Source organism: Micromonospora vulcania, from assembly GCF_042658605.1.
Classification (GTDB): Bacteria; Actinomycetota; Actinomycetes; order Mycobacteriales; family Micromonosporaceae; genus Micromonospora; species Micromonospora vulcania.
On record NZ_JBHSQS010000035.1, the window covers coordinates 1 to 42,079 of the forward strand.

General features: G+C 71.7%; 42 protein-coding genes and 1 pseudogene. 13 read left to right on the forward strand and 30 right to left on the reverse strand.

Annotated features, from left to right (window positions below; genetic code table 11):
- Positions 1-59: 59 nt before the first annotated feature.
- From ACFQGL_RS30025 to ACFQGL_RS30035, 3 genes are read right to left on the reverse strand one after another with little or no spacing between them, the layout of a single operon-like run.
- Positions 60-713, reverse strand: coding sequence for a WXG100-like domain-containing protein (locus ACFQGL_RS30025; protein ID WP_377516001.1), 654 nt, complete (start codon positions 711-713; stop codon positions 60-62).
- Positions 714-729: 16 nt separating this feature from the next.
- On the reverse strand, positions 730-1,062 hold the full coding sequence (locus tag ACFQGL_RS30030; protein WP_377516003.1) for a hypothetical protein: 333 nt from the start codon (positions 1,060-1,062) through the stop codon (positions 730-732).
- Complete coding sequence (locus ACFQGL_RS30035; protein WP_377516004.1) at positions 1,059-1,481, reverse strand: YbaB/EbfC family nucleoid-associated protein; 423 nt, start codon at positions 1,479-1,481, stop codon at positions 1,059-1,061. Before ACFQGL_RS30035 ends, ACFQGL_RS30030 begins: the two co-directional genes overlap by 4 nt.
- Positions 1,482-1,559: 78 nt before the next feature.
- Here ACFQGL_RS30035 and ACFQGL_RS30040 point away from each other — a divergent pair, with 78 nt between their 5' ends.
- On the forward strand, positions 1,560-2,801 hold the full coding sequence (locus ACFQGL_RS30040) for an SUKH-3 domain-containing protein (protein ID WP_377516006.1): 1,242 nt from the start codon (positions 1,560-1,562) through the stop codon (positions 2,799-2,801).
- A 13-nt stretch (positions 2,802-2,814) separates the two neighbouring features.
- On the opposite strand, the gene ACFQGL_RS30045 is transcribed toward ACFQGL_RS30040, so the two are convergent.
- Positions 2,815-4,254 (reverse strand): aldehyde dehydrogenase family protein, encoded by a 1,440-nt coding sequence (locus ACFQGL_RS30045; protein WP_377516007.1) that lies wholly within the window; start codon positions 4,252-4,254, stop codon positions 2,815-2,817.
- 143 nt (positions 4,255-4,397) lie between these two features.
- Between ACFQGL_RS30045 and ACFQGL_RS30050 the strand changes: the two genes are divergently transcribed.
- Together ACFQGL_RS30050 and gabT are read left to right on the forward strand one after the other, a co-directional pair.
- A complete protein-coding gene (locus ACFQGL_RS30050; protein WP_377516008.1) occupies positions 4,398-5,834 on the forward strand; it encodes a gamma-aminobutyraldehyde dehydrogenase in 1,437 nt (478 codons plus the stop codon).
- Positions 5,835-5,837: 3 nt separating this feature from the next.
- On the forward strand, positions 5,838-7,127 hold the full coding sequence (gene gabT / locus ACFQGL_RS30055) for a 4-aminobutyrate--2-oxoglutarate transaminase (protein ID WP_377516009.1): 1,290 nt from the start codon (positions 5,838-5,840) through the stop codon (positions 7,125-7,127).
- A gap of 41 nt (positions 7,128-7,168) precedes the next feature.
- On the opposite strand, the gene ACFQGL_RS30060 is transcribed toward gabT, so the two are convergent.
- The 6 genes from ACFQGL_RS30060 to ACFQGL_RS30085 form a co-directional block, all read right to left on the reverse strand.
- On the reverse strand, positions 7,169-7,834 hold the full coding sequence (locus tag ACFQGL_RS30060) for an RlpA-like double-psi beta-barrel domain-containing protein (RefSeq protein ID WP_377516011.1): 666 nt from the start codon (positions 7,832-7,834) through the stop codon (positions 7,169-7,171).
- A gap of 61 nt (positions 7,835-7,895) precedes the next feature.
- The gene (locus ACFQGL_RS30065) at positions 7,896-8,567 is read right to left on the reverse strand and encodes a M15 family metallopeptidase (protein ID WP_377516012.1); all 672 of its coding nucleotides are present in this window, start codon (positions 8,565-8,567) and stop codon (positions 7,896-7,898) included.
- Entirely contained in the window at positions 8,564-9,694 is a 1,131-nt protein-coding gene (locus tag ACFQGL_RS30070) for a D-alanine--D-alanine ligase family protein (protein ID WP_377516013.1), read from the reverse strand. The genes ACFQGL_RS30065 and ACFQGL_RS30070 overlap by 4 nt, the downstream gene beginning before the upstream one ends.
- Positions 9,691-10,740, reverse strand: coding sequence for a threonine ammonia-lyase (locus ACFQGL_RS30075; protein ID WP_377516014.1), 1,050 nt, complete (start codon positions 10,738-10,740; stop codon positions 9,691-9,693). The genes ACFQGL_RS30070 and ACFQGL_RS30075 overlap by 4 nt, the downstream gene beginning before the upstream one ends.
- Positions 10,741-10,866: 126 nt before the next feature.
- On the reverse strand, positions 10,867-11,931 hold the full coding sequence (locus tag ACFQGL_RS30080) for a sensor histidine kinase (protein WP_377516015.1): 1,065 nt from the start codon (positions 11,929-11,931) through the stop codon (positions 10,867-10,869).
- The gene (locus ACFQGL_RS30085; protein ID WP_377516016.1) at positions 11,928-12,593 is read right to left on the reverse strand and encodes a response regulator transcription factor; all 666 of its coding nucleotides are present in this window, start codon (positions 12,591-12,593) and stop codon (positions 11,928-11,930) included. Before ACFQGL_RS30085 ends, ACFQGL_RS30080 begins: the two co-directional genes overlap by 4 nt.
- A gap of 237 nt (positions 12,594-12,830) precedes the next feature.
- Here ACFQGL_RS30085 and ACFQGL_RS30090 point away from each other — a divergent pair, with 237 nt between their 5' ends.
- From ACFQGL_RS30090 to ACFQGL_RS30100, 3 genes are read left to right on the forward strand one after another with little or no spacing between them, the layout of a single operon-like run.
- Positions 12,831-14,108: a GAF domain-containing protein gene (locus tag ACFQGL_RS30090; protein ID WP_377516017.1), complete on the forward strand. Its 1,278-nt coding sequence runs from the start codon at positions 12,831-12,833 to the stop codon at positions 14,106-14,108.
- Positions 14,109-14,156: 48 nt separating this feature from the next.
- Positions 14,157-15,662, forward strand: coding sequence for an aldehyde dehydrogenase (gene adh / locus ACFQGL_RS30095; protein ID WP_377516018.1), 1,506 nt, complete (start codon positions 14,157-14,159; stop codon positions 15,660-15,662).
- Entirely contained in the window at positions 15,659-16,021 is a 363-nt protein-coding gene (locus ACFQGL_RS30100) for a DUF779 domain-containing protein (protein ID WP_377516044.1), read from the forward strand. Before adh ends, ACFQGL_RS30100 begins: the two co-directional genes overlap by 4 nt.
- A 131-nt stretch (positions 16,022-16,152) precedes the next feature.
- Here ACFQGL_RS30100 and ACFQGL_RS30105 read toward each other — a convergent pair whose 3' ends face one another.
- The 7 genes and pseudogenes from ACFQGL_RS30105 to ACFQGL_RS30135 form a co-directional block, all read right to left on the reverse strand.
- Positions 16,153-16,803 carry a G5 domain-containing protein gene (locus tag ACFQGL_RS30105; RefSeq protein ID WP_377516020.1) on the reverse strand — a complete coding sequence of 217 codons (651 nt, stop codon included), beginning with the start codon at positions 16,801-16,803 and terminating at the stop codon, positions 16,153-16,155.
- Between the two features lie 160 nt (positions 16,804-16,963).
- On the reverse strand, positions 16,964-18,166 hold the full coding sequence (locus ACFQGL_RS30110; protein WP_377516021.1) for a saccharopine dehydrogenase family protein: 1,203 nt from the start codon (positions 18,164-18,166) through the stop codon (positions 16,964-16,966).
- Positions 18,166-18,357 (reverse strand): annotated as a pseudogene (locus ACFQGL_RS30115) (FAD-dependent oxidoreductase); the annotation flags it as partial. The pseudogene ACFQGL_RS30115 and the gene ACFQGL_RS30110, both read right to left, overlap by 1 nt.
- Before the next feature lie 48 nt (positions 18,358-18,405).
- A complete protein-coding gene (locus ACFQGL_RS30120) occupies positions 18,406-19,233 on the reverse strand; it encodes an ABC transporter permease (RefSeq protein WP_377516022.1) in 828 nt (275 codons plus the stop codon).
- Positions 19,230-20,144, reverse strand: coding sequence for an ABC transporter permease (locus ACFQGL_RS30125; protein WP_377516023.1), 915 nt, complete (start codon positions 20,142-20,144; stop codon positions 19,230-19,232). The genes ACFQGL_RS30120 and ACFQGL_RS30125 overlap by 4 nt, the downstream gene beginning before the upstream one ends.
- Positions 20,141-21,292, reverse strand: a complete 1,152-nt coding sequence (locus ACFQGL_RS30130; RefSeq protein WP_377516024.1) for an ABC transporter ATP-binding protein — start codon at positions 21,290-21,292, stop codon at positions 20,141-20,143. Before ACFQGL_RS30130 ends, ACFQGL_RS30125 begins: the two co-directional genes overlap by 4 nt.
- A gap of 5 nt (positions 21,293-21,297) precedes the next feature.
- Positions 21,298-22,482 (reverse strand): polyamine ABC transporter substrate-binding protein, encoded by a 1,185-nt coding sequence (locus tag ACFQGL_RS30135; protein ID WP_377516025.1) that lies wholly within the window; start codon positions 22,480-22,482, stop codon positions 21,298-21,300.
- Between the two features lie 161 nt (positions 22,483-22,643).
- Here ACFQGL_RS30135 and ACFQGL_RS30140 point away from each other — a divergent pair, with 161 nt between their 5' ends.
- Positions 22,644-23,156, forward strand: coding sequence for an Lrp/AsnC family transcriptional regulator (locus tag ACFQGL_RS30140; RefSeq protein ID WP_377516026.1), 513 nt, complete (start codon positions 22,644-22,646; stop codon positions 23,154-23,156).
- On the opposite strand, the gene ACFQGL_RS30145 is transcribed toward ACFQGL_RS30140, so the two are convergent.
- Positions 23,135-23,335: a DUF397 domain-containing protein gene (locus ACFQGL_RS30145; RefSeq protein WP_377516027.1), complete on the reverse strand. Its 201-nt coding sequence runs from the start codon at positions 23,333-23,335 to the stop codon at positions 23,135-23,137. The genes ACFQGL_RS30140 and ACFQGL_RS30145 overlap by 22 nt on opposite strands.
- Positions 23,326-24,069, reverse strand: a complete 744-nt coding sequence (locus ACFQGL_RS30150; RefSeq protein ID WP_377516045.1) for a helix-turn-helix domain-containing protein — start codon at positions 24,067-24,069, stop codon at positions 23,326-23,328. The genes ACFQGL_RS30145 and ACFQGL_RS30150 overlap by 10 nt, the downstream gene beginning before the upstream one ends.
- A 507-nt stretch (positions 24,070-24,576) precedes the next feature.
- Between ACFQGL_RS30150 and ACFQGL_RS30155 the strand changes: the two genes are divergently transcribed.
- Complete coding sequence (locus tag ACFQGL_RS30155) at positions 24,577-25,923, forward strand: aspartate aminotransferase family protein (RefSeq protein ID WP_377516028.1); 1,347 nt, start codon at positions 24,577-24,579, stop codon at positions 25,921-25,923.
- A 92-nt stretch (positions 25,924-26,015) separates the two neighbouring features.
- Here ACFQGL_RS30155 and ACFQGL_RS30160 read toward each other — a convergent pair whose 3' ends face one another.
- Positions 26,016-26,381 (reverse strand): DUF3499 domain-containing protein, encoded by a 366-nt coding sequence (locus tag ACFQGL_RS30160; protein WP_377516029.1) that lies wholly within the window; start codon positions 26,379-26,381, stop codon positions 26,016-26,018.
- A gap of 152 nt (positions 26,382-26,533) precedes the next feature.
- Between ACFQGL_RS30160 and ACFQGL_RS30165 the strand changes: the two genes are divergently transcribed.
- Positions 26,534-26,983 (forward strand): metallopeptidase family protein, encoded by a 450-nt coding sequence (locus ACFQGL_RS30165; RefSeq protein ID WP_074316962.1) that lies wholly within the window; start codon positions 26,534-26,536, stop codon positions 26,981-26,983.
- Positions 26,984-27,117: 134 nt separating this feature from the next.
- Here ACFQGL_RS30165 and ACFQGL_RS30170 read toward each other — a convergent pair whose 3' ends face one another.
- From ACFQGL_RS30170 to ACFQGL_RS30195, 6 genes are all read right to left on the reverse strand, one after another.
- A complete protein-coding gene (locus ACFQGL_RS30170; RefSeq protein ID WP_007455784.1) occupies positions 27,118-27,375 on the reverse strand; it encodes a WhiB family transcriptional regulator in 258 nt (85 codons plus the stop codon).
- Positions 27,376-27,843: 468 nt separating this feature from the next.
- Complete coding sequence (locus ACFQGL_RS30175) at positions 27,844-28,173, reverse strand: phospholipase (RefSeq protein ID WP_377516031.1); 330 nt, start codon at positions 28,171-28,173, stop codon at positions 27,844-27,846.
- A 19-nt stretch (positions 28,174-28,192) separates the two neighbouring features.
- Entirely contained in the window at positions 28,193-29,587 is a 1,395-nt protein-coding gene (locus ACFQGL_RS30180) for a DUF4331 domain-containing protein (RefSeq protein WP_377516032.1), read from the reverse strand.
- Between the two features lie 51 nt (positions 29,588-29,638).
- The gene (locus tag ACFQGL_RS30185) at positions 29,639-29,917 is read right to left on the reverse strand and encodes a hypothetical protein (protein WP_377516033.1); all 279 of its coding nucleotides are present in this window, start codon (positions 29,915-29,917) and stop codon (positions 29,639-29,641) included.
- Between the two features lie 161 nt (positions 29,918-30,078).
- Positions 30,079-32,589 carry a bifunctional FO biosynthesis protein CofGH gene (locus tag ACFQGL_RS30190; RefSeq protein ID WP_377516034.1) on the reverse strand — a complete coding sequence of 837 codons (2,511 nt, stop codon included), beginning with the start codon at positions 32,587-32,589 and terminating at the stop codon, positions 30,079-30,081.
- 103 nt (positions 32,590-32,692) lie between these two features.
- The gene (locus ACFQGL_RS30195) at positions 32,693-33,679 is read right to left on the reverse strand and encodes a hypothetical protein (protein ID WP_377516035.1); all 987 of its coding nucleotides are present in this window, start codon (positions 33,677-33,679) and stop codon (positions 32,693-32,695) included.
- A 98-nt stretch (positions 33,680-33,777) separates the two neighbouring features.
- Between ACFQGL_RS30195 and cofD the strand changes: the two genes are divergently transcribed.
- Positions 33,778-34,725 carry a 2-phospho-L-lactate transferase gene (gene cofD / locus ACFQGL_RS30200; RefSeq protein ID WP_377516036.1) on the forward strand — a complete coding sequence of 316 codons (948 nt, stop codon included), beginning with the start codon at positions 33,778-33,780 and terminating at the stop codon, positions 34,723-34,725.
- A complete protein-coding gene (locus ACFQGL_RS30205) occupies positions 34,722-35,810 on the forward strand; it encodes a coenzyme F420-0:L-glutamate ligase (protein ID WP_377516038.1) in 1,089 nt (362 codons plus the stop codon). Before cofD ends, ACFQGL_RS30205 begins: the two co-directional genes overlap by 4 nt.
- Positions 35,811-35,822: 12 nt before the next feature.
- Here ACFQGL_RS30205 and ACFQGL_RS30210 read toward each other — a convergent pair whose 3' ends face one another.
- Positions 35,823-36,821, reverse strand: coding sequence for a winged helix-turn-helix domain-containing protein (locus ACFQGL_RS30210; RefSeq protein ID WP_377516039.1), 999 nt, complete (start codon positions 36,819-36,821; stop codon positions 35,823-35,825).
- 292 nt (positions 36,822-37,113) lie between these two features.
- On the reverse strand, positions 37,114-38,172 hold the full coding sequence (locus ACFQGL_RS30215) for a hypothetical protein (protein WP_377516040.1): 1,059 nt from the start codon (positions 38,170-38,172) through the stop codon (positions 37,114-37,116).
- A 54-nt stretch (positions 38,173-38,226) separates the two neighbouring features.
- Between ACFQGL_RS30215 and ACFQGL_RS30220 the strand changes: the two genes are divergently transcribed.
- Positions 38,227-38,826, forward strand: a complete 600-nt coding sequence (locus ACFQGL_RS30220) for an NUDIX hydrolase (RefSeq protein ID WP_377516046.1) — start codon at positions 38,227-38,229, stop codon at positions 38,824-38,826.
- On the opposite strand, the gene ACFQGL_RS30225 is transcribed toward ACFQGL_RS30220, so the two are convergent.
- Together ACFQGL_RS30225 and ACFQGL_RS30230 are read right to left on the reverse strand one after the other, a co-directional pair.
- Positions 38,795-39,886, reverse strand: coding sequence for a mannose-1-phosphate guanylyltransferase (locus ACFQGL_RS30225; RefSeq protein WP_377516041.1), 1,092 nt, complete (start codon positions 39,884-39,886; stop codon positions 38,795-38,797). The genes ACFQGL_RS30220 and ACFQGL_RS30225 overlap by 32 nt on opposite strands.
- A 98-nt stretch (positions 39,887-39,984) precedes the next feature.
- Entirely contained in the window at positions 39,985-41,130 is a 1,146-nt protein-coding gene (locus tag ACFQGL_RS30230; RefSeq protein WP_377516042.1) for a glycosyltransferase family 4 protein, read from the reverse strand.
- A gap of 154 nt (positions 41,131-41,284) precedes the next feature.
- Here ACFQGL_RS30230 and ACFQGL_RS30235 point away from each other — a divergent pair, with 154 nt between their 5' ends.
- Positions 41,285-41,974 carry a TIGR03089 family protein gene (locus ACFQGL_RS30235; protein WP_377516043.1) on the forward strand — a complete coding sequence of 230 codons (690 nt, stop codon included), beginning with the start codon at positions 41,285-41,287 and terminating at the stop codon, positions 41,972-41,974.
- The last annotated feature ends 105 nt before the right edge of the window (positions 41,975-42,079 follow it).

A 42,079-nucleotide genomic window follows, 5' to 3' on the forward strand; every position in this document is an offset into this window, starting at 1 on the left:
AACCAACTACCGGAGACCTCTTCAATTAGCGACCACCGCCACGCCCCAACATCAACGCCCTACGAAACACGGCCTAGTGCCGCCCGGCGGGAGAGCCCGCGTACGCCGCCCTTGGCGACCTGCTTGGCCGCCCGCTCGCCGGCCTCCTTGAGCCCACGCCGCAGGGACTTGCTGGCCAGCTGACCCATCAGCCGCTTGAAGATCTGCTGGATCACCATCCGGGTGGCGGTGATCGCCGCGCCGGCGGCCGGGGAGGCGGCACCCGCGGTGAGCACCGCGACCACCGCCAGCGTGAGCAGCTCGATGACCAGGATGCCCAGCTCGAGCCAGACCTCGATCTTGGCGCCCTCGATGTCACAGCCGCACTCCTCGACGAGCCGGCCCAGGTCGGCGGTGACCGCGAGCAGCACCGGCAGCGGCGCGTCCTCGGCCTCGGCGATGGCCCGCCAGGCGGCTTCGAACGCTTCGCCGACCGCCCCCACGCCGCCGTATCCGCTGCGTACCTCGGCGGCGGCCGTGGCGGCGTCGGTGTGTGGGCCGGCGAGCACGGCGGCGACCGCGTACCACTGGTCGGCGAGGTCCCAGACGGCCCGCTCGTTGCCCTCCGGCCACTGCACGCCGACCACCCAGTCGAGGGCGTCGTAGATCCAGCCGGGCACGTCCCAGGGCGCGTAGTCGAGCGGGTGGGGAATCGGGCTGGGCAGCAGGCTCATCCGGATCGCCCCACCGTCAGCGCTGGTCGGCGGCCCGGTCGAGCCGGGCGGCGCTGACCCCGTCGGTCTGTACGCTCGCGTCGACCGCACGGGTCACGTCAGCGCCCAACTCGGTGAGCCGGTGACCGACACCCGCCCAGGCCCGCAGCACGGTCTGCTCGAACCCCCGGTAGCTCCGTTCGAAGGCGGCGCCGATGTCGTCCCGGCCCCACGGCCGGGCACCGCTGGCGGCCTCGATCTCACCGCCCTCGGCGGCGCGGCGAGCCGTCACCGCCTCGCCGGCGAGGGCCAGGTCGGCACCGCCCCGGCGGGCGCGGGACGGATCGAGCCAGAGCTGCCCGTCGCTCATGTCGACCCCTCGGGCCGCCCGAGCACGGCGTCGGCCCGGCCGAGAAGTGCGCCATAGTCGCCGGTACGCAGGAACTCCACCGACCCCGAGCCGGCCGGCACGCACTCGGCCACCAGGTCGCGGGTGGCGGCCGTGGCGGCGGTCGTGGCGGCCTGCACCGTCTCGGTGATCTTTCGGCTGAGCGCCTCGGCGTCCCGCTGCCGGTAGACGGCCGGGTCCAGCTCGATGGCGATCAGTTCGCCCTTGGCACCGACCGTCGCACTGACCTGCCCGTCGGCCGACCGACGGGTCACCCGCAGCTCGGCGAGCCGGGCCTGTAGCCCGTCCAGACTGGATCTGAGCTGCTGGTACTGGCCGTACACGTCGTCGAATCGGGCCCGTAGCTCGCGATTGGCGCCCCGGTCCACATGCTCGTCCACCGCCGCCCCTCCCGTCACAGTCGGTAGGGCGAACCATACCGGGCGCCACCAACCCGTGTGGTCCGGTAGTTTCGGTGCGTGATCGACCGTCAACAGGCCGAGCAGCTCGCGGCCGTCTGGGCCCAACGGGATTCGCTGCGCCTCGGCTACGTGTGCACGCCGGCGGTCGACGAGTTCGACCTCGGCTACGTCATTTCGTCCACTGTGTCGTCGGGGGCGAAGACGATTCCCGGGGATCTGCCGACCACCGTCGTCGACAAGCAGACCGGTGAGGTGACGACCTGGCCCCGGGTGCCGACCCAGGTGGTCGCCGACCTCTACCGGCGCAGCCGGCCCGAGGGTCCCGCAGCGCCACGCACGGTGGACCCGGAGACCCGGTTGCTGCGGGACATCCGGCGGCTGCCCACCCCGGACACTGTCGCGCAGTTGAGCGTGGCGGGCCAGATCTTCACGGCCCAGGGCGCCAAGGGTGACGTGCCGCTGCGCCATCATCCGCTGGTCCAGGCCTACCTCGACGGGTTGCCGGCCGGCGAGTTGGTCCGCGGTGGGGCCGGGCACGCCGAGCTGATCGTCGTCTCGGACGTGCTGCACGAGTACGACCACCGGCGGGCCGCCGAGGGCATCGCCCCGATGGGCCCGGGCGAGGCCGCGACGCTGCTGGAGGACGCCCGGTTCGAGACCATCCGGCTCCGCGAGCCGGGTGACCCGGCGGGCGGCCCGGCCGACCGTCCCTGCGACTCGTGCATCAACTTCCTGGTGCACGCCAACGTGCTGCCGCTGTCGCAGCGGGCCTTCACGCAGTCCTGGCACCCGGAGGCCGAGCCCGACCCGGACCCGGGCCGCTTCCCGCCGGAGGTGGCCAACGCGCTGGTGGCGGCCGGTTGGCGACCGCACATCGGCGACCGGATCATGGCCGCTGCGGCAGTGCGGGACGTGACCGCGGTACGCGGGCAGGTGCACCGGCACGCGGAGTTCCCCGCCGCCATGGCGACGCTGACCGCGTTCCCCAGCCTGGTGGGTGCCCGCCGTGGCCCCGGCGAACAGGTGTGGATCTCCCGCTTCGACATCCGCCCGCACACCATGGCGCACACCGCCGACACGCTCGCGGACTTCGGCGCGGTGCTGGGCGTACGGCTCTTCCCGATCGGCACCGAGCAACAGGACAGCATCCTGGCGGTGGACGAACGCGGCCTGGTCTTCGCGCTCGACCAGGCCGGCGAGTGGTTCCTCGGCGACACCATCGACGCCGCGCTGACCACGCTGCTGCTCGGCCGTGCCCCCGCCCGGGTCCGCGACGACGGCACCTGGCAGGCCGACTAGAGCGCGGGGCCGACTAGAGCGCCAGCCCGGTCAGCACCATGACCCGCGGCTCGGTGTAGTCGTCCATCGCGCTGCGCAGCCCCTCCCGGCCGACGCCGCTGCCCTTGACCCCGCCGTACGGCATCTGGTCGGCCCGGTACGACGGCACGTCACCGACGATCACCCCGCCCACCTCCAGCGCCCGTGCGGCGGTGAAGGCCACGTCCAGGCGTCGGGTGAACACGCCCGCCTGCAACCCGTACGCCGAGTCGTTGACCGCGGTGAACGCGGCCTGGTCGTCGGCGACCGGGGCGACCACCAGCACCGGCCCGAACACCTCCTCGGCGACGACCTTGGCCCCCGCCGGGACGCCGGTGAGCACGGTCGGGGGGTAGCTCGCGCCGTCGCGGTCACCGCCGACCTCGACGGTGGCGCCGGCCGCGACCGCCTCGGCCACCCACGTCTCGACCCGGCGGGCTGCGTCCACGGACACCAACGGACCAACGTCGGTCAGCTCGTCGGCCGGGTCGCCGGTACGCAGCGCGCGCACCGCCGCCACCAGCCGGGGCAGGAAGTCGGCATAGAGCGTGTGGTGCACGTACACCCGCTGGACCGCGATGCACGACTGGCCGGCCTGGTAGTTGGCGAAGGTGGCGATCCGCTGCGCGGCGAAGGTCAGGTCCTCCTCGGCCGTCCAGTCCGCGCAGAGCACCACGGCCGCGTTGCCACCCAGCTCCAACGTCACTTGCTTCTCCGGCACCTGCCGGCGGATGGCCGCGCCGACCGGCCCGGACCCGGTGAACGACACCACCGGCAGCCGGGGATCGGTGACCAGCTCGGCGGCCCGGGAGTTCGGCAGCGGCAGGACCGAGAACATGCCCGCCGGCAGCTCGGTCTCGGCCAGGAGTTCGCCGAGCAGCAGCGCGGACAGCGGCGTCGCCGGGGCCGGCTTCACGATGATCGGTACGCCGACCGCGATGGCCGGTGCCACCTTGTGCGCGACCAGGTTGAGCGGGAAGTTGAACGGTGCGATGCCCAGCACCGGCCCCTTCGGCACCCGCCGGACCAGTGCGATCCGCCCGCTGGCGGCCGGGTCGGTGTCGAGTCGTTGCAGCTCCCCGGAGAACCGTCGGGCCTCCTCGGCGGCCCACCGGAAGGTGGACACCGCCCGGCCGACCTCGGCCCGCGCCCACTTGCGCGGCTTGCCGTTCTCGGCGGTGATCAGAGCGGCGATCTCCTCGGCCCGCTCGGCGAGCCGCCGGGACACGTGGTCCAGGGCCGCCGCACGGGCGTGCGCGGGCAGGGCCGCGGCCTGCGCGGCCACCCCGGCCGCTGCCGCGACGGCGGTCTCGACCTGGTCGGCCGTGGCGAGAGTGGTACGCCCAACCGGGCGACCGTCGTACGGATGGTGGACGGTCAGCTCGCCCTCGCCGTGCGCGGGGCGGGAAGCGACGAAGAAGGCGACGGGCTCCACATCGAGCAGCGTAGACGAGAGAGCAGTCGACGGAAACAGTCGCCTTAACCCTTGTCTGCCACGAATCCAGTAGCCAAGATGGCAGACAGATTGCGATAACCGCCGCAGAACCGCACCCCCGGCCCCCTCGGAGAGATCCCGTCATGAGTGACCAGCAGCAGCTGCGCAACTTCGTCAACGGCTCCTACGTCGACCCGGCCGACGGCGGCTACGCCGACCTGATCGACCCCTGCACCGGCGAGGTGTTCGCCCAGGCCCCGGTCTCCGGTGCCGCCGACGTGGACGCGGCGATGACCGCCGCCGCCACCGCGTTCGAGAGCTGGCGGGAGGTCACGCCGGCCGAACGGCAGCGGGCGTTGTTGAAGCTCGCCGACGCCGTGGAGGCCCGGGCGGCCGAACTGGTCGACGTCGAGGTCCGCAACACCGGCAAGCCGCGCCAGCTCACCACCGAGGAGGAGCTGCCGCCGGCGGTGGACGAGTTCCGCTTCTTCGCCGGGGCCGCCCGGCTGCTGGAGGGGCGTTCCGCCGGGGAATACCTGGCCGGGCACACCTCGTACGTGCGGCGGGAGCCGATCGGCGTCTGCGCGCAGGTCACGCCGTGGAACTACCCGTTGATGATGGCGGTCTGGAAGATCGCCCCGGCACTGGCCGCCGGCAACACGGTGGTGCTCAAGCCGTCCGACACCACGCCGATGTCGACGCTGCTGCTCGCCGAGATCGCCGCGGAGTTCTTCCCTCCGGGTGTTTTCAACGTGGTCTGTGGCGACCGGGACACCGGTCGTACCCTCGTCTCGCACCCGACCCCGCAGCTGGTGTCGATCACCGGCTCGACCCGCGCGGGCATGGAGGTCGCCAGCGCGGCTGCCCCCGACCTGAAGCGGACCCACCTGGAGCTGGGCGGCAAGGCCCCGGTGGTGCTCTTCGACGACGCGGACGTGGCGGCGGCGGCCGAGGCCATCGCGTTGGGCGGCTACTTCAACGCCGGGCAGGACTGCACGGCGGCCACCCGGGTGCTGGCCGGCCCGGGCATCCACGACGACTTCGTGGCGGCGCTCGCCGAGCAGGCCCGGGCCACCAGGACCGGGGCCCCGGACGACGCCGACGTGCTCTACGGCCCGCTGAACAACGCCAACCAGCTCGCCCGGGTCAGCGGCTTCGTCGATCGACTGCCGGACCACGCGGCGATCCAGACCGGCGGGTCCCGCCAGGGCGAGCGCGGCTACTTCTACGCGCCGACCGTGGTCTCCGGGCTGCGCCAGGCCGACGAGATCATCCAGGACGAGGTGTTCGGGCCGGTCATCACCGTGCAGCGGTTCAGCGACGAGGACGAGGCGGTGCGCTGGGCCAACGGCGTCGACTACGGCCTGTCGGCCTCGGTCTGGACCAGGGACCACGGCCGGGCGATGCGGATGACCCGGCGGCTGGACTTCGGCTGCGTCTGGGTCAACACGCACATCCCGTTCGTCTCGGAGATGCCGCACGGCGGGTTCAAGCACTCCGGGCACGGCAAGGACCTCTCGGTCTACAGCCTGGAGGACTACACCCGGATCAAGCACGTCATGCACAACATCGAGGGCTGAGCCGTGGCGTCCAGCGAAGAGCTGCACAAGCGGCGCGGCGGTGCCGTCGCCCGGGGCGTCGGCAGTGTCATCACGTCCTACGTGGACAATGCGGGTGGCGGGACGATCACCGACGTGGACGGCCGGGAGTGGATCGACTTCGCCGCCGGCATCGCGGTGACCAGCGTCGGCAACTCGGCCCCGAAGGTCGTCGAGGCGGTACGCGCACAGGTCGAACGGTTCACCCACACCTGCTTCATGGTCGCGCCGTACGAGTCGTACGTGGCGGTGTGCGAGCAGCTCAACGCCCTGACGCCGGGCGGGTTCGAGAAGCGTTCGGCGCTGTTCAACTCCGGTGCCGAGGCGGTGGAGAACGCCGTCAAGATCGCGCGGCACGCCACCGGACGGCCGGCGGTGGTGGTCTTCGACCACGCGTACCACGGCCGGACCAACCTGACCATGGCGTTGACCGCGAAGAACATGCCGTACAAGCACCGGTTCGGGCCGTTCGCCGGGGAGATCTACCGGGTGCCGATGTCGTACCCGCTGCGCGACGGTGGGCTCTCCGGTGCCGAGGCGGCCGCCCGGGCGGTCGAGATGATCGAGAAGCAGGTCGGCGCGGAGAACGTCGCCGCCCTGCTGATCGAACCGATCCAGGGTGAGGGTGGCTTCGTCGTACCCGCGCCGGGTTTCCTGCCGGCGCTGCGCGCCTGGGCGACGGCGGCCGGGGTGGTCCTGGTCGCCGACGAGATCCAGACCGGCTTCTGCCGCACCGGCGACTGGTTCGCCTGCCAGCACGAGGGTGTCGAGCCCGACCTGGTCACCCTGGCCAAGGGCATCGCCGGCGGTCTGCCGCTGGCGGCGGTGACCGGCCGGGCCGAGCTGATGGACGCGGTGCACGTCGGCGGCCTCGGCGGAACCTACGGCGGCAACCCGATCGCCTGTGCCGCCGCGCTGGCCACCATCGAGACCATGCACGAGCTGAACCTGGCCGGCGCGGCCCGCCGGATCGAGGCGGTGCTGGTGCCCCGGCTACGGGCCATCGCCGAGCGGGATCCGCGGATCGCCGAGGTACGCGGACGGGGCGCGATGCTCGCCGTGGAGCTGGTCCAGCCGGGCACCCTCGTCCCCGACCCGGCTGGAACCGCGGCGGTGTCGGCGGCCTGTCACGCCGCCGGCCTGCTCACCCTGACCTGCGGCACGTACGGCAACGTGCTGCGCTTCCTACCGCCCCTGGTGATCCCCGACGACCACCTCACCCGTGGCGCCAATATCCTCACCGCCGCATTCAGCGAAGGAAGGGCACCTTATTAACGCCTGGTGCACTAAAAGGGGCCCTTCCTAACGGGCTGAGCTCAGCGCACGACCTCGACGAGGTTGCGCCGCACGACGTTCTTGCCCGGCTCGCGGATCTGGTCCATGGCGGCGGTGTTGAGCAGCACGCAACTGCCCGACGGGCCGGTCACCGTCACCGTGGTCGCCCGGTTGTTGTCCAGGTTGGTGACGCGCAGGCGGGTACCCAGCGGGAACTGTCCGCTGGTCGCCGCCGGCGCACCCGCCTCCGCGAAGAAGGTGATCGAGCCGGAGCAGGCCGAGCGGGGCGCTGGGCCGGGCACGCCGGGCGACGCGACGCCGGGGCGGACCGTACCGGCGGCGGGCGGTGCCGCATCGCCGTCCAGCCGTTCCACCACGTTGCGGCGGATCACGTTCTTGCCCGGCTCCCGGACCAGCTCCATCGCCGCGGCGTTGAGCAGCACGCAACTGCCCGACGGGCCGGTCACCGTCACCGTGGCGGCCCGGTTGTTGTCCAGGTTGGTCACCCGCAGCCGGGTCCCGACCGGGAAGCGGTCACTGGTCGCCGCTGGCAACCCGGCCTCGGCCGAGAAGGTGACCGAGCCGGAGCAGACGGACTGCCGCGCCGGGGCGGTGTCGGCGAACCCGAACCCGGTCCCCACCGCCACGCCCGCCGCGGCGAGCACCGCCACGGTCGCCGCCAGCACGTGCCTGCGCTGCACCCTCATCGCCGTTCACTCCCGTCCTCGGTGGTGTCGACGACTGGTACGGATGCGAGCGCCCGACCGTTCAGCCGGTACGCGTACCGATCGCGGTGGCGGCCAGGTCCACCGGCCCGTAGCGGGTGCAGGCAGCTCCGGTGATCAACGCCCAGTAGCGGTCCCCGTACGACCAGTGCCACCATTCCGTCGGGTAGTTCACCAGCCCCGCACCGCCCAGCGCGTCCACCATGAGCTGCCGGTGCCGCCGCGCGGTCGCGCCGATGGTGGGGGCATCGGTGAAGCAGGCGTTGGCGCTGTCCTCCGGGGTGTCGTCGATGGCGGTGCCCAGGTCCAGCTCGACACCGTCGTCGGTGCACAGGGTCAGGTCCACCGCCCCGCCGGTGCTGTGCGGGGCCACCTCGACCGGCGAGACGAACTTGGTGGTCTCCCGGTGCAGCCGCTCCGGCGACCACTCCGGGTACCGCCGACGCAGCTCGTCGCGGTAGCCGGTGAAGATGGTCAACTGGGCCTGGTACGGCCGGTACCCCTCGACGACCAGCAGACGCACCCCGCTGGGCAGCGCGCGCTGCGCGGCCAGCAACCGGTCCACCACACCGGCACGCAGCCGGGCGTACGCCCCGGTCAGGTCGGCCGCGCGCCCGTCCAGGCGCAGCTCCGGCACCTCGCGCAGGTCCACCAGCGGATCGCCGTCGTCGGCGCTCGGCACCGCCGCCACCCGGGGATCGGAGAGCAGGATCATCGAGCGTTTCCTCCGGCGGTCGCCGCCCGCTCCGCGTGCCGGGTACGGGCCAGCTCGACCAGCCGGTCCGCCACCTCCCGGTAGCTGACGCCGGCCGCCGCCCACACCTTCGGGTACATCGAGTGCGCCGTGAAGCCGGGCATGGTGTTCAGCTCGTTGACGTACAGGTCGCCGGTCGCCTCGTCATAGAAGAAGTCGACCCGGGCCAGGCCCCAGCCGCCGATGGCGGCGAACGCGCGCAGCGACAGGTCCCGGATCCGCTCGGTCACCTCGTCCGGCAGTACGGCCGGAACGATCATCGGGTCGGCGTCGCCGAAGTACTTCTGCTGGTAGTCGAACCAGCCCCCGCTGACCTGCACCTCGCCCACCGCCGACGCCTCGGGACGCCAGCCGCCGAGCACCGCGCACTCCAGCTCCCGGCCGGTGACGCCCTGCTCGACCACGACGAGCTGGTCGTGCTGGAGCGCCTCCTCCACGGCGGCGGCCAGGTCGTCGCCGTCGGCGACCCGGGAGATGCCGATCGAGGAGCCCATGCTGGCCGGCTTGACGAACAGCGGTCGGCGCAGCCCCAGCACCAGTTTCTCCGGGTCGTCGGTCGCGCGGAAGGTCTGCTCGTCGAACGAGACCTGCGGGGTGACCGGAACGCCCTCGGCGCGCAGTGCCCGCTTCATCGCGACCTTGTTCATGCCCACGGCGGAGGCGAGGATGCCGCACCCGACGTACGGCACGTTCAGCGACTCCAGCAGCCCCTGCACCACCCCGTCCTCGCCGAACGGGCCGTGCAGGACGGGGAAGATCACGTCCAGCTCGGCGTGCACCGCGCCGGGGGCGTTGCCGGCGGACACCTGCACGACGCCCGGGCGGGGGCCGGCCCGCAGCTCGACCGCCGGCCCGGTCACCGTCAGCCGGTCGTCGATGGCCCGCTCGGCGGCGGGCCGGTCCCGCAGCTCGGCCAGCACCGCGTCGGGCATCAGCCGGAAGCCGCCGGTACGGGTGATGCCGATGGCGACCGTGCGGTACCCGCCGCCGGCCAGCGCCCGCGCCACGCCGAGGGCCGAGGCGCAGGAGACCTCGTGCTCCGCCGACGGGCCACCGAACAGGATTCCGATCCGAATGGGCGCGCTCATGCCGCCGCTCCTTCCACAGTCGTCAGCTCGGCGAGCCGCTGGACCGTCAACCGGGCCACCAGTGCCGCTTCCACATTTCCGCCGGTCAGCACCACGCCGACCGTCCGCTGCCGCTCGGGACCAACGCCCGCTCCGGCCGTACCCGCCTCGGCTCCGAGCCGGAGCGCGCCGGCCAGGCCGGCCGCACCGGACGGCTCGGTGAGCAATTTCAGCTCCATCAGGAGCAGCCGGAACGCCCCCGCGATCTCCTCGTCGTCGACCCGGACCACCCCGCGCACGGCGGTACGCGCGATGGTGAACGGCAACTCGCCCACGCAGGACGGCCGCAGGCCGTCGGCGATCGTGGCTGCCGGCGAGACCGGTACCCGCTCACCGGCCTCCAAGCTGCGGGCCAGCGAGTCGCAGCCGACCGGCTCCACGCCGTACACCTCGATGCCGGAGCCGGTGGCGGCCAGACAGGCGCCCGCCACCCCGCCGCCACCGCCGACGGGCACCACCAGCGCGTCCAGCGGGGTGCCGGCGCGCTCGGCCTCCTCGATCAGCTCCAGGCTGGCGCTGCCCTGCCCGGCGATGACGTCCGGGTGGTCGTACGCGTCGATGACGGGGTGACCGGTCTCGTCGCTGAGCTCCCGGGCGACCGCCACCCGCTCCTGGACGTCGGTGCCGGCGAACACCACCCGCGCCCCGGCCGCCCGGGCACGCTCGACCTTGGTCTTCGCCGCGTCGACCGGGAGCACCACGATGGCGGCGAGCCCGTGTTGCCGGGCCGCCAGCGCCACCGCCACCGCGTGGTTGCCGGTGCTCTGCGCGATCACCCCGGCGTGGCCGGCGGAGGCGAGCCGGCCGACCGCCCGCAGCGCGCCCCGCATCTTGTACGAGCCGCCGTTCTGCAAGTTCTCCGCCTTGAACAGGACCCGAGCCCCGGCCAACTGGTCGATCACCGGGGACCGCAGCACGGGCGTACGGACCACCCGACCGGACAGCCAGCGCGCGGCCTCCTCGACGTCGGTGCGGTGCAGACCGGCCGGTGCAGCCGTGCGGGACATGGAACTCTCCTTCTGTTGCGGGTGGCCGGAGCCGGGTGGACAGCCCGGTTGTCGGCCGAGTTGCGGGCACGCCGCAGGTCGGGAGCCGCGGTACGCGGACCCCTGGGGGCAGCGAACAGGGACGCTCTAGGGCGGCGTGGGCAGGTGGACGTCGACCCGCAGGCCGCCATGTTCGGCGGGCCGGGCCGCGATGATGCCGTTGTGCGCCTGGGTGATCGAGCGGGCGATGGCCAGGCCCAACCCGGCGCCGCCGTCGCGTGCGGTGCGGTCCCGGGCGAGGCGGCGGAACGGCTCGAACAGCCCGGCCACCGCCTCGGCCGGCACCGGCTGACCGGTGTTGACCACGGACAGCGCCGGCGCGCTGCCGATCACGACGGTCAGCGAGCCGCCGCGCCGGTTGTACTTGATCCCGTTCTCCACCAGGTTGGTGACCAGGCGTTCCAGCAGCACCCGCTCGCCGCCCACGACCCGGGGCGCGAGGTGCGTGTCGATGGTCACCCCGGCCTCGCGGGCCCGGTCCCGGTAGCCGGCGAGTACCGCGCCGGCGATCTCGTCGAGCCGTTGCGGCGTGCTCGAACGCAGGCCCTGATCGCTCTCGCTGAGCGCCAGCAGCCCCTCGATCAGCCGCTCGTTGCGCTCGTTGGTCTCCAGCAGTTGGCCGGTCAGCAGTTCCAGTTGCTCGGCGGTGAGCGCCCGGGCCATCCCGACCTCGATCAGCGTCCGCTGCACCGCCAGCGGGGTGCGCAGCTCGTGCGAGGCGTTCGCGGCGAACCGCCGCTGGCCCTCGTAGCCGGCCGAGACGCGTTCCATCATCGCGTCGATGGCCCGGGACAGTTGGGCCAGCTCGTCGCGGCCCCGGGGCCGAAGCCGGTGCCCGAGGTTCTGCGGCCCGAGGTGCCCGATCGGCTCGGCGAGATCGCGCACCGGCCGCAGGCACCACGCCGCGCCGAGCCACAGGGCCACCAGGGCGGCCACGGTCACGAGCAGCACGGCCGCCAACGGCAGCAGGGTCTCGCCCTGGCGTGCCTGTACGCAGGACTCCCATAGGCCGGGCAGCGGCAGGACGCAGATCTGCCGGCCGCGGGCCCAGATCAGCCCGGTCAGCCATCTGCCGGCCGACGGCAGCAGGGGGCCGGCCAGCAGCGCCAGGAGGCCGACCAACAGCACCCGGCGACGGGGGGTCCAACTCACGCGGGCCCACCGATTCGGTAGCCGGCCTTGGGCACGGTGTGGATGACCGGCGGGTCGCCGAGTTTCTTGCGCAGCGTCATCACGGTCACCCGTACGGCGTTGGTGAACGGGTCGGCGAACTCGTCCCAGGCCTGCTCCAGCAGTTCCTCGGCGCTGACCACCTGCCCGCCCGCGCGCAGCAGCACGTGCAGGACGGCGAACTCCTTGGGGCTCAACGCGAGCGTGCGGCCGTCCCGGGTGGCCACGTGCCGGGCCACGTCCAGCACGACGCCGTCCTGGTCCAGCACCGGCGGCAGCGCCGGGGCGGACCGCCGGCCGAGGGCCTGCACCCGGGCGACCAACTCGGCGAAGGCGAACGGCTTGGTCAGGTAGTCGTCCGCGCCGAGGTCGAGACCCGCCACCCGGTCGCGGATCCCGGCGGCGGCGGTGAGCAGCAGCACCCGGGTGCCCACGGCGGAGCCGGCGATGCTGCGGCACACCTCGTCGCCGGTGTGCCCGGGCATGTCCCGGTCCAGCACCGCGACGTCGTACCGGTTCACACCGATCCGCTCCAGCGCGCCGTCGCCGTCGTAGCAGACGTCGACGGCCATCGAGAGACGCCGCAGCCCTTCGGCCACCGTGTCCGCCAACAACCGCTCGTCGTCCGCCACCAACACCCGCACGCTTTCGCTCCCCCTGCTTCCAAGTGGCCCGGCATACGGTCGCAGACCGGGGTTAAGGGTTCTGTAAGCACCCGCAAACGCCATCCTCCACGGCACCGTCCGCCGGACAAACCAGTGCAAGCCAGGCTGTGCCGGCTTCCTCCCCGGCCCGTACGTCGTGCGCCGTCCGTCCCGCCCCGAACCGTGGTTGGCGATCAGAGGTGAGCTGCGTCACCATGGGGGCGAGGAGGTCGCCCGATGGCTGACCCGTGGCTCGCCCTGGAATTCGGCGTCGATCCGGCGGAGCGGATCGCGCAGGTCGGCGCGGCCCACGAGGCGTTCCTCGCGGCTGGTGCCATACCGGACCGGGTGCGGGAGGTGGTACGCCGGTCGTGGGAACGCTCGGCACGGCTCGACCCGGAGGCCACCCCACCGGTGGACCTGACCGACGACGCGCTGGCCGATTACCGCGGCACCCACCCGCTGGCCCGCGTACTGCCGCTGTTCCGGGACCTGCTCGGCGGCATCGCCCAGGACGGCGCGCACCTGATGGCGGTGTGCGACGCGTACGGGCGGCTGCTCTGGGTGGAGGGCCATCCCGGGGTGCTCCGGCACGCCGAGCGGATGAACTTCGTGCCCGGTGCCCGCTGGGACGAGACGCACGCCGGCACCAACGCCCCGGGCACCGCGCTGGCCCTCGACCACAGCGTGCAGATCTTCGCCACCGAACACTTCAGCCGGCCGGTGCAGCGCTGGACGTGTGCCGCCGCGCCGATCCACGACCCGGCCACCGGGCGGCTGCTCGGCGCGGTCGACATCACCGGCGGCGACCACCTGGCCAACCCGCACAGCCTGGCGCTGGTCCGGGCCACCGCGCGGGCCGCCGAGGCGCAGCTCGCCACCGACCGACCGGTGCAGCCCGGCGTCACCACCGTGACCGCGCTCGGCCGCGACGAGGCGGAACTACGGTTCGACGGTCGGCGGATCCGGCTCGGCCGACGGCACAGTGAACTACTGGTACTGCTGCTGCACCATCCCGAGGGACGCACCGGCGAACAGCTCGGCCTCGACCTGTACGGCGACGACCGGCTGCACCCGGTGACCCTGCGCGCGGAGCTGTCCCGGCTGCGCCGGGTGCTCGGCCCCGAGCTGCTCGACTCCCGCCCGTACCGGCTGCGCGGTGCCATCCGGGCCGACTTCACCACCGTCGCCGAACGGCTGGACCAGGGCGATCCGGCGGGCGCGCTCGACGCGTACACCGGGCCGTTGCTGCCCGGCTCGGACGCACCGGGCGTGACGCGACTCCGCCGGCTGATCGACGGTCAGCTCCGCGCGGCCGTGCTGGTCGCCGCGGACCCGGCGCTGCTGGCGGCCTGGACCGCGACGGCCGCGGGCACCGACGACCTGGTCGCGTGGCAGGCCCTGGCGCGGGCGTTGCCGGTGGGCGCGCCACGCCGGCCCCTCGCGCTCGCGCGCATCGACCAGCTCGCCGGGGAGTACGCGTTACCGCGCGCAACGTGGCTGCAACGTTCTTGAAACTACCGTCGCCGTCGGCACACCCGCACAACGACGGCGGAGGTAACCATGACGCGCTACGACGCGCCCACCCACTGGCAGTCCCGTTACGACCACTTCATCGGCGGCGAGTACGTCAAGCCGCACGGTGGCGGCTACTTCGAGAACCCCACCCCGGTCACCGGGCAGACCTTCACCGAGGTCGCCCGGGGCACCGCGCCGGACGTGGAGAAGGCCCTGGACGCCGCGCACGGCGCGGCCGACGCCTGGGGACGCACCTCGGTGGCCGAACGGGCGCTGATCCTCAACCGGATCGCCGACCGGATGCAGGACAACCTGGAGTCGCTGGCCATCGCCGAGAGCTGGGAGAACGGCAAACCGATCCGGGAGACGCTGGCCGCCGACATCCCGCTCGCCATCGACCACTTCCGCTACTTCGCGGGGGCGATCCGGGCCCAGGAGGGCTCGCTCGGCGAGATCGACGACGACACCGTGGCGTACCACTTCCACGAACCACTCGGCGTGGTCGGGCAGATCATCCCGTGGAACTTCCCGATCCTGATGGCCACCTGGAAGCTGGCGCCGGCGCTGGCCGCCGGCAACGCCGTGGTGCTCAAGCCCGCCGAGCAGACCCCGGCGTCCATCCACTACTGGTTGTCGCTTGTGGCGGACCTGCTGCCGCCCGGCGTACTCAACATCGTCAACGGTTTCGGAGTGGAGGCCGGCAAGCCGCTGGCATCCTCGGCTCGGGTGGCCAAGGTGGCGTTCACCGGCGAGACCACCACCGGGCGGCTGATCATGCAGTACGCCAGTGAGAACATCAAGCCGGTCACCCTGGAGCTGGGCGGCAAGAGCCCGAACATCTTCTTCGACGACGTCAGCGCGGCCCGCGACGACTTCTTCGACAAGGCGCTCGAAGGCTTCACCATGTTCGCGCTCAACCAGGGCGAGGTCTGCACCTGCCCGTCCCGGGCGCTGATCCAGCAGGGCCACTACAGCGACTTCCTCGCCGCTGCCGTCGAGCGCACGAAGGCGATCGTCGCCGGGCATCCCCTGGACACCGACACGATGATCGGGGCGCAGGCGTCCAACGACCAGCTCGAAAAGATCCTGTCCTATCTGGACATCGGAAGGCAGGAGGGCGCTCGCGTGCTGACCGGCGGGTCCCGCGCCGACCTGGGTGGCGAGCTGTCGGGCGGGTACTACGTCGAGCCAACCATCTTCGAGGGCGACAACTCGATGCGGATCTTCCAGGAGGAGATTTTCGGGCCGGTGGTCTCGGTGACCTCCTTCGCCGACCTGGACGACGCCGTCAAGACCGCCAACGACACCCTGTACGGGTTGGGCGCGGGGGTCTGGAGCCGGGACATGAACACCGCGTACCGGGCTGGGCGGGCCATCCAGGCCGGACGGGTGTGGACGAACTGCTACCACGCGTACCCGGCGCACGCCGCCTTCGGCGGGTACAAGCAGTCCGGCATCGGCCGGGAGAACCACAAGATGATGCTGGAGCACTACCAGCAGACCAAGAACCTGCTGGTCAGCTACTCCACCCAGAAGCTCGGCTTCTTCTGATGGACGCCGTCTCCGTCACCCCCGCGGCGGCCGAACTGATCCGGTCGCTGCGGGGGCAGCACGGGCCGCTGATGTTCCACCAGTCCGGCGGCTGCTGCGACGGCAGCGCCCCGATGTGCTACCCGGCCGGCGAGTTCCGCACCGGCTCGTCCGACGTGCTGCTCGCCGCGCTCACGGTCGACGGGGTGCCGGAGCCGGTCGAGTTCTGGATGTCCACCGCGCAGTGGGAGCTGTGGAAGCACACGCGGCTGACCGTCGACGTGGTACCCGGCCGAGGCAGCGGCTTCTCCCTGGAGGCCCCCGAGGGCGTCCGCTTCCTCATCCGCTCCCACCTGGCCGCCTCGGGCAGCGGTCCGTAGGGCTCCGGCAGCACCTGGTGCGGTAAGCGATATACCTCAGAGGCATAAGTATGACTCTGAGGTATATCGCTTCGACGCCCGACACCTCCGCGCGAGGTGACACTGCGCGAGCGTCGCAGATCTGCGCGGAATCAGTCGCAGCCGTAGCCGTCGTTGTCGCGGTCCAGGTCGTAGATGTCCTCGCCGATGACCTCCACGGGTCCGCGGACGTAGGCGGGGCCGTTCCCACTGCCGGGCAAGCAGTCGACGTCGCTGGCGATCGGGACGCAGCCGCTGTAGTTCGGGTCGCATTTCGACTGCTTCTTGGTGCCGACCGCGACGACCTGGGTCACCGGCTGTTTGGTCACCACACTCTTGACCAGCTTCTTGCCGGTCCGTACACCGTCCGTGGTGGTCACCTCGTAGGTCAGCGTCCGTACGCCGTCGGAGCCCTTGGTCCGGACCACCCGCTTGCCCTCGGCCAGCGACGAGTCCTTCACGGTCCGCTCGCCGTGCCGAATCACGGCCCGCTCCGTCACGGTCGTCACCCGGACCACCGGCGCGGCCGCCGCACTGGACGGGGTCGGCGAGGCCGCCGTCGAGGGTACGGAGGTGACGGAGGGCTCGGGTGCCGGCGACTCGGCCTGTGCCGAGGCTTCCTCGGTCGGCTCGGCCGGTGCCGCGACGATGGGCTGCGCAGCCTTGTCGGCCGAGGTGCCCGTCCGGGCCGGCTCCGGGTCGTCGACCACGGCGCTGATGACGGCGGTACCGACGCAGCACAGCAGCAGCACGGACAGGGTCACCGAGCCGAGGACCACGGCGAGGCGGCCGGCCGGGCTGGTCCGCTGGAACCAGTTGGGCGCGGCGGGCGGTCGGGGCGCGGGTGTGGGCGAATGCCGGGCAACCGCTCGGATCGACAGGACGGGGCCGATCGGCCCCGTCCTGTCGGGTTGTCGTCAGCGCTCAGCGCTCCTGGATCCCCCAGGGCGACCCGTAGGCGGTGAGCAGGTCGAGGAAGGGCAGCGGGGGCAGTGCCTCGGGGCCGAGCACTCCGACACCCGACCAGGCGCCGGTGGCGAGCAACTCCAGCGCCACCACCGGGTTGACCGCGGTCTGCCAGACGACCGCCTGGTGGCCGTACTCCCGCATCGACCACTCGTTGTCGACCACGTGGTACAGGTAGACCTCACGGGGTCGCCCGTCCGGGCCGAGGCCACGCACCCAGGTGCCGGCGCAGGTCTTGCCGTGCATCCGTTCCCCGAGGGTGGCTGGGTCGGGCAGGCTGGCGGCCACCACGTCACGCGGGGACACCTCGACACCGCGCACCCGAACCGGGGAGACCGCGTCCAGGCCGACCTTGTGCAGGGTCTTGAGCACCTCGATGAACTCGTCGCCGAGGCCGTACTTGAAGGTGACCCGCCGGGCCCGCACCCAGCGCGGGATGAGCAGCACCTCCTCGTGTTCGACGTTGACGCACTCGACCGGCCCGATCCCCTCGGGAAAGTCGAAGACCTCGGGTTCGCTGAACGGCTCGGTGGTGTACCAGCCGCGGTCCTTCTCCCAGATCACCGGCGGGTTGAGGCACTCCTCGATCGTCGTCCAGATGGAGAACGAGGGCGCGAAGTCGTAGCCGTCGACCGTCAGGTTGCCCCCGTCGCGGACGCCGATCTCGTCGATCTCGCTGAACAGTTCGTCGGCGGCGTACCGGGCGAACACGTCGGACAGGCCCGGTTCGACCCCGATGCCGCACAGCGCGAGCCGTCCGGCCGCGCTCCACGCGTCCGATGCGGCGAACTGTTCGTCGCCGAGCATCACCCCGGTCTGGGCGTACGGGCGGGTGGGGTGCGGGCTGGACAGGGACATCGCCATGTCCAGGTAGTCCGCGTCGGCCGCGTACGCGCCGTCGAAGATCGGCATGACGAAGCGCGGGTCGACGGCGTTGAGCACGTGGGTGATCCGGTGCTCCCGGCAGAGCGTGGCGACCGCCTCGGCCGAGGACGCGTCCACCTGGGCGGCGACGAAGCGGTCGTCGTACTCGGCGACGGCACGCTCGGCACGGCCGGGATCACGGTCGGCGACCACCATGGTCTCGAAGAAGGAACGTCGGGCGGCGATGGCTACGGCGGCGGAGCCGACGCCACCGGCGCCGACGAGCAGGACACGCATCAGGAATCAAACCCCAAACCGAGACGATCGAGAGTACGGAGCCAGAGGTCGCGCCGGCCCTCATGCGCGTCGGCACGGGCCAGTGACCAGCGGGTGAGATTGATGCCGACCGCGCGGACGGGTTCCGGCGGGAACGGCAGTGGCTTGCGGCGGACCATTTCGAGCCCGGTCAACGGGGTGTTCCCGCCGGTAGTACTGGAACCGATTGCCGGCCAGCGCCCGGCCGGTATGCGGGAGGGTCATGACGGCCGGCGTATCGGCCCGACCGGCAGGTTGGCGCGGCGGGCCCGCCGACCGCGCAGTGAGCTGAGCCCGACCAGCAGCAGCGCGATCGCGAACATCGCGGTGCCGATGACGTTGACCTGCGGCGGGATGCCCCGCTGGGCGGCGCCCCAGACGTACATCGGAAACGTGACGGTGGTGCCGGCGTTGAAGTTCGTGATGATGAAGTCGTCGAAGCTGAGCGAGAAGGCCAGCAACGCGGCGGCCACGATGCCGGGCAGCACCAGCGGCAGGGTGATCCGTCGGAAGGTCTGCCACTCGTTGGCGTAGAGGTCCATGGCGGCCTCCTCCAGCCGCCGGTCCATCCCGGCCAGCCGCGCCTTGACGGTGACCACCACGAACGACACGCAGAACATCACGTGCGCGATGACGATGGTCCAGAAGCCCTGCGGCACCCCGGCGGAGACGAGGAGCGCGAGCAGCGAGGTGCCCATCACGAGTTCGGGGGTTGCCATCGGAAGGAAGATCAGCACGTTGATGCCGGACCGGCCGCGAAAGCGGTGCCGGACCAGCGCGAACGCCATCAGGGTGCCGAGCACCGTGGCGACCACGGTGGCGAGAAAGCCGATCTGCACGCTGCGCAGGACCGCGTCGCACATGTCCGAGGTGGCGCACGGTGAACGCCAGTTGTCCAGGGTGAACTCGTTGAAGTCGTACGACAGTCGGCTGGACGGGCGGTTGAACGACAGGCCGGCCACCACCAGGATCGGCAGCGCCAGGTAGCCGAGCACCAGCAGCGCCACGATCATCACCCAGCGGTCGGCCAGCCAACGCGAGAGCCTCACAGCACCTCCTCCGTGCCCGCCCTGCGCAGGTAGCCGAAGACCACCACGAGGATCGCCGCCATCAGCAGGAACGACAGCGCGGCGCCCTGCGGGTAGTCCAGCCGGACCAGGAACGCCGAGTCGATGACGTTGCCGATCATGTGCTCGTTCGGGGTGCCCAACAGCTCGGCGTTGATGTAGTCACCACTGGCCGGGATGAAGAACAACAGCGTGCCGGCGACCAGGCCGGGCATGGACAGCGGCAGGGTCACCCGACGGAAGGCCTGCGCCGGGCCGGCGTACAGGTCGCTGGCCGCCTCCAGCAGCCGGTGGTCCAGCCGCTCCAGGCTCGCGTACAGCGGCAGCACCAGGAACGGCAGGAAGTTGTACGTCAGGCCGAGCACCACCGCGAACGGCGTGGCCAGCAGCCGGCCGTCCGGGCCGAGCAGGTGCACGTCGCGCAGCAGACCGACCAGCGCGCCGTTGTCCGACAGGATCGTCTTCCAGGCCAGGGTGCGGACCAGGAAGCTGGTGAACATCGGCGCGACCACGCAGACCAGCAGCAGGTTCTTCCACCGACCGGCCTTCTGCGCGATGCCGTACGCCAGTGGGTAGCCCAGCAGCAGCGCCACCACGAGCGCCAGACCGGCGTAGCCGAACGAGCGCACGAACTGCGGCCAGTACGCCTGCAACACGTCCGGGTAGTTGCCGAACGCCCAGGTCAGCGCGTACCCGGTGGAGAGCGAGCCGCTGGGGTCGTAGAGGCTGGCCGCCGCGAGCTGCACCAGCGGCACCGCGAAGAACAGCAGCAGCCAGGCCGCACCGGGCAGCAGCAGCAGGTACGGCAGCAGGCGGTACCGCCCGGATCGGGCTGCCGGTGGCGCGGTTGTCGGCTGACCCGACCCGGTGGGCACCTGGGCCAGGAGTGTCACGACGACGCACCCACCGACTCGTCCAGCACCCGTGCCGTCCGGTCGGTGTCGGCGGCTTCCCGGGGCAGCAGGAACGCGTGCCGCGGATCCCAGTACGCCACCGCCTCGCCGCCGACCGGCAGTTGCGCCGCCGTCCCGCTGTTGGCCGCGAAGACCGACAGTTCGGTGCCCCAGCCGGTACGCAGCAGGTACTGCGTGCTCACCCCGACGTAGGAGGCGTCGGTGACCGTCCCGGTGACGTGTTGATGTCCCACGGGCACCTGGTCGGCGGAGCCGACCAGATGCAGCTTCTCCGGGCGTACCCCCAGGTGGACCGGGCCATGCTCGGCCCGGGCGCGGCCGGCGGGCACCGAGAAGCGCGCGCCGTGCGCCGTCACCGCCACCTCGTCGCCGGCGGTGCCGGCGGCTTCGCCGGCGAGCAGGTTGGACTGGCCGAGGAAGTTCGCCACGAACGCGGTGGCCGGGAACTCGTAGATGTCGGCCGGTGCGCCGAGCTGCTCGATCCGGCCGGCGTTCATCACCGCGACGGTGTCGGCCATCGTCATGGCCTCCTCCTGGTCGTGCGTGACGTGCACGAAGGTGATACCCACCTCGGTCTGGATCCGCTTCAGCTCGATCTGCATCTGGCGGCGCAGCTTCAGATCGAGCGCGCCCAGCGGCTCGTCGAGCAGCAGCACCTGCGGCCGGTTGATCAGCGCGCGGGCCAACGCGACCCGCTGCTGCTGGCCGCCGGAGAGCTGGGCGGGGCGGCGGTTGCCGAAGCCGTCGAGCTGCACCAGCGACAGCATCCGCCGCACCTCGTCGTCGACCGAGCGGATGCCGCGACGGCGCAGCCCGAAAGCCACGTTCTCGAAGATGTTCAGGTGCGGAAAGAGCGCGTAGCTCTGGAAGACCGTGTTCACCGGCCGCTTGTACGGCCGCAGCCGGGCGATGTCCCGGTCGCCGAGCAGCACCTGCCCGCTGGTCGGCTCCTCCAGGCCGGCGATCATCCGCAACGTGGTGGTCTTGCCGCAGCCGGACGCGCCGAGCAGGGCGAAGAACGAGCCCTGGGCGATGGTCAGGCTGAGATCGTCGACGGCGGTGAAGATGCCGAACCGCTTGGTGAGGTTGGCCAGGCGCAGGTCACCGGCCGGGGTCTCGCGTGCCATTCTCGTCACGCCCCGATGACCTGCTGGAACTTGCCCTCGTACTCCCGCTCCTGCTTCTCGTCCAGGGCCATGAACACCTTGGACTTCGCCAGCAGTGCGTCGTTCGGGAAGATCAGCGGGTTGGCGGCCAACTCCGGATCGATCTTCTCCATCTCGGCCTGCGCACCCTTGACCGGGCAGATGTAGTTGACGTACGCGGCGAGCTTCGCGGCGACCGCCGGCTCGTAGTAATAGTTGATCAACGCTTCCGCGTTGCCCCTGTGGGTGGACTTGTTCGGGACCATCATGTTGTCGCTGTAGAGCATCACGCCGGAGTCCGGCGCGACGAACTGGACCTTCTCGTTCTCACTGGCGAGCTGGATGACGTCCCCGGACCAGCCGACGCACGCGGCGATGTCGCCCTTGGCCAGGTCGGGTGCGTAGTCGTTGCCGGTGAACTTGCGGATCTGGCCCGAATCCACGGCCTTCTTGAGCTTGTTGAGCGCATCGTCGAACTGGGCGGCGGTGAAGTTGGACGGGTCGTGCCCGTTGGATCCGAGCAGCAGCCCCATCGTGTCGCGCATCTCGCTGAGCGCGGTCACCTTGCCCTTGAGATCGGGGCGGGTGAGCAGCTCGTCGACGGTGCGCACCTCCTTGGTGACACTGCCGTTGTAGGCCAACCCGGCCAGCCCGGACTGCCACGGGATGGAGATCCGATTCTCGGCGTCGAAGGACCTCTTGAGCAGCGACGGCAACAGGTTGGCCTGGACGTTCGGGATCTTCGCCGGGTCGAGCTTCTGGATCCAGCCGAGCCGGATCATCCGGGCCGCCATCCAGTCGGTCAGCACGATGATGTCCCGCTCGGTGCTCTGGCACGCGGCGAGCTGGTTCTGCACCTTGCCGAAGAACTCGTTGTTGTCGTTGATGTCCTCGGCGTACGTGACCTGGATGCCGGTCTTCGTGCTGAACTCGTCCAGGCTGGGCCGCTTGGATTCGTCCTTCTCGTCGACGTCCATGTACTGCGGCCAGTTGGAGAAGGCAAGCTTCTTCTCCGTGCCGGAGAGGTCCTCACTGACACAACCGGCCTCGGTCTGCTGCGCGCCCTTGGTGCCGCAGCCGGCGAGGCTGCCGCCCGCGGCGAGCAACGCGGCCGACCCGAGAGTGCCGGTGAGTAGTCCACGTCGAGAGAGGGGCCTGAGGGGAGTACGCATGACGACTCCTAGGGGTCAGGTGCCAAGGACGACTGATCCTGACATGAGGCGACCTCGCTTACAAGGGATTCCGTTGCGGGAATAGCAATGCACGACGAAATACGCCAGACTGCGCGGGGACACACGTACGACATCACGATTCGGGACATGGGGAGCGGACGATGACGAACCGGCAGCACGAGAGCGGCAACGGCGGACGACGCGTCGCTGTCCGTGAAGGTGCCAATCACGCTCTGCTGGACGACGTCGCCAAGCGGATCATCGAACAACTTCAGGAGGACGGCCGCCGTCCATACGCCACCATCGGCAAAGCGGTCGGGCTCTCCGAGGCGGCGGTCCGCCAGCGGGTGCAGCGGCTACTCGACGCCGGCGTGATGCAGATCGTCGCGGTGACCGATCCACTCCAACTCGGCTTTCCCCGACAGGCGATGATCGGCCTGCGTACCGACGGCGACCTCGAAGCGGTGGCCGACCGGCTGGCCGAGCTGGAGGAGGTCGACTACGTGGTCATCACCGCCGGGTCGTTCGACCTGCTCACCGAGGTGGTCTGCCGCAACGACGACCACCTGCTGGAGATCCTGCAACGGCTGCGCGCGGTGCCCGGCGTGCTCTCCACCGAGGCGTTCGTCTATCTCAAGCTGCGCAAGCAGACCTACACCTGGGGTACGGCCTGACGCAGCGCGTCCACGAACGACGTCCAGGCGGTCGGATCGAAGGTCAGCGTGCCGCCGTCGCGGTCCTTGCTGTCCCGCACCAGCACCCGGCCCGGCAGATTGTCGGCCACCTCGACACAGTCCCCGCCGTTGTTTGTGCTGCGGGTCGCGGTGCGCCAGCGAACGTCTCTTATCTCCATGTCTCGGCCGCCTCCTGGATCAACTCGACCGACCGGCGGCAGGGAAGCGCTTCACCTGCAACGCTCTCCCACCTCCTGCCCAGGCTAGCAACGTCAGCCTGATCGGTCACGATCTGACCACGGAGTTGATTGTCCAGATAGGCAACCTCGCCAGCGTCCGGAAGGCGAGCAAGGACGAACGAGCCGGACAGTCCGGTGTGCCAGGGACCGGCAGCGGGAATCACCCGAATCTGGATATGCGGCCACGTCGCGAGCTCGCCGAGGTGACGCAGTTGCTCGCACATGATCGCCCGGCCCCCGACGAGACGGCGCAGCACCACCTCGTCGATGACGACAACGACCTGCGGCGGGTCGTCCCGAACCAGGACCGCTTGTCGACTGAGCCGACTGGCAACGACCTGCTCCACGTCCGCGGGGGCGAGCACGCCGCCTACCCGGAGCATCGCGTGGGCGTAACCCTCGATTTGCAACAGGCCGGGCACCGCGAGCGGCTGGTAATAGCGGAGCGAGGTGGCGTCCTGTTCGAGTTCGGCCCAGGGGCGGAACCACGGCAGGTCGCGGCGGCGGAACGGCTCGGGCCAGAGGTCGGCCGCGTCCCGGCCGAGGATGTCGGCCACCGCGATCCGGGTACGCGGATGTGGGATGCGCCCCGCGGCGAGCCACCGTGCCGCCGTCTTGGGGTCGACGCACACCTTCTCGGCCAGCGACTCGACCGTCTCGCCCGCCTCGGCCATCGCCACCCGCAACGCCTCGTTCGCCACCGGGTCCTCCCCTCCGCCGCGCCCACAATGCGGCTCCGCTCGTGACAGTGCGGCTCCGCTCGATGCGCATGCGACTCCTCGATGCCGCACTGCGGCGCACGATAGCCACGCTGCGTGTCCGTGTCCGCCGTCTACCGGCGTGTTGCGGTGGGATGTGTTGGCACCATCTCGGGTGCCCCGCAACGGCCCCGAAGGTGTCCCAGCCCGTCCCGGCCAGCCCCTTGATCACTTTGTCGTGAGTAGTTGTCGAGAGCCCGTTTCAACTACTCACGACAAAGTGATCAAGGGGGCCAGTGCGACGAGTCGCGGAATCGGTCGATGCGGATTCCGTTGCAAGTTCGATACCCGTTCGCTAAATCCGTCGCCAGTGCGCCCTTGGACCACCGATACCACTTGCCTCGGGGGCGCTTCCTGTGCGATAACCGTGGGCAGAGCGGCCGGCGTCACCCCTGGACCGGCCCGACGACCGATGGGGCTGACATGGCCAACGCCACCGACCACCTCTGGATGCACTTCACCCGGATGGCGAGCTACTCCGCAGGAGAGGTGCCGACCATCGTGCGCGGCGAGGGCGCGTACGTCTGGGATGCGCAGGGCCGCCGCTACCTGGACGGGCTCGCCGGGCTCTTCGTCGTCAACGCCGGTCACGGCCGTACCGAGCTGGCCGAGGCCGCCGCCAAGCAGGCCGGGGAGCTGGCCTACTTCCCCCTCTGGTCGTACGCCCACCCGAAGGCCGTCGAGCTGGCCGAGAAGGTCGCCTCGCTCACGCCCGGCGATCTCAACCGGATCTTCTTCACCACCGGCGGCTCCGAGGCCGTCGAGGCGGCCTGGAAGCTGGCCCGGGCCTACTTCAAGCGCACCGGCAAGCCCAACAAGCACAAGGTGGTCAGCCGGTACATCGCCTACCACGGCACCTCGATGGGCGCCCTGTCGATCACCGGCCTACCCGGCATCAAGAGTGACTTCGAGCCGCTGGTGCCCGGCGGGATCAAGGTGCCGAACACCAACTTCTACCGGGCGCCGGAGCACGGCGACTCGCCCGAGGCGTTCGGCCGCTGGGCCGCCGACGAGATCGGCCGGGCCATCGAGCGGGAGGGGCCGGACACCGTCGCGGCTGTCTTCCTGGAGCCGGTGCAGAACTCCGGCGGGTGCTTCCCGCCCCCTCCCGGCTACTTCGAGCGGGTCCGGGAGATCTGCGACGCGTACGACGTGCTGCTCGTCTCGGACGAGGTGATCTGCTCCTGGGGGCGGCTCGGCGAATACTTCGGCGCGGTGCGCTACGGCTACCAACCCGACATCATCACCACCGCCAAGGGCATCACCTCCGGGTACGCCCCGCTCGGCGCGATGATCGCCAGCGACCGGCTGATGGAGCCGTTCCTCACCGAGACCGGCATGTTCGCCCACGGGGTGACCTTCGGCGGCCACCCGGTCTCCTGCGCGGTGGCCCTGGCCAACCTGGAGGTCTTCGCCCGCGAGGACCTGATCGGGCACGTACGGGCCAACGAGGATGCCTTCCGCTCCACTCTGGAGAAGCTGCACGACCTGCCGATCGTTGGCGACGTCCGGGGCGACGGCTACTTCTACGGGATCGAGCTGGTCAAGGACAAGACGACCCGGGAGACCTTCAACGAGGCCGAGTCGGAGCGGCTGCTGCGCGGCTTCCTGTCGACGGCGCTCTTCCAGGCCGGCCTTTACTGCCGGGCCGACGACCGGGGTGACCCCGTCGTGCAGCTCGCCCCGCCGCTGATCGCCGAGCAGCAGCAGTTCGACGAGATCGAGCAGATCCTCCGCACCGTACTGACCGAAGCCTGGGCCCGCCTCTGACCACAGTTGGTCATGAAGTTGTTGCCACTCGCAGCGACGTGGCGTGGCAGCAACTTCATGACCAACGCGGCGGGCGAGGAGGGGGCCGGGGGTTAGTGGTTCGGGGGGATTACTCGGAGGTGGCCTCTGCGGCCGGTCTGGTGGGGGTTGTCGTGGTGCTGGTCGTCCGCGGGGGGACGGGGGGCCGGCCGGGCAGCTTCGCGGACCGCCTCGGCCAGTGCCACCAGGTCGTCGGTGGTGGGCGGCGGGGGCTCGAACTCGCCCTCGTGCCGGACGACGTCCCAGCCCCGCGGCGCGGTCAGGCTGCGGGCGTGCGGCTCACACAGGTCGTACGTGTGCGGCTCGGCGAACGCCGCCAACGGACCCACGACCGCTGTCGACTCGTTGTAGACATAGGTCAATGTGGCGACCGCTTGCCGGGGGCAGCCGTTACGGGAGCAGCGCCGTGGTGACCTCACGGGCGCAGGGTATCTCCATTACCGGGTCCGGCGCATCGCTTCGCGTTGCGACACGCCCGTCGTGGTGATCACAATTCGCCGGCCGGTCCGCGCCGCGCCACGGGAGCGGCGCTGCCGCTGGCCAGCCCGGCGCGGGCGCTACCCTTTGCCTCATGACGAGCCCGGAACACCGCCGCCCCGGCTCCGGCCGGCGCGCTCACCGCGACCGGCACGGACGCGGCCTGCGCGGGCGGCTGGTGCCGGCCACCGTGCCACTGGCGCGGACCAAGGCGGAGGTCTTCGACGACCTGGTCCTGGACACCGTCGAGACGCTGGAGCGTCGCTTCGCCAAGGAGCTGGCCGGCGTCGAGTTCGCGGTCGAGGACGTTCCGCCGGACCTGAACGTCTACGACTCCGACGTGCTGGAGGACGGTGAGGTCCCGCTGGCCCGACTGTTGCCCGGCCGTCCGGGTCGACAGGAGGTGCCGCCGCGGATCGTGCTGTACCGGCGGCCACTGGAGTTCCGGGCGATGGACCGCGAGGACCTCGCCGACCTCGTACATGACGTGATCATCGAACAGGTGGCGAACCTCCTCGGGGTCGACCCCGACGAGTTGGCCTGAGCCGCCCCCGCGAGCATCCCCGTGCGGGCGAGCCGGGCGGCCCCCACCGCCCCGACTCCGCACCACTCAGGCGGCCCCCGCCGCCTTGACTCCGTACCGCTCAGGCGACCTGCGCCGCCTCGACGGTCAACCGCTCAGGCGGCACGCCGCTTCAACTTGCGCCGCTCCCGCTCCGAGAGCCCGCCCCAGATCCCGAAACGCTCGTCGTGCCCGAGAGCGTATTCGAGGCATTCGGTCTTGACCTCGCAGCGCGAGCAGATTCGCTTCGCCTCGCGGGTCGAGCCGCCCTTCTCGGGAAAGAACGCCTCGGGGTCGGTCTGCGAGCACAGCGCCCGCTCCTGCCACTCCGGCGCGTTTCCGAGCAGGTCGGCCACTTCGAGCTGGCCGTCCATCAAATGCCTCCTTGTCGCGCACCGGCGTCATCGCCGCTGCAACCCCCCACGCGAAAGGCGTGCTTGTCCGTCCGGTCCCGTTTTGTTGCGTTCCGTGCGAACAACCCCATTCAAATTACACGCGTGTAATGCGTGCGCCGTCAAGCCAAACTTGATAATGGAGTCGCCCTCCCGACACCCCCGGTCGATCACGTGGACCGTCCGGCCTCGCAACCTGCCCTATCGATTCAGACCCCGGCCGAGTAACGCCCTCTCCGGCGAGTTGCCCGACTTTTCTGCCGTGGCGCTCCCCCGAGAGGCCGCCGGCGCGACGGCGCCAGGAGCATCCGACGACCCCTCCCCACAAAGCTGATCTTGGTGGGGGACAGGTTAACGCGGCTCGGCCCAGACCGCCCGTCGAGTCGTGGACAGCCGTCGCGCCCCGTCCACATTGTGGACGGGGCGCGACCGAAAGGAGGTGTCGTGGGGTCAGCCGGCGACCCGGAAACCGCTGCTCGGCCAATTGAACTCGGCTATCGCTCCACCATGGACAGAAACCTTGCCGGCAGGCGTGCTGTCGTCCCACCAGACGGTATATGAGCCGGCGGGCAGGCCGGGGTAGACCGCGGTGTGGAGCGATCCGTCCCGCACCCGACGCTCCCGTACCGCCGAGTGGACCCGGCGCGCATCGTCCCGGCTGATCTCGATTTCCCGGCCGTGCAGGTCCGGACCGGTGTGGATGATCAGAGCGCCGGTGTCGCCGCCCAGATCGAGGACGACACTGCCGGTCTCCGACGGTCCGTACGCATGCTCGTGCATTCGCCGTCCCCCGCGCCGCTCAGGACGCCGCCGGCGGGTTGTTGAACCCGTCGTACGGCGTACCCAGGTAGGGGAAGTTGGCCAGGAACGGCGCGGTCACGTCGGCGGCGCTCAGCCCCGGAGTGACCGCGGCGGTCGCCGCGTCCGGGCGGAACGTCTTGTCCACCAGCGGGACGGTCAGGCCGGCGATCGCGCGCAGGGCGATGCTGACCACGTCGTCGGCGACCCGCCGCCCGTTCGGGAAGCCGGCCAGGTCACCGCCGAGCACGCCGAACCGGTCCGGTTGTCGGCTGGGCGGGATCGCCGTGTTCAGCCGCAGCATGTCGGCCTGCACGTCACCGGTGGCGTTGGTGAAGCCGTCGATCAGCCCGACCGGTACGCCGGTGAGCAGGATCGCGACCAGGTCCGCGCGGGCCTTCTTCGCCTTGGTGAGCTTGTCCAGGTTGGGAAAGACGTCCGGGTAGAGCGCCGGCAGCAGCGCCGCCAACTCGGGCTGCTCGACGTACTGCGCGAACCTCTTGTCCTCGGACGGCGGCAGCGAGTTCCACAGGTCCTTCTTGGACATCGGCACGATGACCTCGTTGAACAGGGGATTGCCCAGCCGGGAGACCTGGGTGAACGGGCCGGTGGAGGTGTCCGCCGCCGCGCGGTCGCCGAGCACCCGGACCTGCCGGCGGGACGCGGACGTCCACACTCCGATGACCGACGCCGGGTCCGCCGCGCCGTACCGGCTGGCGCGACGGCGCACCTTGGCCATCGGCACCTGTAGCGCGAGGCTGTGCACGTTCATCCGGTCGGTGGCGTTGACCGGCTCCCCCTCGGCCTTGAAGAGTTTCTTGCCGGCCACGTGCAGCTGCTGGAACGGCCGCAACGTGCCGAGGTCGAAGATCGCCCCCAGGTCGACGAAGAAGCCGTCCGCGCGCTGCCCGGCGAAGACCCGTTCCCCCGTGGAGAGCGAGTAGGTGGCCTGGCGGACGAGGTCGGCGTACTTCGGGGTGGACAGCGGGCCGACGTTGCACGGCGGGCAGGGCAGCTTGTGCGCCAGCCGGTGCTCCCGACCGTCGGCCACCCGGGTCAGGCTGTAGAACTGACGCCGGTTCCAGTTCTTGCTGTCCAGCGAATCGATCGGACCGGTGTTGTAGAGAAAACTGTTCGGATTGGTGATCTCGGTGTGGAATTCGAACCGGTAGGTGACATCCGGCCGACCGTCACCGTCGTTATCGATGTGGATCTCGTAGCGCACGTCGTCGCCGAACTCGAAGAAATTCGGGCCCCCGGACGGGAGTTGCAACGGCACGTAGTTGGCGATCAGCGTGACCGAGTCGGGGCGGTCGGGGCTGACGAACGCGTACAGATCGGAGCTGTCGGCGACCGGATCCTTGGCTATCTCCGGGGCCTCGCGGTGTGAAGACATGGCGGACCAACCTCACTGAGCGGGAAACAGGGTGGCGGGCGGAGCGTCGGGTCAGCGCCGTGCGGCGCGCCGCAGCCGGTCCGCCAGGCCGCGGTCTCGTACCTCGATCCGGGACTCACCGACGAAGACATCCATCGTCCCGGAGGCGGCGTCGCGCAGGTGCACGACGATCGGCTCGTCGGCGCGCGCCGCCGCGCCGGGCGCGTTCTGCGCGGCCGACAGGCCCGGCACGGTGAGCGCGGCGGCGCCGAGGGTGGCGCTGGCCGCGGCGGTCAACGTCTGCCGGCGGGTCAGGCGCGGCCAGGGCCGCTTCCGCTGATCACTGGTCATGGACAACCTTTCCGGCGGCGGCGCGAACGCGCCCGCGGTGACGGACGGGTCCGGTGCCGCCTGCCGACGCCGCCGGGCCCCTGGGGGACACCGGCGGCGATCCTCGCCGCGACCGCCGCCGGCATCGCTTGGTACGGCCGGCGGCGGGGAAAGGTTCGATCTCAGGGCCGGGCGTGACCGTACGCGGTCGAGCGCTTGCGCGCCGGACGACCGGCGGACTTCGCGATGGCCCGCAACTGCTCCTCGGTACGCGCCGACCCGTTGTCGGAGCCGGCCATCCGGGAGATGGTCTCCTCCATCAGCGTGCCGCCCAGGTCGTTGCAGCCGCCCTGGAGCATCGCGACCGTGCCCTCGTCGCCCAGCTTCACCCAGGAGCACTGGATGTTGTCGATCCGGCCGTGCAGCAGCAGCCGCGACATCGCGTGCACCGCCCGGTTCTCCCGCCAGGTCGGCCCGGGCCGGGCGATGCCGGCCAGGTAGATCGGGGCGTTGGTGTGCACGAACGGCAGCGCCACGAACTCGGTGAAGCCGCCGGTACGGTCCTGCACCCCGGCCAGTACCCGGAAGTGCGCCAGCCACTGCCCGGGATGGTCGACGTGGCCGTACATCATCGTGGAGCTGGACCGGATGCCCAGCTCGTGCGCGGTGCTGACCACATCGACCCAGGCGGCGGCCGGCAGTTTGCCCTTGGTCAACACCCAGCGCACGTCGTCGTCGAGGATCTCCGCGGCGGTGCCCGGGATGGTGTCCAGCCCGGCCTCGCGAAGCTGGGTCAGCCACTCGCGAACCGGCACTCCCGCCTTCGCCGCAGCGGTGACGATCTCCATCGGGGAGAACGCGTGCACGTGCATCTCCGGTACCCGGGCCTTGATCGCGCGCACGATGTCGGCGTAGCCGGTGACCGGCATCTTCGGGTCGATACCGCCCTGGAGGCAGACCTCGCTGGCGCCGGCGTCCCACGCCTGGGCGGCCCGGTCGGCGACCTGCTCGACGGAGAGCCGGTAGGCGTCGGCGTCCCGCTCACGCTGGGCGAAGGCGCAGAACCGACAACCGACGTAGCAGACGTTGCTGAAGTTGATGTTGCGGTTGACCACGTACGTGACGTCGTCGCCGACCGCGTCCCGGCGTACGTCGTCGGCCAGCCGGCACAACTCGTCGAGCGCCGGACCGTCCGCGCCGAACAGCGCCAGCGCGGCATCGGTGTGACCCGGGTCCAGCAGCGCTGCCGGGTCGTCGGCGGCCAGCCGCAGCCCGGCCCGCAGGTCGTGGTCGCCGGCGAGGGCGGTCGGCCCGGCGGTCACCTTCGTGGCCACCTCGGCCCAGTCCCCGTAGACGCTGTCGAAGTCACCGCGCCGATCATCGGTACGGCCGGTGGTGTCGATCGTGACGTGCAGGTCGGTACGCCCGCCGAACACCTCCTCCGGCTCCTGCCACGGACGGCCCTGCGGCCGAGCCGACTCGACCGCCAGCCCGGTGGCCGGATCCGCCAGGGCGCTGACGTGCGGCAGCAGCCGGGGGTCGAGCCACGGGTCGCCGGCACGCACGTACTCGGGGTAGATGGTCAGCCGCTCGCGCAATGTGAACCCGGCCAGCTCGGTGTGCCGGGCCAGCTCGTCGATCTGCGGCCAGGGGCGTTCCGGGTTGACGTGGTCCGGGGTGAGCGGGGAGACGCCGCCCCAGTCGTCGATACCCGCCCGCAGCAGCAGGTCGTACTCGCCGGCGATGAGGTTCGGCGGGGCCTGGATCCGCGCCTTCGGGCCGAGCAGCAGCCGGGCCACCGCCACCGTCGCGGCCAGGTCGTGCAGCTCCGCGTCGGGCATGCCGCGCATCGCGGTGTCCGGCTTGGCGCGGAAGTTCTGCACGATCACCTCCTGGAGGTGGCCGTACTCCCGATGGGCGCGGCGGATCGCGAACAGCGCGTCGACCCGCTCGGCCGGGGTCTCCCCGATGCCGATCAGGATGCCGGTCGTGAACGGCACCCCGACCCGGCCGGCGTCGTCGAGCACCCGCAGCCGGACCGCCGGCTCCTTGTCCGGCGAGCCGAAGTGCGGACCGCCCGGCTCGGACCAGAGCCGCGTCGCGGTGGTCTCCAGCATCATGCCCATGCTCGGCGCGACCGGCTTGAGTCGTTGCAGCTCCGACCAGGACAGCACCCCCGGATTGAGGTGCGGCAGCAGCCCGGTCTCCTCCAGCACGGCGACCGCGCAGGCGCGCAGGTAGTCCAGAGTCGAGTCGTAGCCGCGCTCGTCCAGCCAGGTGCGGGCCGCCGGCCAGCGCTCCTCCGGCCGGTCGCCGAGGGTGAACAGGGCCTCCTTGCAGCCCTGCGCGGCGCCCGCTCGGGCGATCGCCAGCACCTCGTCGCGATCCAGGAACGGCGCCGGCAGCCGGTGCGGCACGGTGGCGAACGTGCAGTAGTGACAACGGTCCCGGCAGAGCCGGGTCAGCGGAATGAAGACCTTCTTGGAGTACGTGACCACGCCGGGCCGCCCGGCCTCGCGCAGCCCGGCGTCACGGATCCCACCGGCCACCCGGAACAGTTCGTCGAGCGCGTCACCGCGGGCGGCCAGCAACGCGGTCGCCTCGTCGACGTCCAGCGCCCGCCCGGTCGCGGCCCGGCCCAGGGCCCGCCGCACGCTCGCGTCGCTCGGGCCGGAGTGGGTGCGATCAACCATCCGCTCAGCCTATGCGCTGCGCCCGACCGCTTTACCGACCCCGGCCCGCAGGGTGCGAATCGGCACGCTTCCCATACAGCCGGACCCCTAGATCATGGAGACGTCAGCGCGGCTGCTCCGGGTGGTCGCCCGGCTTGATCTGCTGGGTCCGGTCGTCGTCCGCGTCGGCGGGGCGGGAGATCACCTCGGTCGGGTCGGCGGACTGGCGCGGGATGGCCTGGGTGGGGTCGGCCGACGGCGGCTGCCCGAAGGGCGGCGCGGACGGCGTCGGAGGCGCGGGATTCACCGGCGGCGCGGACTGCGGGGCCGCCGGGTACGCCGGCACGGACTGCCCGGCCGGCGGTGCCGACTGCGGGAACGGCGGCGCTGACTGCGGGAACGGCGGCGCTGACTGCGGGAACGGCTGGAACGGGGGCGAGGGCTGGCCGTACTGGCCGGGGAACTGCGCCGGAGGGTAGCCGCCGGACTGACCGGGGCCACCGGGCTGACCGGGGGTCGGCCAACCGCCCGGCTGGCCACCGGGCTGCCCCGGCGCCGGCCAGCCACCCTGCTGCTGCGGCCAGCCCGCCTGCGGCTGCCCGTAGACGCCCGGCTGGGGCTTGGGCTTGGGCACGTAGTACAGGGTGCGCCAGAGCGTGAAGACCACCCAGGCGGCGACCGCGAAGATGACCAGCCAGCCGAACCGGGTGAGCACGCCGAGCAGCGCGTCGAGCACCTCGGCCTTGGCCAGCCGGCCCACGGTCCAGATCAGCATCGTGAGGGTGCCGAAGAGCGCGCTGAACGCGTACTCGCCGAGGGCCACCTGCGTGATCAGCTTCGCCTTGGGCAGCACCGGGGAGATGTGGGTGGCCAGCAGTACGGCCAGCAGCGGCAGGACCACCGCCTCGATGCCGATGAACGCGAAGAAGGCGCTGCCCGAACGGTCGTCGAAGGAGCTGTAGTCGTTCGGAGCCAGCAGCCGGAGCAACCCGACGAAGAGGAAGACGGCGTTGGCGCCGAGCAGCGCGAGCGCTGCCAGTTCGCGGAGCGGCTTGGTCAACTGGCGGGCCTGCGACGCGTCGGTGGACGCGGGCTCGGCGGGGCTGGTCACGAACTCCCCCTCGGGGCGTGGACGGACAGGGCGCACGTGAGCCTAGTCTCCCCGACCAGCGGCGGACCGGAGGCGTCACGTGCGCGAGGATGGTCGACATGCGCATCGTGGTTCTGGCCGGCGGCATCGGCGGCGCTCGGTTCCTGCTCGGCGTCCGGGCGTACGCCCGCGCGGTCGGCGCCGAGGTGACCGCCGTGGTCAACGTCGGCGACGACCTGTGGCTGCACGGGTTGAAGATCTGTCCCGACCTGGACAGCGTCATGTACACCCTCGGCGGTGGCGCCGATCCCGAGCGGGGCTGGGGCCGGGTCGGGGAGAGCTGGACGGTCAAGACGGAGCTGGCCGCGTACGGGGCGGAGCCGACCTGGTTCGGCCTGGGCGACAAGGACATCGCCACCCACCTGGTGCGCAGCACCATGCTCAACGCCGGCTACCCGCTGCACGCGGTCACCGAGGCACTGGCCACCCGGTGGGATCCGGGCGTACGCCTGCTGCCGGCGACCGACGACCGGCTGGAGACCCATGCGGTCGTGAACGACGACGAGGGCCAGCGCGCGATCCACTTCCAGGAGTGGTGGGTGCGGTACCGGGCGGACATCTCCACCGAACGCTTCATCTTCGTCGGCGCCGAGGCGGCCAAGCCGGCGCCCGGGGTGCTGGAGGCGATCGGCGCGGCCGATCTGGTGCTGGTCGCGCCGAGCAACCCGGTGGTGAGCGTCGCGCCGGTGCTGGCCGTGCCGGGGATACGCGAGGCGGTGGCCGACGGGCCCGCGCCGGTGGTCGGCATCTCGCCGATCATCGGTGGTGCCCCGGTGCGCGGGATGGCCGACCGTTGCCTCGACGTGCTCGGGGTCGAGTGCAGCGCGGCCGGTGTCGGCCGGCTCTACGGGGGGCGTAAGGCCGGCGGGTTGCTGGACGGCTGGCTGGTCGCCGAGGAGGACGCGGGCACGGTGGTGCCGGAGGTGACGGTCCGCGCGGTGCCGTTGCGGATGACCGACGAGGCGGCGACGGCGGCGATGGTCCGCGCCGCGGTGGAGTTGACGTGAGGCTGGAGATCCTGCCGGTGCTGGGCATCGGCCACGTGACCGAGGGCGACGACCTGGCGGCGCTGATCGCCACCTCGGCGCCTTGGCTTCGCGACGGCGACGTGCTGGTGGTCACCAGCAAGATCGTCTCGAAGGCCGAGGGGCGGCTGGTCGACGTCCCGGCGGACGGGCCCGAGCGCCTCGCCGCGCGGGACGAGGTGCTCGCCTCGGAGACCGCCCGGGTGGTGGCCAGCCGGGGGCCGACCCGGATCGTGCAGACCCACCACGGTTTCGTGATGGCCTCGGCCGGCATCGACGCGTCGAACGTGGACAAGACCCGGCTGGTGCTGCTGCCGGTCGACCCGGACGCCTCGGCGCGCGGGCTACGCGACGCGCTGCGGGAACGCTACGACCTGGATGTCGCCGTGATCGTCAGCGACACCATGGGCCGGCCCTGGCGCAACGGGCTCACCGACGTGGCGCTCGGGGTCGCCGGGATGCCGGCCATCCGTGACCACCGGGGCGAGGTGGATCCGTACGGCAACGAGCTGCAACTGACCCAGATGGCCGTGGTGGACGAGCTGGCGGGCGCCGGCGAGCTGATCAAGGGCAAGTGCGACCAGGTCCCGGTCGCGGTGGTGCGCGGCTACCTCTCCGCGTCCCGCCCGGACGACTCGGGTGGCGCGCGGGCGCTGGTCCGCGATGCCGCGCAGGACCTCTTCGCGCTCGGTACCGCCGAGGCCCGGGCCGCCGGGCTGGCCGACGCCGCCGCCCTGGCGGACGGCCCCGGCCCGACGCCGGCCGACCCGGCCGCGGTGCGGCGGGCGATCGACGCGGTGGCCGGGCTGGTCGCCCCCGGCACGGTCTTCACCCTGGTCGACGAGGCAGAGGTACGCGCCGGCCTGATCGCCGAGGTGCCCGGCTGGCCGGCCGACGCCACCGCTCTGGTGCTCGGGTCGCCACCGGCGCCGCTCGAACCGATGGACCTGGTCCGCTTCGGCGCCGACCTGCACCGGTTGCGCGTCGCCCTGGCCGCCGAGGGCATCGGGTCCACCCTGCTGCCCCCGCCCGCCGGCAGCCCGGCCAGCGGCACGCTCGCCCTCTGACGACCGGCCGGGTCAGGCGTCCAGCATGGCCCGGCCCAGCGGCGTCAACGTGTGCAGCACCGTGTTGCGGTCCCGTTGGCTGACCAGCAGGCCGGCGTTGCGCAGCACGGTGGCGTGCTGGCTCGCCGCCGCCGGCGAGATGTTGAGCCGGCGGGCCACCTCACCGGTGGTGCAGCCGTCGTCGCTGGCCTGCAACACCGCCGCGCGGGTGCGGCCGAGCAGTGCGGCGAGCGACTCGCGGCCCGCGCCGGGACCGGCCGATCCGGAGCCGTCGGCCGGGGCCAGGCCGCCCAGCCGGTCCACCGGGTAGACCAGCACCGGCGGCAGCGCCGGATCGAACAGCGCCACCGGGGTGCTCGCGCAGAAGTACGACGGCACCAGCAGCAGCCCTCGGCCGTCCAGGTGCAGTTCCCGGCTCTGCGGGTAGTCGCGAACCTCAAGCACGCCGCTCTCCCAGCGCATCGCCGGTCGGAGGCTGGTGAGCAGCCCCTCGACCCCGCCGTCGAGCAGGGCCCGGGCCCGGCGGGTACGGTCCGCCGCCACGGCGGCCTGGATCCGGCTCCAGTACGGGCTGATCGCCAGTGACCGGTACCGCTCCATGGATTCGGCGAGATGGTGCAGTGCCGCCACCTCGCCCCGGGCCAGTGCGGCGGCCGAGGAGGGCAGCGAGTTCTCGGTGGCCAGCACGCTCAGGTCGCGGTTCAACAGCTCGATGGGGGTGCTGCGGACCGCGTCGAGCCCGGCCTCGAACCCGTCCACGCTGGCGTACGGGGTGAGGAAGTCGGGGAAGTATCCGCGCGGCGGGCTCAACGCGAAGAGCAGCCGGAGCTGTTCGGAGGCGGCGTCCTGGCGCAGCTCCCGGGCCACGGTGCGTCGCCAGGCCGCCGTGAGCGGGTCGCTGCTGCGGCCCAGCAACGCGTGCAGGCTGAGGACCGACTCCCAGACCGGGTCCGCCGCCGGTGCAACCCGGGTCCGGAGGATGTCCTCCCCAGAAAAGTAGATCTTCAGCATGGAGTGCTCCTGTGCCACCGGACAGGGGGATGCCGGGTGACCGTTCGCACTCTACTCGGCCGGCAGTTATCTCCACGTTTAAGCCTGGGCTGAAAAACCTCGACGCCTCCGGGCGCGGTTCGGCATGCTTCCAGTGCCCGAACACGGCACCGGCGCGTCGCAGACGCACCGGCGCTGGGGCACCGGGGCCGGGGAGGACCGGTGACCGGGCGGCACCACGAGGGTCTGCGGCTCTTTCTCCGCAGAGGTGCCGTCCCGGTCATCCACGCGTCGCCTCCTGCCGCCGCCCGGCTCAGCCGACCCAGAGCGCGACCCGGTGGTCCTCGTCCGTGACGTAGAAGGGCCGCCCGTCCAGCTCGGCCAACCCCTCGACGTGGTGGAACGGCGCCAGGTCCGCCACCACCACACCGGCGAGCAGATGCCGGTCCGGGGCCGCGACCCGCGCTTCGCCGGCCGGCAGCCGGAACCGCACATGCCGGGAAGTCACGTCACCCCCGCCCGGATGGTCGTCCAGCAGCACCGAACCCTTGCCCAGCGCGTCGATCGACCCGATCACGGCCGCGTACCCGCCATCGGGGGTCGGGGTGATCGCCCGGAACCCGGTCAGCGCGCCCGACGGGGTCACCCCGGTCAGCGCGTACACCCCCAGCGCACGCGGCCACACCGGCTCCGCCGCGAACATTCCCGGCACATCGGCCACCTCGACCAGGATCGGCTCACCAGCCTCGGTGACCGGGAAACGCAGCCCGAGCAGTACCGTGCCGGCCGGGGTGAAGGTCGCCGCCTCCACATTCAGCGGCAGGTCGTCCGGGGTCAGCCGGCGTACCCACCTCTTGGCCTTGGCGGTCCCCCGGGCCAGGGTTTCGACGATGAACCGGTCCCGCACCCGCTTGCCCGGCGGCAACGAGGTCAGCGGCGAGGCGGCCAGCGCGTCGTTCACCGCCCGGTGCAGGCGAAACGAGTTGCGCACCACGTGCACCGGCACCGTGCCGGCAACCGCGTCGTCCTCCCGGAACCGGGCCACGAAGGCACGTCGAGGGCGCAGCGGGCCGGCCTTCGAGCCAAAGTGGGAGCCGAAGACGTACACCCAGCCGTCGTGGTGGGCGAGCGCCTCACCGTCCTCGGTCCGGCCGTTCTCCACACCGGCGTCCGCCAGCACGTGCCGGGCCGTCCACTCGCCGTCGTCCAGCTCCAGCAGCAGCGCCAGGCAGCGTTCCACCGGCCCCTCGTCCAGCACGGTCCAGAAGCCCCGTCGAGCGCCGTACGCCCGCAGCAGCTTCGCCGACCGCACCGGTAGCAGGTCACTGGCCTCGTTACCGGCCACCACGAATTCGAGGAGTCGCAGGGTCACCGCGCCAGGGTACGGAGGGTCCGCTCGTACAGTGACGGGGTGCCCGACATCGCGATCACCGGACCCACTCATCCGACCGACCCCGAGGCGTACGCGGCTCTGCACGCCGACGCCACCGCGCTGCTCGACGGCTGGCAGCCCACCCGCCCGGCCGCTGCCGCCGCACGGGAGCGCACCCTCGCGCTGCTCGCCGCCGGCCCGATCGCGATGATCCGGGAACACGTCCCCGGGCACGTGACCGCCAGCGCGCTGGTGCTGGACTCGACCGGTTCGCGCGTACTGCTCTGCCTGCACGGCAAATTCGGACGCTGGGTGCAGCTCGGCGGGCACTGCGAGCCCGTCGACCAGACCCTCGCCGGCGCCGCGCTGCGCGAGGCCACCGAGGAATCCGGGATCGCCGGGCTGCGCATCGACCCGGTGCCGATCGACATCGACGTGCACCCGGTGCGCTGCCAGGGTGGCTCACACCACTACGACGTCCGCTTCGCCGTACTCGCCCCGCCCGCCGCCGTGGAACAGGTCAGCGACGAGTCCGAGGCGCTGGGCTGGTTCCCGCCGGACCAGCTGCCTGAGCCGCTGGCCGGCGGGACCGCACAACTTGTCGAGCCGGCCCTCGCGGCACTCAGACGTAGCCCTCTTCGCCCCGCTCCTTGAGTTCGTCGACCAGGGCCTTGACGTCCTGGGCGCGGTCACGTGGGCACACCAGCACCGCGTCCGGGGTGTCCACCACGATCAGGTCGTGCACTCCGAGTGCGGCCACCAACCGGCCGGACTGCGGCACCACCACCAGGTTGGTGCTGTCCCGCAGCAGCACACCCGACTTGGCGTCGGTGCCGAGCACCACGTTGCCGGTCGCGTCGGCCGGCAGCACGTCGCCCAGGGTGTGGAAGTCACCGACGTCGTTCCACCCGAAATCGCCGGGAACGGTGGCAACCCGTCCGGCGGTGGCCGCGCCCTCCATCACCGCGTAGTCGACGGAGATCTTCGGCAGGGTCGGCCAGACCGTGCCGAGCACCTCGTCCTGCTCCGGCGTGCCCCAGGCCGCGGCGATCGTGGCGACACCGGCGTGCAGGGCCGGCTGCTGGCGGGCCAGCTCGGCGAGGAACACGTCCACCCGCCAGACGAACATGCTCGCGTTCCACAGGTGCCGGCCCGAACGGACGTACGCCTCGGCGATCTCGGCCGCCGGCTTCTCCTTGAACTCGGCAACCGGCCGCCACGGGGCGTCGTCGGTCTGGTCGCCGGTCTCCAGGTAGCCGTAGCCGGTCTCCGGTCGCGTGGGCGTGATCCCGACGGTCATCAGCATGCCGTGCTCCGCGCCGCGGACCGCCTCCTGGACGGTCCGCACCCAGCTCTCCGGGTCGCCGATGAGGTGGTCGGCCGCGAAGCTGCCCATCACCGCGTCCGGATCGCGCTGCGCGATCACCGCGGCGGCCAGCGCGATCGCCGCGCAGGAGTCCCGGGGCGATGGCTCGACCAGGATGTTCTCCTCGGGCAACCCGGTCAGCTGCCGGGCCACCGCCGCGACGTGCGCGGCACCGGTGACCACAAGGGTGCGGTCCGGTGTGGTCAGCGGCGCGAGCCGCTCCACGGTCGCCTGGAGCAGCGAAGCATTGGTGCCGGTCAGCGGGTGGAGGAACTTGGGGTGGCCGGCGCGGGACAACGGCCACAACCTCGTGCCGCTGCCACCTGCCGGGATGACCGCATAGAGCATCCGCACATCATGCCCGACCGAGCGCGGCCGGAGTGGCCGGGTTGCCGTCGGGGTGTCGACGGTCAGGAGCGGGCGGGTTGCCGTCGGGGTGTCGACGGTCAGGAGCGGGCGCGACTCCAGGCGGCGATGTGCACCTCGGCGCTGGACTCCCAGGTGAACTCCTTGGCCCGGTCGAAACCGGCCTTCGCCAGCGACAACCGGCGGTGCTCGTCGTCCAGCAGGGCGGCCAGATCGATACCGATCTGGGCCGGGTCCTCCGAGGTGTACGCGACCGCGTCGCCGCCCACCTCGGGCAGCGAGAGCCGAGGCGTGGTCAGGACCGGGGCCGCGCAGGCCATCGCCTCCAGGATCGGCAGCCCGAACCCCTCGCCGTAGGACGGGTAGGCGGCGACCAACGCGCCACCGAGGAAGCCGGGCAGGTCGGCGTAGCGCAGGTAGCCGGGGCGCAGCAGCCGCAGATGGGACGGGACCTCGGCCACCGCCCGATCAATGTCGTCGTCGTGCCCCTGACCACCGGCGATCACCAGCGCCGGCGGGTCGGCCCGGTCGGCCACCGCCTGTGCCCAACCGCGAATCAGGTTGGGGACGTTCTTGCGCGGCTCCTTGGCACCGAGGAAGGCGACGTAGCTGCTGTTGCCCAACCCGAGCCGAGCGCGCACCCGGGCCTTCTCCTCCTCGCTGGGCGCGTGGAAGGCGGCCTGGTCGACCCCGTGGTAGGCCACGTCGATCCGGGTCGGGTCGGCGTCGAGCAGACGGATCAGCTCGTCCCGGGTGGCCTTGCTGGGCACGATCACCCGGTCCGCGCGACGCAGCGAGGTCTTGATGGCGCTGCGGAAGAAAGTCCGGCGGGACTTGTCGTAGTGCTCCGGCTCGGTGAAGAACGTCGCGTCGTGCACGGTGACCGTGACCGGGCAGCCCGCCCGCAGCGGACAGGTGTAGAAGGGCGAGTGCAGCACGTGCGCACCCACCTGCTGGGCGAGCAACGGCAGGCCGGTCTGCTCCCAGGCGAGCCGGGCCGGGCGGTGCGCCACGGCGGCCGGGGCGGGAATGATCTCCGCACCGGGCAGCATCCGAGTGTACCGCTCCAGATCGGTGCGGAGGCTGACGACGGCCAACTCCACCCCCGAACCGCACACCTTGCCGAGGGCACCGAGCAGGCCGTCGACGTAGCGACCGACACCGCCACGGTCGGCGGGGACACTCGTGGCGTCGATGAGCACGCGGGGCGGGCGACCGGCGGTCACGGGGCGACTCCTTGCACTGGCAGGTCTGTGGGGAACAACACTCCGGGGGCCAAGCCTACGCCGGAGCACGGTCCCGACGCTGACTGCGACCCGACGGTACGCCGACTTGTCATCGTCTTCGAGTACGGCCCACAGGGGCGTATCGTTCGCGCCGATGGCCGACAACATTGCCCGGGTGTTCGCCGACGCGATCGCGACCGACCCGACCCGACCGCTGCTGACCTGGTACGACGATGCCAGCGGCGACCGCACCGAACTATCCGGCGCGACCCTGGCGAACTGGGTGTCCAAGACCGCCAACCTTTTGGTCGACGAGGTCGGCCTCGGCCCGGGCGACCCGGCCGGAGCGCTGCTGCCACCGCACTGGCAGACCGCAGCGGTGCTGCTGGGCTGCTGGTCGGCCAAGCTGAACGTGCTCGACAAGCCGGGCGACGTGGACGTGCTCTTCGCCGCCGCCGACCGGGCCGACGAGGCACAGTCCTGGCCGACCGGCGACAGGTACGCGCTCGGGCTTCTCCCACTCGCCGCCCCGCTGCGCCAGACGCCGGCCGGGTTCGTCGACTACGTGGTCGAGGTACGCCGGCACGGCGACCACTTCACGCCGCAGCCCGGCCCCGGCCCCGCCGACGAGCGCCTGCTCGCCCACGCGCAGACCCGCGCCGCGGAGCTGGGCATCACGCGCGGCGCACGGATCCTGGTCAATGCCACGGCATACCCCGACCCGGTCGACTGGCTGCTCGCGCCGCTGACCCAGGCCGCCAGCGTCGTACTCTGCGCCAACCTCGACCCCACCCGCCTCCCCACCCGCCTGACCACAGAACAGGTAACCCACCCCCTCCCCTAACCCCACCCAGCCCCGCTCTCCCTCCCGTCCCGCCGCGCCCTGCCGCGCCCCGCGCCCCGCCGCGCCCGCGCCCGCGCCCCGCTGCGCCCGCCGCCCCGCCGCGCC

Excerpts from the sequence above, each read along its gene's own strand:
- ACFQGL_RS30025 (WP_377516001.1), bottom strand. The coding sequence starts at position 713 with ATGAGCCTGCTGCCCAGCCCGATTCCCCACCCGCTCGACTACGCGCCC.
- ACFQGL_RS30030 (WP_377516003.1), bottom strand. The coding sequence starts at position 1,062 with ATGAGCGACGGGCAGCTCTGGCTCGATCCGTCCCGCGCCCGCCGGGGC.
- ACFQGL_RS30050 (WP_377516008.1), top strand. The coding sequence starts at position 4,398 with ATGAGTGACCAGCAGCAGCTGCGCAACTTCGTCAACGGCTCCTACGTC.
- ACFQGL_RS30060 (WP_377516011.1), bottom strand. The coding sequence starts at position 7,834 with ATGAGGGTGCAGCGCAGGCACGTGCTGGCGGCGACCGTGGCGGTGCTC.
- ACFQGL_RS30065 (WP_377516012.1), bottom strand. The coding sequence starts at position 8,567 with ATGATCCTGCTCTCCGATCCCCGGGTGGCGGCGGTGCCGAGCGCCGAC.
- ACFQGL_RS30070 (WP_377516013.1), bottom strand. The coding sequence starts at position 9,694 with ATGAGCGCGCCCATTCGGATCGGAATCCTGTTCGGTGGCCCGTCGGCG.
- ACFQGL_RS30075 (WP_377516014.1), bottom strand. The coding sequence starts at position 10,740 with ATGTCCCGCACGGCTGCACCGGCCGGTCTGCACCGCACCGACGTCGAG.
- ACFQGL_RS30090 (WP_377516017.1), top strand. The coding sequence starts at position 12,831 with ATGGCTGACCCGTGGCTCGCCCTGGAATTCGGCGTCGATCCGGCGGAG.
- adh (WP_377516018.1), top strand. The coding sequence starts at position 14,157 with ATGACGCGCTACGACGCGCCCACCCACTGGCAGTCCCGTTACGACCAC.
- ACFQGL_RS30110 (WP_377516021.1), bottom strand. The coding sequence starts at position 18,166 with ATGCGTGTCCTGCTCGTCGGCGCCGGTGGCGTCGGCTCCGCCGCCGTA.
- ACFQGL_RS30130 (WP_377516024.1), bottom strand. The coding sequence starts at position 21,292 with ATGGCACGCGAGACCCCGGCCGGTGACCTGCGCCTGGCCAACCTCACC.
- ACFQGL_RS30135 (WP_377516025.1), bottom strand. The coding sequence starts at position 22,482 with ATGCGTACTCCCCTCAGGCCCCTCTCTCGACGTGGACTACTCACCGGC.
- ACFQGL_RS30140 (WP_377516026.1), top strand. The coding sequence starts at position 22,644 with ATGACGAACCGGCAGCACGAGAGCGGCAACGGCGGACGACGCGTCGCT.
- ACFQGL_RS30145 (WP_377516027.1), bottom strand. The coding sequence starts at position 23,335 with ATGGAGATAAGAGACGTTCGCTGGCGCACCGCGACCCGCAGCACAAAC.
- ACFQGL_RS30150 (WP_377516045.1), bottom strand. The coding sequence starts at position 24,069 with ATGGCCGAGGCGGGCGAGACGGTCGAGTCGCTGGCCGAGAAGGTGTGC.
- ACFQGL_RS30155 (WP_377516028.1), top strand. The coding sequence starts at position 24,577 with ATGGCCAACGCCACCGACCACCTCTGGATGCACTTCACCCGGATGGCG.
- ACFQGL_RS30165 (WP_074316962.1), top strand. The coding sequence starts at position 26,534 with ATGACGAGCCCGGAACACCGCCGCCCCGGCTCCGGCCGGCGCGCTCAC.
- ACFQGL_RS30170 (WP_007455784.1), bottom strand. The coding sequence starts at position 27,375 with ATGGACGGCCAGCTCGAAGTGGCCGACCTGCTCGGAAACGCGCCGGAG.
- ACFQGL_RS30175 (WP_377516031.1), bottom strand. The coding sequence starts at position 28,173 with ATGCACGAGCATGCGTACGGACCGTCGGAGACCGGCAGTGTCGTCCTC.
- ACFQGL_RS30180 (WP_377516032.1), bottom strand. The coding sequence starts at position 29,587 with ATGTCTTCACACCGCGAGGCCCCGGAGATAGCCAAGGATCCGGTCGCC.
- ACFQGL_RS30185 (WP_377516033.1), bottom strand. The coding sequence starts at position 29,917 with ATGACCAGTGATCAGCGGAAGCGGCCCTGGCCGCGCCTGACCCGCCGG.
- ACFQGL_RS30190 (WP_377516034.1), bottom strand. The coding sequence starts at position 32,589 with ATGGTTGATCGCACCCACTCCGGCCCGAGCGACGCGAGCGTGCGGCGG.
- cofD (WP_377516036.1), top strand. The coding sequence starts at position 33,778 with ATGCGCATCGTGGTTCTGGCCGGCGGCATCGGCGGCGCTCGGTTCCTG.
- ACFQGL_RS30210 (WP_377516039.1), bottom strand. The coding sequence starts at position 36,821 with ATGCTGAAGATCTACTTTTCTGGGGAGGACATCCTCCGGACCCGGGTT.
- ACFQGL_RS30225 (WP_377516041.1), bottom strand. The coding sequence starts at position 39,886 with ATGCTCTATGCGGTCATCCCGGCAGGTGGCAGCGGCACGAGGTTGTGG.
- ACFQGL_RS30235 (WP_377516043.1), top strand. The coding sequence starts at position 41,285 with ATGGCCGACAACATTGCCCGGGTGTTCGCCGACGCGATCGCGACCGAC.